57 protein-coding genes and 1 pseudogene (1 of these 58 running past the window's edge) are annotated in these 57,671 nt (G+C 27.3%); 52 read left to right on the top strand and 6 right to left on the bottom strand.

Annotated features, from left to right (window positions below):
- From ACTG46_RS21450 to ACTG46_RS21350, 21 genes and pseudogenes are all read left to right on the top strand, one after another.
- Positions 1 to 431 carry the 3' portion of a hypothetical protein gene (locus tag ACTG46_RS21450; protein ID WP_479924353.1) on the top strand. It extends 28 nt beyond the left edge of the window, so 431 of the gene's 459 nt are visible here — the last part of the coding sequence; the start codon falls outside the window, past its left edge; its stop codon occupies positions 429 to 431.
- A gap of 71 nt (positions 432 to 502) precedes the next feature.
- On the top strand, positions 503 to 1,474 hold the full coding sequence (locus tag ACTG46_RS21445) for a hypothetical protein (protein ID WP_284182583.1): 972 nt from the start codon (positions 503 to 505) through the stop codon (positions 1,472 to 1,474).
- Between the two features lie 24 nt (positions 1,475 to 1,498).
- Positions 1,499 to 2,092: a hypothetical protein gene (locus ACTG46_RS21440; RefSeq protein ID WP_284182582.1), complete on the top strand. Its 594-nt coding sequence runs from the start codon at positions 1,499 to 1,501 to the stop codon at positions 2,090 to 2,092.
- Between the two features lie 44 nt (positions 2,093 to 2,136).
- The gene (locus ACTG46_RS21435) at positions 2,137 to 2,772 is read left to right on the top strand and encodes a hypothetical protein (RefSeq protein ID WP_284182581.1); all 636 of its coding nucleotides are present in this window, start codon (positions 2,137 to 2,139) and stop codon (positions 2,770 to 2,772) included.
- The gene (locus ACTG46_RS21430; RefSeq protein WP_479924352.1) at positions 2,765 to 3,757 is read left to right on the top strand and encodes a hypothetical protein; all 993 of its coding nucleotides are present in this window, start codon (positions 2,765 to 2,767) and stop codon (positions 3,755 to 3,757) included. Before ACTG46_RS21435 ends, ACTG46_RS21430 begins: the two co-directional genes overlap by 8 nt.
- 60 nt (positions 3,758 to 3,817) lie before the next feature.
- The gene (locus ACTG46_RS21425) at positions 3,818 to 4,267 is read left to right on the top strand and encodes a hypothetical protein (protein ID WP_479924351.1); all 450 of its coding nucleotides are present in this window, start codon (positions 3,818 to 3,820) and stop codon (positions 4,265 to 4,267) included.
- Positions 4,267 to 5,070 (top strand): hypothetical protein, encoded by an 804-nt coding sequence (locus ACTG46_RS21420; RefSeq protein WP_479924350.1) that lies wholly within the window; start codon positions 4,267 to 4,269, stop codon positions 5,068 to 5,070. Before ACTG46_RS21425 ends, ACTG46_RS21420 begins: the two co-directional genes overlap by 1 nt.
- Before the next feature lie 40 nt (positions 5,071 to 5,110).
- Positions 5,111 to 5,926, top strand: a complete 816-nt coding sequence (locus tag ACTG46_RS21415) for a hypothetical protein (RefSeq protein ID WP_479924349.1) — start codon at positions 5,111 to 5,113, stop codon at positions 5,924 to 5,926.
- Positions 5,927 to 6,059: 133 nt separating this feature from the next.
- Positions 6,060 to 7,469 (top strand): hypothetical protein, encoded by a 1,410-nt coding sequence (locus tag ACTG46_RS21410; RefSeq protein ID WP_479924348.1) that lies wholly within the window; start codon positions 6,060 to 6,062, stop codon positions 7,467 to 7,469.
- Positions 7,453 to 8,241: a phage tail domain-containing protein gene (locus tag ACTG46_RS21405; protein WP_479924347.1), complete on the top strand. Its 789-nt coding sequence runs from the start codon at positions 7,453 to 7,455 to the stop codon at positions 8,239 to 8,241. Before ACTG46_RS21410 ends, ACTG46_RS21405 begins: the two co-directional genes overlap by 17 nt.
- Positions 8,242 to 8,256: 15 nt before the next feature.
- Positions 8,257 to 8,706, top strand: coding sequence for a hypothetical protein (locus ACTG46_RS21400; RefSeq protein WP_479924346.1), 450 nt, complete (start codon positions 8,257 to 8,259; stop codon positions 8,704 to 8,706).
- Entirely contained in the window at positions 8,707 to 9,141 is a 435-nt protein-coding gene (locus tag ACTG46_RS21395) for a hypothetical protein (RefSeq protein ID WP_479924345.1), read from the top strand.
- 174 nt (positions 9,142 to 9,315) lie between these two features.
- Positions 9,316 to 9,756 carry a phage antirepressor KilAC domain-containing protein gene (locus ACTG46_RS21390; protein ID WP_479924344.1) on the top strand — a complete coding sequence of 147 codons (441 nt, stop codon included), beginning with the start codon at positions 9,316 to 9,318 and terminating at the stop codon, positions 9,754 to 9,756.
- A gap of 151 nt (positions 9,757 to 9,907) precedes the next feature.
- Positions 9,908 to 10,248 (top strand): annotated as a pseudogene (locus ACTG46_RS21385) (BRO-N domain-containing protein); the annotation flags it as partial.
- Between the two features lie 272 nt (positions 10,249 to 10,520).
- Entirely contained in the window at positions 10,521 to 11,306 is a 786-nt protein-coding gene (locus ACTG46_RS21380) for a BRO-N domain-containing protein (protein ID WP_479924343.1), read from the top strand.
- 168 nt (positions 11,307 to 11,474) lie between these two features.
- Complete coding sequence (locus tag ACTG46_RS21375; RefSeq protein WP_479924342.1) at positions 11,475 to 12,212, top strand: BRO-N domain-containing protein; 738 nt, start codon at positions 11,475 to 11,477, stop codon at positions 12,210 to 12,212.
- A gap of 255 nt (positions 12,213 to 12,467) precedes the next feature.
- Positions 12,468 to 13,181 carry a LytR/AlgR family response regulator transcription factor gene (locus ACTG46_RS21370; RefSeq protein WP_479924341.1) on the top strand — a complete coding sequence of 238 codons (714 nt, stop codon included), beginning with the start codon at positions 12,468 to 12,470 and terminating at the stop codon, positions 13,179 to 13,181.
- Positions 13,182 to 13,418: 237 nt separating this feature from the next.
- Positions 13,419 to 13,781, top strand: a complete 363-nt coding sequence (locus tag ACTG46_RS21365) for a hypothetical protein (RefSeq protein WP_284182571.1) — start codon at positions 13,419 to 13,421, stop codon at positions 13,779 to 13,781.
- A 240-nt stretch (positions 13,782 to 14,021) separates the two neighbouring features.
- Complete coding sequence (locus ACTG46_RS21360) at positions 14,022 to 15,059, top strand: YHYH domain-containing protein (protein WP_479924340.1); 1,038 nt, start codon at positions 14,022 to 14,024, stop codon at positions 15,057 to 15,059.
- Positions 15,060 to 15,144: 85 nt separating this feature from the next.
- A complete protein-coding gene (locus ACTG46_RS21355; protein WP_003426228.1) occupies positions 15,145 to 15,348 on the top strand; it encodes a DUF4236 domain-containing protein in 204 nt (67 codons plus the stop codon).
- Positions 15,349 to 15,520: 172 nt separating this feature from the next.
- Positions 15,521 to 16,537: a TFIIB-type zinc ribbon-containing protein gene (locus ACTG46_RS21350; RefSeq protein ID WP_479924339.1), complete on the top strand. Its 1,017-nt coding sequence runs from the start codon at positions 15,521 to 15,523 to the stop codon at positions 16,535 to 16,537.
- 150 nt (positions 16,538 to 16,687) lie between these two features.
- Here ACTG46_RS21350 and ACTG46_RS21345 read toward each other — a convergent pair whose 3' ends face one another.
- Positions 16,688 to 17,500, bottom strand: coding sequence for a helix-turn-helix domain-containing protein (locus ACTG46_RS21345; protein WP_479924338.1), 813 nt, complete (start codon positions 17,498 to 17,500; stop codon positions 16,688 to 16,690).
- Positions 17,501 to 17,720: 220 nt separating this feature from the next.
- Here ACTG46_RS21345 and ACTG46_RS21340 point away from each other — a divergent pair, with 220 nt between their 5' ends.
- The 4 genes from ACTG46_RS21340 to ACTG46_RS21325 all read left to right on the top strand — a co-directional run bounded on the left by ACTG46_RS21340 (position 17,721) and on the right by ACTG46_RS21325 (position 19,335).
- Positions 17,721 to 17,849: a hypothetical protein gene (locus tag ACTG46_RS21340; protein WP_479924337.1), complete on the top strand. Its 129-nt coding sequence runs from the start codon at positions 17,721 to 17,723 to the stop codon at positions 17,847 to 17,849.
- 97 nt (positions 17,850 to 17,946) lie between these two features.
- A complete protein-coding gene (locus tag ACTG46_RS21335) occupies positions 17,947 to 18,117 on the top strand; it encodes a CopG family transcriptional regulator (protein ID WP_479924336.1) in 171 nt (56 codons plus the stop codon).
- A gap of 118 nt (positions 18,118 to 18,235) precedes the next feature.
- On the top strand, positions 18,236 to 18,982 hold the full coding sequence (locus ACTG46_RS21330) for a BRO-N domain-containing protein (RefSeq protein WP_479924335.1): 747 nt from the start codon (positions 18,236 to 18,238) through the stop codon (positions 18,980 to 18,982).
- A gap of 56 nt (positions 18,983 to 19,038) precedes the next feature.
- The gene (locus ACTG46_RS21325; RefSeq protein WP_479924334.1) at positions 19,039 to 19,335 is read left to right on the top strand and encodes a hypothetical protein; all 297 of its coding nucleotides are present in this window, start codon (positions 19,039 to 19,041) and stop codon (positions 19,333 to 19,335) included.
- 131 nt (positions 19,336 to 19,466) lie between these two features.
- Here the strand turns inward: ACTG46_RS21325 and ACTG46_RS21320 are convergent, their stop codons facing one another.
- The gene (locus ACTG46_RS21320) at positions 19,467 to 20,312 is read right to left on the bottom strand and encodes a helix-turn-helix domain-containing protein (protein ID WP_479924333.1); all 846 of its coding nucleotides are present in this window, start codon (positions 20,310 to 20,312) and stop codon (positions 19,467 to 19,469) included.
- A 270-nt stretch (positions 20,313 to 20,582) separates the two neighbouring features.
- Between ACTG46_RS21320 and ACTG46_RS21315 the strand changes: the two genes are divergently transcribed.
- From ACTG46_RS21315 to ACTG46_RS21295, 5 genes are all read left to right on the top strand, one after another.
- Entirely contained in the window at positions 20,583 to 20,921 is a 339-nt protein-coding gene (locus ACTG46_RS21315) for a hypothetical protein (RefSeq protein WP_479924332.1), read from the top strand.
- Positions 20,922 to 20,965: 44 nt separating this feature from the next.
- Positions 20,966 to 22,420, top strand: a complete 1,455-nt coding sequence (locus ACTG46_RS21310) for a zinc-ribbon domain-containing protein (protein WP_479924331.1) — start codon at positions 20,966 to 20,968, stop codon at positions 22,418 to 22,420.
- A gap of 230 nt (positions 22,421 to 22,650) precedes the next feature.
- Positions 22,651 to 23,181, top strand: a complete 531-nt coding sequence (locus ACTG46_RS21305; RefSeq protein ID WP_243193478.1) for a hypothetical protein — start codon at positions 22,651 to 22,653, stop codon at positions 23,179 to 23,181.
- Positions 23,182 to 23,277: 96 nt separating this feature from the next.
- Positions 23,278 to 23,892, top strand: a complete 615-nt coding sequence (locus ACTG46_RS21300) for a hypothetical protein (RefSeq protein ID WP_479924330.1) — start codon at positions 23,278 to 23,280, stop codon at positions 23,890 to 23,892.
- 664 nt (positions 23,893 to 24,556) lie between these two features.
- On the top strand, positions 24,557 to 25,294 hold the full coding sequence (locus ACTG46_RS21295; protein WP_479924329.1) for a zinc ribbon domain-containing protein: 738 nt from the start codon (positions 24,557 to 24,559) through the stop codon (positions 25,292 to 25,294).
- A gap of 620 nt (positions 25,295 to 25,914) precedes the next feature.
- Here ACTG46_RS21295 and ACTG46_RS21290 read toward each other — a convergent pair.
- Positions 25,915 to 26,370, bottom strand: a complete 456-nt coding sequence (locus ACTG46_RS21290) for a helix-turn-helix domain-containing protein (protein ID WP_479924328.1) — start codon at positions 26,368 to 26,370, stop codon at positions 25,915 to 25,917.
- A 255-nt stretch (positions 26,371 to 26,625) separates the two neighbouring features.
- Between ACTG46_RS21290 and ACTG46_RS21285 the strand changes: the two genes are divergently transcribed.
- The 21 genes from ACTG46_RS21285 to ACTG46_RS21185 all read left to right on the top strand — a co-directional run bounded on the left by ACTG46_RS21285 (position 26,626) and on the right by ACTG46_RS21185 (position 53,232).
- Complete coding sequence (locus ACTG46_RS21285; RefSeq protein ID WP_479924327.1) at positions 26,626 to 27,669, top strand: phage antirepressor; 1,044 nt, start codon at positions 26,626 to 26,628, stop codon at positions 27,667 to 27,669.
- A 104-nt stretch (positions 27,670 to 27,773) separates the two neighbouring features.
- The gene (locus ACTG46_RS21280) at positions 27,774 to 28,487 is read left to right on the top strand and encodes an SHOCT domain-containing protein (protein WP_479924326.1); all 714 of its coding nucleotides are present in this window, start codon (positions 27,774 to 27,776) and stop codon (positions 28,485 to 28,487) included.
- A gap of 59 nt (positions 28,488 to 28,546) precedes the next feature.
- A complete protein-coding gene (locus ACTG46_RS21275) occupies positions 28,547 to 30,247 on the top strand; it encodes a phage tail tape measure protein (protein ID WP_479924325.1) in 1,701 nt (566 codons plus the stop codon).
- Between the two features lie 573 nt (positions 30,248 to 30,820).
- Positions 30,821 to 31,216 carry a phage tail tape measure protein gene (locus ACTG46_RS21270; RefSeq protein WP_479924324.1) on the top strand — a complete coding sequence of 132 codons (396 nt, stop codon included), beginning with the start codon at positions 30,821 to 30,823 and terminating at the stop codon, positions 31,214 to 31,216.
- Between the two features lie 583 nt (positions 31,217 to 31,799).
- Positions 31,800 to 37,016, top strand: a complete 5,217-nt coding sequence (locus ACTG46_RS21265; RefSeq protein ID WP_479924323.1) for a hypothetical protein — start codon at positions 31,800 to 31,802, stop codon at positions 37,014 to 37,016.
- 212 nt (positions 37,017 to 37,228) lie between these two features.
- Complete coding sequence (locus ACTG46_RS21260; RefSeq protein WP_479924322.1) at positions 37,229 to 37,624, top strand: hypothetical protein; 396 nt, start codon at positions 37,229 to 37,231, stop codon at positions 37,622 to 37,624.
- A 103-nt stretch (positions 37,625 to 37,727) separates the two neighbouring features.
- Positions 37,728 to 38,741, top strand: a complete 1,014-nt coding sequence (locus ACTG46_RS21255) for a type II toxin-antitoxin system antitoxin SocA domain-containing protein (protein WP_479924321.1) — start codon at positions 37,728 to 37,730, stop codon at positions 38,739 to 38,741.
- A 719-nt stretch (positions 38,742 to 39,460) separates the two neighbouring features.
- Complete coding sequence (locus tag ACTG46_RS21250; protein ID WP_235701988.1) at positions 39,461 to 39,616, top strand: hypothetical protein; 156 nt, start codon at positions 39,461 to 39,463, stop codon at positions 39,614 to 39,616.
- A 369-nt stretch (positions 39,617 to 39,985) separates the two neighbouring features.
- Positions 39,986 to 41,695, top strand: a complete 1,710-nt coding sequence (locus tag ACTG46_RS21245; RefSeq protein WP_479924320.1) for a hypothetical protein — start codon at positions 39,986 to 39,988, stop codon at positions 41,693 to 41,695.
- Positions 41,692 to 43,620 carry a tail fiber domain-containing protein gene (locus ACTG46_RS21240; RefSeq protein ID WP_479924319.1) on the top strand — a complete coding sequence of 643 codons (1,929 nt, stop codon included), beginning with the start codon at positions 41,692 to 41,694 and terminating at the stop codon, positions 43,618 to 43,620. The genes ACTG46_RS21245 and ACTG46_RS21240 overlap by 4 nt, the downstream gene beginning before the upstream one ends.
- A gap of 1 nt (position 43,621) precedes the next feature.
- The gene (locus tag ACTG46_RS21235; RefSeq protein WP_219674257.1) at positions 43,622 to 43,789 is read left to right on the top strand and encodes a hypothetical protein; all 168 of its coding nucleotides are present in this window, start codon (positions 43,622 to 43,624) and stop codon (positions 43,787 to 43,789) included.
- An 11-nt stretch (positions 43,790 to 43,800) separates the two neighbouring features.
- On the top strand, positions 43,801 to 47,040 hold the full coding sequence (locus tag ACTG46_RS21230; protein WP_479924318.1) for a hypothetical protein: 3,240 nt from the start codon (positions 43,801 to 43,803) through the stop codon (positions 47,038 to 47,040).
- A 16-nt stretch (positions 47,041 to 47,056) separates the two neighbouring features.
- Positions 47,057 to 47,386 (top strand): hypothetical protein, encoded by a 330-nt coding sequence (locus tag ACTG46_RS21225; protein WP_479924317.1) that lies wholly within the window; start codon positions 47,057 to 47,059, stop codon positions 47,384 to 47,386.
- Between the two features lie 26 nt (positions 47,387 to 47,412).
- Positions 47,413 to 47,583, top strand: coding sequence for a hypothetical protein (locus tag ACTG46_RS21220; protein ID WP_479924316.1), 171 nt, complete (start codon positions 47,413 to 47,415; stop codon positions 47,581 to 47,583).
- Positions 47,584 to 47,657: 74 nt separating this feature from the next.
- Positions 47,658 to 48,470 carry an N-acetylmuramoyl-L-alanine amidase gene (locus ACTG46_RS21215; protein ID WP_479924315.1) on the top strand — a complete coding sequence of 271 codons (813 nt, stop codon included), beginning with the start codon at positions 47,658 to 47,660 and terminating at the stop codon, positions 48,468 to 48,470.
- A gap of 12 nt (positions 48,471 to 48,482) precedes the next feature.
- A complete protein-coding gene (locus ACTG46_RS21210; protein ID WP_479924314.1) occupies positions 48,483 to 49,100 on the top strand; it encodes a glucosaminidase domain-containing protein in 618 nt (205 codons plus the stop codon).
- An 11-nt stretch (positions 49,101 to 49,111) separates the two neighbouring features.
- Positions 49,112 to 49,363 (top strand): phage holin family protein, encoded by a 252-nt coding sequence (locus ACTG46_RS21205; protein ID WP_227832033.1) that lies wholly within the window; start codon positions 49,112 to 49,114, stop codon positions 49,361 to 49,363.
- Positions 49,364 to 49,675, top strand: a complete 312-nt coding sequence (locus tag ACTG46_RS21200) for a hypothetical protein (RefSeq protein WP_479924313.1) — start codon at positions 49,364 to 49,366, stop codon at positions 49,673 to 49,675.
- A gap of 33 nt (positions 49,676 to 49,708) precedes the next feature.
- A complete protein-coding gene (locus ACTG46_RS21195) occupies positions 49,709 to 50,647 on the top strand; it encodes a tyrosine-type recombinase/integrase (protein ID WP_479924312.1) in 939 nt (312 codons plus the stop codon).
- Between the two features lie 250 nt (positions 50,648 to 50,897).
- Positions 50,898 to 52,718 carry a UvrD-helicase domain-containing protein gene (locus ACTG46_RS21190; protein WP_167640835.1) on the top strand — a complete coding sequence of 607 codons (1,821 nt, stop codon included), beginning with the start codon at positions 50,898 to 50,900 and terminating at the stop codon, positions 52,716 to 52,718.
- Positions 52,719 to 52,758: 40 nt separating this feature from the next.
- The gene (locus ACTG46_RS21185) at positions 52,759 to 53,232 is read left to right on the top strand and encodes a hypothetical protein (protein WP_479924311.1); all 474 of its coding nucleotides are present in this window, start codon (positions 52,759 to 52,761) and stop codon (positions 53,230 to 53,232) included.
- 424 nt (positions 53,233 to 53,656) lie between these two features.
- Here ACTG46_RS21185 and ACTG46_RS21180 read toward each other — a convergent pair whose 3' ends face one another.
- Both ACTG46_RS21180 and ACTG46_RS21175 read right to left on the bottom strand, forming a co-directional pair.
- On the bottom strand, positions 53,657 to 54,031 hold the full coding sequence (locus tag ACTG46_RS21180) for a BlaI/MecI/CopY family transcriptional regulator (RefSeq protein ID WP_479924310.1): 375 nt from the start codon (positions 54,029 to 54,031) through the stop codon (positions 53,657 to 53,659).
- A gap of 203 nt (positions 54,032 to 54,234) precedes the next feature.
- Positions 54,235 to 54,375: a hypothetical protein gene (locus ACTG46_RS21175; protein ID WP_479924309.1), complete on the bottom strand. Its 141-nt coding sequence runs from the start codon at positions 54,373 to 54,375 to the stop codon at positions 54,235 to 54,237.
- 263 nt (positions 54,376 to 54,638) lie between these two features.
- Here ACTG46_RS21175 and ACTG46_RS21170 point away from each other — a divergent pair, with 263 nt between their 5' ends.
- Complete coding sequence (locus ACTG46_RS21170) at positions 54,639 to 56,411, top strand: P-loop NTPase fold protein (protein ID WP_479924308.1); 1,773 nt, start codon at positions 54,639 to 54,641, stop codon at positions 56,409 to 56,411.
- Positions 56,412 to 56,558: 147 nt separating this feature from the next.
- On the opposite strand, the gene ACTG46_RS21165 is transcribed toward ACTG46_RS21170, so the two are convergent.
- Positions 56,559 to 57,671: tyrosine-type recombinase/integrase (locus ACTG46_RS21165; RefSeq protein ID WP_479924307.1), on the bottom strand; the 1,113-nt coding region annotated here is incomplete at its 5' end.

Below are 57,671 nucleotides of genomic sequence, written 5' to 3'. Positions count from 1 at the left end.
ATATAGATAAATATCCAGATGTTGTAACAGCAAAAAATGGCAGTGATGTTTTAGAAAATGGTGCAATAGTTGCGTTAGGTGGCTTAGTAGATTCAGAATTAGGAAATGACTGTTATAAAATAGAAAAATTATCAGAAGGATGCAGATTTGGAATTTTAGATAGTGTTGCACTTCAATATGATGAAAGATTAGATGAAAGAGATTATGAATTAAAAGCAAATGAAATAGATAGAGTTAGGTTACCTCATAGAGGATTATGTATGACATTAGCTAAAAAACATTTTGATGGTGTAGTAGCTGTTGGTGACGAATTAGAACTTAAGACGGATACATATAAGTTGACAAAAAAAACTACTGGGGTAGTAGTTGCAAGAGTTGAAGAATTATATAACTTTAATGGACAAGATTCAGTATACATATCTTTTATGTAATAACAAATAGGAGAATTGGAGACAGTTCTTTTTTTTTATGCAAAAAATGACTAATGGAAGGTGGAAAAAAGATGGCTATAGATATAATAGCATTAAAAGATTTATCAAATGATATATTAAATAAAAAAGTAAAAAATTATGCTCAGTGTGAGGATGCATTGAGAAAAGAAATAATAGATATATGTGGAGGTAAGTGGGGGCAATATACATTCTTTGAAAATAAGTATAAGATATTTCAAATATTATCTGAAACAATAACTGATAAAGTAAATAGATTAACTGAAGAAGCATTTTCAGATTTTTGTGATGTAGAAAACTTTGATTTAGGCAATAAGAAAGAATTTACAGTTAAAAATACTGATTTATTAAGAATAGCAAATATAGCTGAAGGTAAGAACAGCACAAGAAGACAAAGACTATTAGAGAAAAAAGTTCCTACATCTGCATTTAAATTAGCAATAGCAATATATGAAGAATTCGATAGATTTATAACTGGAAGAATAGACTGGTCTGAGATGGTAGATAGAGTATCAGCTACATTCCAGCATCATATAGCAGAAGCAATAGCATCTACTATGGAAGGAGCTTATACATCTGTACATACTAATTTAAAAACTAGTGCTGCGTATTCAGATAAAGACTTGAAGAAAATAGTTAATAAAGTAAAAGGAGCTACTGGACAATCCGTGGCTATATATGGGACTCCAGAAGCAGTTGGTAATATAGAAGGTGTTGGGGCTGACTTAGATAAAGATGACAAGAGAAATTTTGGTTATGTTAAAAATTTCAGTGGGACACCAGTAATAGAATTGCCTAACTATTATGATGTTGAAAGAGATAAGTGGGCATTAAGTAATAATATTTTATATGTTATACCAAATGATGAAAAGATAATCAAACTAGGATTTGAAGGCGATACATTAATAATAGAAAGTACTGATGGAACAGGTAGAGATGACCAACAAATAGAGATGTTCATGTCAAGAAAAATGCATTTAGCTGTTGTTGTAGCTTCTAAGTTTGGTATGTATAAAATACAATAGTATTGTTTAGAAGGGAGATTATAAATGGCTGGAAAAGTAAAAAAAGATGTTTTAAATGGAGTTGAACAAATTAACGAAACTGAAATATTAAAAAAGAAAAGTTCAAGAAAGAGCTACAAACAATTAAGAAGTGAGTTAAGAAAACTAAAAGATGAAATAGAAGTTGAAATAATGAATTTAGATACTGGCACTGTTCTTTATAGAGATAAAGATGAAAGAATAATATTTGAAATGAATAAAGTTGGAGAAAAAACATTTATATTGTTATCTGATTTATATGAAATATCAAATAAACATAGAGGATATTTTGAAAACTATCTTATAACTATAGTTGATGTTGATAGTGATGACTATACAATTGAAGATATATTAGAATATTTAAATTTGAAAGACATATATGAGTATTTAGATGAGTATGACTTAGATTACATAAATTATATATTATTAAAACTAGATAATGATAGATTTGTGAATATAGTTGAAAAAGCCAATTATGGTTTAATAGAGTGTTTAGGTTCAAGAGTAATCGAATTGTATAAAAAGGGTAAGTTTGATTCTCGTTATAAAGAGCATTTAATAGCTACTAGGTTAGGTTTACAAAATTTATTTGAGGATTAAGGTGATGTATAACATCACCTATCTTATAAAAGGAAGGTGATGTTATGGCTACTCCCATAAAAGAAATATACAAACAATTTCTTTCTCTAATAAATGATGAAGAGATGTTATTACTTGAAGAAGAAATAATTGAGGAAATGATGTATTCATATCTTCAAAAGGCTACATTTGATTTTTTTGAATGTAAAAAAGATTTATCTATAATAGGACAAGAAGAATCATGTATTACAATTCCAATTTGCCAATCAGAATTTATTATTGAACATAATAATAAATATGCAGAAATAAAACTAATAGGAAATAATACAAATAAAGAATATGAAATAAATAAAGATTATACTATAGAATTTAAAGAAGAAAATTGTGTAATAACCTTTGAAACAGAAACAGAGGAAGAAATTTTATTTAAGAATAAATATCTAGGAGAAATAATTTCAGACCTTGATTTAGATGAAATAATTATATTAGCTTATGGAATGATGATTTGGTGGCTTCAACCTAAGATTCTTAGAGAAGAAAACTTAAAACAGATGTTAACTGATTCAGATTATAATACCAAATCTGGTGCTAATATGTTAGCAAAACTTTGTTTATTAGAAGTTCAAATTAGAGAACAACTTGCCAAATATAAGACAAGATATGTATATAAAGGGTTTAAAGGTTGGGATAAAATTGAATAGTTATATTAGTAATTATAAAAAAAGAATTGGTCTTGGATGTTCAACTCCTAAAGAAAAAAGAATATTACAACTGAGATTAAGTTTTAAGAAATACTTAAAAGAAACACCAACTTGTATTGAAGTACCAATAACTGATATAGATGAAGTTTATATAACAGAAGATACTAAAAGAGCTGTAGTTGCAATTAATGATATAACTAATAATGATAAAAGGTCTCTAGATGAAAAAAATCTATTAGTTGAATCAGATTTGAATGTAGATGTAGGTTGTTATCTTTTTTATGATAATTGTTATTGGTTGACAGTATTTAAAGAACATAAAGAAATGGATACATATAAGCATTTTATAATAAAAAGATGTAATCAATTCTTTAATTATAAGTATAAAGGTCAATCATATAAGATTCCAATTTCAGTAGAGAACTTAACTTTGTATTCAGATGGTATGGCAGATAATAAATACACATCTGTATCTGACACTAAAAGGCAACTTTATTATGGTAGTAATCCTATAACAAAGACTATAGACATTGATACTAGAATAATGCTAACTAATAAGACTGTTTTTAGAGTTACATCAATTAATGATTTCGAGTACAATGGCAGAGAAACAGGAGCAGATGGACTTATAAAAGCTATATGTCTACAGGATGCTTTAATTTCAAAAGACGATACAATAAATAATATTGCTTGGAATGACTTATCTGAAAATGACAATGTAATTATACCTTTTGACAAAATAATAGGTGATGAATTTATAAACTTAGGAGAAGAAAATGAATACACTATAGACTATATGAGAGACGTTGAGTGGCTCTTAGACAAGCAGTATAGATTTTGTAATATAATTAATCAAAATGAGAAAACATGCACGTTACAGAGTGGTGTATTGGCTAAATACTCTGGACTAGAAATTTTATTATTAGCAAAAGACAAAGAAACAAATGAAACTATAGATACTAAAAAGATAACACTAAGGGGGTAGATATTATTAGCTTATATGGCTTTCCCTAACAAAATGATAAGCAATATAGGAACAACTCTGATGTCAAATCAAGATTTCGCTAAATTTATGATTTATAATGATGAATCCCAAAAAGATATTTTATCCATGCCTGATATAAAAAATCCAGTTAAAAAGCTTAGAAACAAGAAAGTATTTTTTAATAGAAGAGTAGAAAAAGTTTTAAAAGAAGCAGATGTTTCAGTTTATATTATGTTAAAAGAATATAGACGTTGTTCTGAAGCAAGTAGAACAGTTAAAAAAACAAAGATAGAAATTGGTATTGTCTGCCACGATGAATGTCAAGATACAATAAATGGTTTAAGAGATGTCGCACTGGTAGATTGCATTGTTAATACAATAACTGAAAATAAAGAAATAGCTGGTATAGGTAAAATTAAATTAGAAGATACATACCAAATGTACAATTTAAGTACAGATTACAATGGTTTTATAATAACTGTGTCTGCTGAAAGCTTTGGTGATATGTAATGTTAGAAAATTATTATGTGACAGGACTTCCGATAAAATTAAGTGAAACACTAGGAACTGTATATCAACCAACTATTAGAGAACTTATTGAATTAAATATGGCTAATTTAGAAATAGTAAATCCTTTTTTAATACTCGAAAAGAGCTATTCTCAACTATGTAATGAGGAATCATTTGAATTAAGGTGCAAATATGACACCATACCCATCTTGGATTTAATGATATTGACATCAAAAAAAGACTCTTCTGAGAAAGTTGAATTACTTAGTGACAAGATAAAAAAATCTTTATCTATATTATATAAAACTAATATTAAAAATATTGAGTATATGAATAATATTAAAACTGGTATTTTAATTAAATTTGATGATAAGAAGAAAAATGCTTTTATAAGCAGAGAAGACTTTGAATTAGTATTAGATTTGATTTTAGAGATGTTTTGTATTGATAAAAAGAATTTATTTAAAGATGATGAAGACAAGTGGGTTGAAAATACTGGCTCTGAAAGAGAAAAGCAGTTAATCGAACGCTTCAAAGAGAAAGAAAGAAAAAGAAAAGAAAAGGAAGCTTATCATCTGTGTGATTATATAAATGTAGTTCAAAATATTGATGGGTATATTTCTATAAATGAAATATTAAATATGACATATTGGCAACTTATAAATACTTATAAAACAAAGATACAATTTAAAAACTATGATGAAAATTTAGGTTATGCATGGTCTTTTAAGTATCAAATTGATACAGATAAAATGAAACATTGGTCTAAAGAAATAAAAATACAAACTAGCACTGTTAAATAGCAGTGTTATTTTTATGTAAAAATGAGAGGATGATTAAATAATGAGATTTGCGATAAAAGATGCAAGTAATATAATAGTAAAAAATAAAACAACTGGAGAACCACTTTTCTATACAGCTGATTTAAATGCGTTTAACTTTAAATTGGATTCAGAAAGTGTATATGCAAAAGCTAAAGGTGCAAATGCCATTGCCTTTGATGGCAGCGTGACTTGTAGTTTATCGCTCGAACAAGAGGTAATACAAATGCCACAACTGGCAATGTTATTAGCTTCTGATATGGTTGAAGAATCTGCTAAGGTTGGTAAAAGAAAATTATTAACTTCTGATGGTACTAAGAAAGTTACTTTAGAAAATGTAAAACCAGTCACTAATAGTATATCTGTATATAGTGTTGAAAAAGATGGTATATCTTTAGTTAAGAAATTACAATTTACTTCAACTGTAACAGGTTCTAATACGGAGATAACAATATCTACTGCTGATTTTAATGCAGGTGATAAAGTAGCGGTATTTTACTTAGAAGAGTTACCAAAAGCAAAAGTTATAAAAATAAAAGAAGAATCTACTGCTCCAAACTATGTAGTAGAGGCAGATGTTATGGCTAAAACTGCTGACGGTGAATATATGGTATTATACATGACTATTCCAAATGCTAAAGCACAAAGAAGTATAGAGTTAAATCTTACTGCTGAAAATCCATCTGGATTTAATATGACACTAGATGTTTTACCAGATGAAAATAAAGAATATGTGACATTTGCATTTGTTGGAAATGAAGATGTTAGCCCTATTAGAATGGCTTCTATGCTTGGTGCTGAGCTAATAGACGAAAAAGATACTAAATCTAAGAAATAGTGAATTACCCTACTCTTAATTGAGTAGGGGTTATTTTTTTAATTTTGTATTTGATTTTAATCGCATTTGAAATTAAAAAAATGAAAGAAGGTGATTTTTTATAGAGCTGAAAGATATAAAAATAAGAAAAGGAATGAGTAAGCAAGAAGTAAACCATTTAATAAATAAGTATTTAGAATTAATTGATAATGTTTATTTTGGGAAAGAATACAATCATAATTGGAGATGTAAATGTGGAAATCTTATAGAAAATAGAAAATGGCATAATATAAGATATGATAAGATGTTTAAGTGTAAAAAATGTAAATATGAAGAAATAGAATACCGATATAGATATGAGGTAGAAAAAGATGGGGAATATGAATACATAAAAAGTTTTAGAGCTGGAGAAAAATTACCAAATGGAAAAATAGTATATAATCCTTTTATACAAATAAAACACAAGTATTGTGGTAACATATATGAAGTAAATGCAAATAATTTTATAAATACAGGTCAAAGATGCCCAAAGTGTTGTCAAAAATATGAAAATTCAATTCTATATAAAAATAAATATATAGCAAATTTAATATATATGGATGAGCATAAAAATAATGTTAATCCTAAATTAATTTATGCCAATTCAAATAAAAGATTTTATCTCAAATGTCCCAGATGCAATAAAATTAGTAGTAATCCAAAAACTCTATCTAAGTTCTCAAATAAAGATAATTATAATTGCGAATATTGTTCAGATGGTATTTCAGTACCAGAAAAATTTATGTCTAGTATATTAAATCAGTTAAATTTAAAATTCATTACACAGCCATCGAATTTAAATTTTTTATGGATAACAAACAATATAAGATATGATTTTTATATAAAGAAATTAAATATAATAATTGAAACACATGGTAAACAACATTATGAACAAATGCTTAGAAAAGGTGTAAAAAATAAAGTCAGAAGTCTAAAAGAAGAACAAATCAATGATAAATTTAAAAAAGAATTAGCTATAGAAAATGGAATAGAAGAAAAAAAATATATAGTCATAGATTGTAGAAATTCTGAGTTGGCTTGGCTAAAAGAAAATATTACTAAGTCACTAGGGAATATATTAGATTTAAGTAATATAGATTGGAATAAAGCATGGGAAGAAAGTCAGAATAGTCTATGTGTTAAAGCATGGGAACTATGGAATAATGGAACTAGAAGTACTAAAAAAATAGGACATATATTAAATTTAAACATTAGCACTATATGCAGATATTTGAAAATAGGAGCAGAATTAAGGCTCTGTAATTATAATCCTAGCACTCAAGCATCTGAAATCAAATCCAGCAAAAAAATATTGGTATTTCCAAATGGTAAAAAAATAAACTTTCCTTCGATAAATCATTTATGTGAGTTTTTATGCATCTCAAGAAGTTCTTATTATAAAAATATAGAACAAAACAACAATAAAATTGATTCAAATATATCTGATAGGCTGAAAACTAAGATGTTATTATTTGATGGGTGTATTGTTATAAATAACAATGAGGAGGATGAGTATTATTTTTAATTCAGAAAATTTTTACTTTAATGGAAGATATAATAGAGATAATGGTGTGATTTTAGTAACTATGGATTCTGATATTTTGAATAACTATGGATTGTCTTATAGTGAGCCTTTGAAATCTGAAAATACTTTTAATAATAATCCATATTATTTTTTAGATGAAAATGATATAGAGACTGTTACAGTGATGATATGTTTAGTAGATGAACACAATAATCCAGAGGTATGGAATGATTATATATTAGAAGATATATGTAGATGGCTTACAACCTCAGATTTTAAAGAATTTATTAGTGAAGATAATATAGAAAATATTTATTATTTTAAAATGAAAAAAATAACTAAAAAATTCAATCACTTAGGTTATGGAATCCTAGAAATAGAGTTCCAGCCATACACAAATTATGCATATAAAAATTTTCAAAAATCAATAACTGTCAAAGATACAAGGGAAATTAAACTAAATAATATATCTAATGTAGATGAAGAATATGCCCCAGTAATTGATGTTGAATGTTTGGAAAATGGAGATATAACTATTAGAAATGCTAGTATTAGTGATAATGAAGAAGATAGTTTAATCATAACTGGATTAGAGTTAAATGAAAAAATAACAATAGATAATTTATACTATACTGTTTTAAATAGCGATGGGAAAAATAGATTTAGTACAGTTAATAGGAAATGGATAAAGTTGAAAAAGGGTGTAAATATATTGAAATTTACTGGGAACTGTAAAGTTTCTATTAAGTGTAAATATCCAATAATAAAATAAAAGGGAGAGATAAATATGAGTAAAATACAAGTTGATAGATTAATGCAAGATGAGGTAAGAGCTATAATACCAATCATAGATGAGAATGGTAAAGAGGAGTATATAGAGGTTAGGAATCCAGATAAAAAAACTAAGGAAGAGATATTAAATAAAATATGGGCTGGTATGGAAAGTCCAGATTTAGCATTGTCTCAAGAAGATATTCTTAAAATGTTGGTTGACAGGTTGACTAATATAGAACTAAATATTGAAATAGAAGATTTGATAAATGGTAATATATCTAGTGAATTAGAAACTGTGATGTATCACATAGGTCAAATAGAAAATGAGTTAACTGCATCCTTACTAATGAATACTGAGATTAAATTAGGTCAGTTAAAAAATGAAATGTTACAAGATAGAGTACTTAAAGAGACTGAGGAAATTGAAAAAATGAATAATATCAAAGATAAGGTAGTGAATTAAATGGTATTTAAGTCTTTAGATGAGTTAGTTGCTTATACTAAAGTTAAGATTGCTGCATCTATGCCAGAAGTTGGAGAAGAAATGAAGGAAATTATGAAAGAAGAGGTAGTTAAACAGGCTTATGGAAGTTTTATCCCAACTATTTATGAAAGAACAGGAGATTTATTAGATGCTTCTGAAATAGCTGAGATTACTGCAAATTCTGTTACATCTGAGATAAAAGATAATGGAGGATGGAGTTCTCTTAGAGGTGGTCATTTCTTCCCTATGTATGGATTTGAAGGTGGTAGTGTTTGGACTCATGGTAGCACGAGAGAAGAACCTAAATTTAGACCTCAAACAAATATAATGTCTGAGAGTAAAGCTAAAGCACAAGAGAGAGTACCTAAGTGTTTTAAAACTACAATGAATGGATTGGGTGTACCAGTAGAATAAGATATTTCATATACACATTTTCTTAAAATAAATAAAATTAAAAAATATATTGTAAAATATAAAAAAGTATGATACTATTTAAAAATAGAGAGTTAATATATTAATGATATTTTTTAATTAATATCAACAACTAAATAAAATGCAAAATGAATTTAAAAAAGGAGAAATGTTTATATGAATAAAGAAAGAAAAGATGAAATACTATCTAATCTAGACATAATTATAAGACTTGCTACAGATTTAAAAGAAGAAAGAGCAAAAAGAATAGCCTTAGAAGAAACTAATAATAAACAACAACAAATAATAGGAGAGCTTAAGTCAAAAACTGATTATACAGATTTGATACTTAAAGATAAAGGATTAATAACTACATCTCAAATAGCAAAAGACTATGGTATGAGTAGTAATGATATGAATGAAAAGCTTCAAGAATTAAGAATACAATTCAGACAGGATGGACAGTGGCTATTATATGGAGATTATCAAGCTGAAGGATATACAGACTTTGACATTAGGACTGATATTAAGTGGACTCAAAAAGGAAGATTAATGATATATAAGAAATTAAAGTCTATTGGGATATTACCTATCATTGAGATTAGTGAAGCTTGTTGATACTAACAAATATTCGAACAAAAAGATTTCAAGATAATATTAATAACTACATAATAAGATGATTTCTAGAGAAATTAGTATGTAGAATCAATATTATTCTAATCTCTCTAGTCAAATAATAAAATAGGGAGATGTTTCAATGAAAAATGAAATGAAAGTAGAAATATTTAAAAACGAGCAGTTTGGTGAAATTAGGGTATTAGAAAAAAGTGGAGAACCTTGGTTTGTGGGAAAAGATGTAGCTGAAATGTTAGGGTATTCCAATTCAAGAGATGCTTTAAAAAAGCATATAGACGAAGAAGATAAGGGGGTAGCGAAATGCGACACCCTTAGAGGAAAACAAATTTTAACAATTATTAACGAAAGTGGATTATATAGTTTAATCTTAAGTTCTAAATTGGTAGAAGCTAAAAAAATCAAAAGATGGGTACAACTGAAGTATTACCTACAATAAAAAAACATGGAGCTTATATGACAGATGATAAGATAGAAGAAAAAGTTCGCTAAACTAAATAAAATTAAAATATATATTTAATAACTGTGAAGGGGGCGATGTTTCATAGCTGCCTTGTGAAAGATGAAAGAGCAAAATGATATAATTTCAAGACATTGTAAGGGGGTCGTGAAACACGAGGTTGTTTATGTGGGGACATAAGAAGATATCAATAATTACATAATGAGGTATTACTAAAGAGGTTAGTATGTGGTTATTGATATCGTTCTAATCTCTTTGGTGAAAATAAAATTTAAAGGGAGATTAGAGAATGAATAATTTGATGGTGTTTGAAGGGAAAGAAGTTGAAGTATTTGAATTTGAGGGGAAGATTTTATTCAATCCAAAACATGTAGCAGAGTGCTTGGATATAAAAAATGTAAATGAAAATTTGAGAAATATGAATGAAAAACAAGTAATTAAGTTAACTAATTCTAAAATCAATAGTACTGACTTTAGAAAATTGCACAATACAGGAGAAAATTTTCTTACTGAAAGTGGAGTTTATAAACTAATATTCAAATCAAGAAAAGAAGAAGCGGAGAGATTTCAAGATTGGGTATTTGATGAAGTTCTTCCAAATATCCGTAAACATGGCGGATACTTAACTAATTCAAAAATAGAGGAAATATTATCTAATCCAGACACAATCATAAGACTTGCCACAGACCTAAAAGAGGAGAGAGCGAAAAGAAAACAACTGGAAGAAGAAGTTGTCCATAAGGAAGATGTGATAATCGGACTTGTAGAAGATATAAGTCTAGCAGAGAAAAGACAGAGGATAAACCAGATAGTTAAATATAAAGCAGAGCCTAAGAGTTTTAGTAAAAGATGGAATTTATTATATAGTGAGTTTGAGAAAAAATATCACCTCGATTTAAAGAGAAGAATCAATAATTGTGACATTAAACCTAAAATTAAAAATAAGATAGATTATATTGAAAGAGAAATGAACATGATACCTCAATTATATGAGATAGCATGTAAGTTATTTGAGAATGACGTTGAAGAGTTAAAGAATGAGTGGATTTCAGTTATAGAAGAAAAAGTTTGTTAAGTTAAAATAATATAATCATTTCTAAAAAGCAAATCATGGATGCAATTCTAAGTTAACAAATCTAAAAGATAACATTGATAATTAAATAAAAAAAAGACTAAAGAGATTAGTCTAATGTTATCTATATTCTAATCTCTTTAGTTAATCAAATAAAAGGGAGATTAAAATATGAATAATTTAATGGTATTTGAAGGTAAGGAAGTAGAAATATTTGAGTTTGAGGGAAAGATTTTATTTAATCCAAAACATGTAGCAAAATGTTTAGAGATTTCAGATGTTAACAGCAGTATTAGAAAATTTAATGATAATCAGGTAGTTAAACTGACTAATTCAGATATGCACAATATGCATATCCGAAAATTAAATAATGCAGGAGAGAACTTTCTAACTGAAAGTGGAGTATATAAATTAATTTTTAAATCCAAAAAGAAAGAAGCTGAAAGGTTTCAAGATTGGGTTGCAGACGAAGTACTACCATCTATTCGTAAAACTGGTTCATATAATATGAATCATGACAATATAAAAGATGTATTAATACCAATCATGTTAAATGGTATGTTAGCTGGATTTGAGCAATTTTCAATAGAAAATGATAAGAAAATAGATTATAGATTCAACCAGATAAAAAATAGAATGGATGAAAAGATTAATGAGGTAAAAAATCTAATTGGTTTTAGGTCTAAAAATACAGCTATGCTATCTAAACTATTGAAGTTAAAACTATCTTATATTAAGGGATATAATGTTAATGCAAATGATTATGATTATAGAACTACAGCTACTAAAATTTTTGCAAGATATAATGTATCTAAATGGGAAGACATACCTGTGTCTAAATTTAATGAAGTTCATGCTTTGATTGACACTTTAGAAGAAATAGATGATATATATACATGGAAAAATTAGAAAATCCCCAGAGTTGGGGATTTAATTAAAAATAATAAATAATCGCCACAATTGGCGATTTTGGAAATATGGTATAAATATAATATTTTATTTAAATTTATAAAAAACAAAAAAAATGATAAAAAACAAAACTAAATAACAATATATTACATATTTTTTCATTTATAGAACACTAAAAAAGTGTTAGAATTGTTATAACAAATGATAATTCCGGAATATTTGTTTGTATAAAAAGAAATATTAGGGGGCGTTATTGTGTTTAAAATAGCTATATGTGAAGATGAAGAGATTCAGAGAACTATAATGTTTGAATATATAGAAATGTTTTTGCAAGAAAATAAATACAAAATTATTAGTTTCAAAAATGGAGAAGAATTGTTGAAGAATTATACTAAAGTAGACATAATTTTTATGGATATAGAATTCAAACATTTTGAAAGAATAAATGGACTTGATACTGCAAAAGAAATAAGGAAAATAGATAAAGATGTTTCTATAGTGTTTACAACGGCATTCACAGAATATGCTTTGCAAGGTTATGATGTTGGAGCTTATCATTATTTAGTAAAACCAATTTCATATAATAAATTTGAGAGCATGATGACAAAATATTTTTTTGAAAAAGCTAAAGAAAAAAAATTAATTGAATTTAAAGTGAAAGATGGAACAAAAGTTATAAAATTAGAGTCAATAGTATGCATAGAAAGTGTGGGCAAGTATATAAAAGTTCATACTAAGACTGAAAGTTTTTTTACATGTACAAAAATTAAAAAAATAGAAGAGAGCCTTCCCAATGAAATTTTCTTTAGATGCCACAAAAGTTTTTTAATAAATTTATTAGAAGTTAGAGACTATAATCATAGAGAAGTAATATTAGGAGAAAGAGAAGATATAAAAGCAACCATTTCTTTCAGAAGATATAATAGTTTTAAAGAAATTTTCACCTCACTTGTGTGTGGCGAATTTTAAAATAAAAATGAATAAAAAAAATCATTTCTAATTGAAAAATGAATAAATATATTCTTGAAATTACGTTAAATCCGTTTTTCACTACGTTCATGCCTGTTCCCTTGATTTTTTATTGAAAAGAATTTATTATATACTTAAAAGATACGTATCCTATTTTTAGAAATTTCTAACAACAATCTTGAAGCGTTTTTATTAAAGATTTTAAAGTATATAATAAAATTATAGGGGATGACACTTATGGAAGAATCAAGAAATTTCACAAATAATATGGGTATAATTAAAGCGTCTGAAATATTTAGAGGTAATATATTAGAGAAAAATGAACAACGTATTAATATGATTAAAAAGATAACAGATGATGATTTGCTAATCAAGATTGAAAAGTTTTTTAAATACATAAGAGAATATAATTTGCAGGGTGTTCAATATATAATAGAAAATGAATTATTTTATGAAAAAGTTCCTGATTATATAATAAATAAATACATAATTAAATTAAATAAAAATTGTAATATAGAAGATTTTAAATATGCATATAGGTTAAAGGCAAAGAATGGGTTTAGGAGGACTATGGATTATTTAGTTAGAATAAAGCATTAAGATAATTAAATTTACATATATTAAAGACAATCAAAATTGATTGTCTCTTTTTTATTGGATAACTTGTATTGAAGTTATACCAATGATGACAGAAGTATGACAGTAAAATAAGAAATTATTGTAGTGGATTGTATATATTATTAAGATATAGAGTTTTATCTTTGTCGAATTTTAACCGTTTAAACATAATATATTGACTGATATAATAAAAATATAGAATATTTTAGGGGGAAATATATTATGTTTAAGAAAAAGTTAATAGCTATAGTAATGAGTGTGGCTATGATTAGTATAGGGAGCTTTTCATATGCACACTCAGGAAGAACTGATTCATCTGGAGGTCATCGTGACAACAAGAATAAATCTGGATTAGGAAGCTATCACTATCATTGTGGTGGTTATCCAGCTCATCTACATAATAATGGTGGTTGTCCTTATACTAGTGGAGGAAGTAGCTCTGGAACAACAACCACTTCAGTTAATAATGAAGAAAAGCAAAAGAAATCTGTTGGAGAAAAAGGATATAATCAAGGATACGAGGATGGGTATAAGGGAAGCTATAGTTCAGCAAGTTATAGTGGAGATTACAGTGATACATATGAATCAAAGTACTCAGAAGGATATGAAAAAGGCAAGGCTAAATTAGAAGAAGAAGAAAAGGCAGCTGAAGAGGCTGGATATAATTTAGGACTTACAGGTGTTAAATCTAATAATACATATGAAAAAGAAGCTTTAAAAAGTGCTTATGATACTGGATATTCAAATGGATATAATGAATATAAGACTAAAAAGATAGAAGAATATAAAGCTAAGGGAATAGAGGATAGCAACAAAGATAAAGAGAAAATGACATTTGAAGAAAATATAGATTCTGAGTTTAAAGATGCTTATAATAGTGCTTATGATGAAATACAAGAGCAATTGAAGAATGATTATAACACTCAAGGATTTGAGAGTGCTATCAAAGGAGAAAAATTTGATACATCAACTATAGGTAATGTTAAATATTCTAATTGGTTTAAAGAAGGATATGATAATGGTAAAGTTAAGTTACCTAAAGTAAAGGAAGATATCTATAATCAAGGATATAATGAAGAAGATTTTAGTGTACCAAGTGAAATGAAGTCTATTGAGACTAAGTTAAAAGGTATATATGATGATGGATTAGAAAAAAGAGAAGAAGAGAAAAGTAGAAATATTACATATGGTGTTGGAGCTGGAACTGTAGCAGTAATTGCTGGAGTAGTATATAGAAAGAAAAAGCATAAAAAGATATAGATACTAGATATGCCAATGATGACAAGTGTATGACAAGGATAATTTTAAGTATATTTATTTGAAATATATAAGGGAGGTTTTATCTGTGGGATTTAATTTTAGAAAAAGCATAAATCTAGGCGGTGGATTAAAATTAAATTTAGGGAAGAAAAGTGTAGGGATAAGTGCTGGTGTTAAAGGTGCTAGAGTATCAGTTAATTCAAAAGGAAGAAAATCAGCTACATTAAGTATCCCTGGGACTGGAATATCATATACAAAAACTAGTACAAAGAAACGTAAACCTAAATAGATAGAAATAGGTATTAAAAGACAATCAATTGAGGTTGTCTTTTTTATTTTAAGATATTATTTATTCTATCTTTACTACATGATTGTAATAATGACAAGTATATAATATCCATAATATGGCAATATATGCTATAATTCTATTAACTATAGAATATTGAATGTGAGGGGATATTATGAGTCAAAAGGAAGTGAAGTGTCCTAAATGCAAAGAAAGCATTATGGTGGATGATTCTAAAGAAGCTTGTTTCTGTATAAATTGTGGGGAAAAAATTATAGTAAAAAACGATGCTTCAACTGTCGAAATGAGTGAAACAAAACGTATAGAAAATATTTTAAAACTAGCACAAACATCATATGAAGCAGGTAGTATGGATGATGCATACAATTATTATTGTAGAATATTAGAGTATAATCCAGATGATTATAAAGCTTTATTCTTCAAGGGGCTTTGTGCAGTAAGAGGTTCTAATTTATCAGATATGCGTATACCTGAAACTTTAGCTTATGTAGATAAATCATGGGAATTATTAAATAAAATATCAACAGATGAATCAGAAATTAAAACGCATAAATATAGAATAGTTAAAGAATTAGAGAATATTTCTGAGGAGATATTTTATTCAGCAAGTAATTTTTATTCTAAAAATTGGGAATGTGATGATGCTGCCGAATTTTATTGGGGTAATTTAACTGGATGTATGGATATTTTATTTTATAATACAAATTTTTTAGAGTATTATTTTGATTTAAAAGACAATAAGGGTCTAACAGTTTATTTAAATTCATTAAATTTAATTGTATCTTGTTGTGTTGAAATTTCTAAAGACCGTAAAAATGCATGGGCAGATAATGATTCTAAAGATAAAATGGAAGCTATATACAATCAAACTGTAGAAAAAATAAAGCTATATGATGAATCATATAAAGCTCCTGAGCTTAACATGACAAGAGAAGTTGGAGGGTGTTATATAGCAACAGCAGTATATGGTTCTTATCATGCTCCAGAAGTATTAGTACTAAGAAAATTTAGAGATGATATTTTATCTAAGCATTTGTTAGGAAGAATTTTTATAAAAGTATATTATACTTTAAGTCCACCTATTGCTGAATGGTTAAAGGATGCTAAGAAAGTAAATCTATTAGTTAAGAACATTCTTGATAAATTTGTACATAGATTAAGTAATAAATAGTGATTCAATAGAGACAGTCAATTAGGATTGTCTTTTTTTATTGAAGAAATATGACGCTACATAGTAATTGCAACGATGAAAGAAGTGTGACATAAATAATCATGTCTATCTGTTATAAATAAAAATAAGCATCTCTGATTGTTGAGATACTTACTTTAGATTGTTTTTATCTTGTATTAGTTTATCTACTAGATTGGAGATTAAGTCTAGACAATCATCATTTAGTAGGTTTATTTTATTGTGTAACGTATTTTTTACTGGATGTATTTTCAGAGAATGATTCGATTGACTATTTTTATTTTCTGTAAAATTAGTACTTCTTTGTACATATGAAAATTTTCCAGATTCAGTGACTATTTTTTCAATATCATTAAATTCAAGTCCTTTAGTAGGTAATTCATATTTAGAATCTAATAAATCATTAATATTAAAAAAATACTTAATAAATTTATTATAGTCTTCAAATGCTTTTTCTTTTAATCCCATTAATGAGTAAATATTTCCTCTGCGGAGATAAAAAATAATATTAATTATTCTAGCGTTCAATTCTATTGCTTTGCTATAATCATTTATTGCTTCATCGTACATATCTAACAATGTATAAAAAAATCCTCTTGTGGCATAAGCTTGTGCAACATCAATATTATCTTTTATTTTAAGAGTATTTGATTTAATAATATCTTCTATTGACCTTATGTAGTGTTTTGATAAAGGTATAGATATTCTATTAATAACTTTTAAATCATGTAAAGCATCAACAGTAAGTTCTTTGAAATTTATTACAATATCAGAAGAAACACCTAATGCTAGTGATATTTTATTAATAATTTCTAAATTGGGAGTTCTTTCTTCTCTTTCATAATTTCCTAATGCTACCCTTGATATTCCTGCTTTTTCAGCTAATTGTCCTTGTGTCATTTTGTTAGCTACTCTAAATGCTTTTATATTCTCTCCGATTCCCATAATATCAGCTCCTTTTTCATAAGTTTAACATAAATGACAACAAATGTATATATTTTGTTGACATTTTGACATGATGCTATTATACTAAAGTTAAGATAACAAAAAGTATACGAATGTTATCATTCGTTATCTTGATTTTAGTATAATATTATTTTAGGTTAATGGAGGTTTTATTTCGAGAAACATTGAGTAAGATATAAATAAAGGGGAGGAGTTAATTATGAAAATAATTAATAGAGAGAATTTAAGAAAAACAATAGATTTAAAAGAAGATATATCTGAAGTAGTAGTTCACGACATCAGCCAAGACAAAATTATTAAGCAAATCGACCTTTCTCAAATTGATTGATTGAAAAAAATTATTAGAAAAATTTGGAAAATACATTGACTTTTTGGAACACGAATAATACAATTATATTGTGGAACACAAAAAGTGAGGTGTAATAATGAGTTCTAAGATGGGAAGACCAAAAATAAATAATCCTAAAAATGTTGATGTTAAAGTAAGATTTGATGAAAACACTCATAAGAAATTGTTAGATTATTGTGAGAAAGAAAATATTACTAGAACAGAAGCAATAAGAAAAGGAGTAGATTTACTTTTGGAAAACAAATAAAAAGTAGCCCACGCTCCGACCAAAGTAACGATGGACTACTTTATACAAGAAGTTATTCTCTATGAAATATTCTATCATAGAGTGATACTTCTTACAATGAATTTGAGGAGGATTTTATATGATGAATAATTTGCAAATATTTAAAAATGAAGATTTTGGAGAAATAAGAACAATAGAGATAGATAATGAAATTTGGTTTGTAGGCAAAGATATAGCAGAAAAATTAGGATATTCTAATCCTCAAAAAGCTATAAGAACTCATGTGGATGAGGATGATAAAGGGGTGAACGAAATGGACACCCCTCGTGGAAAGCAAAATTTAATTATGATTAATGAAAGTGGACTATATGGTTTAATACTATCAAGCAAATTACCAAATGCTAAAAAATTTAAAAATTGGGTTACAAAAGAAGTTTTGCCAAGTATAAGACAAACTGGTTCATATGATATAAACAACTTAGAAGAAAGAGTAACTCCGATGATATTAAATGGTATACTTGCTGGGATTAAACAAGTTGCAATAGAAAATGACAAGAAAATAGATACTAGATTTAATCAAATAGAAAGTAAATTAGATAAGAAATATAAGAAACAAGATAAGCAATTCCAAGAAATGAAGAATATGATAGGATTCAAAGCTAAGAACACAAGAATGTTATCAAAATTGCTAAAGATAAAGCTATCAGAATTAAAAGGATATAGTGTTAATGCTTATAACTATGATTATAGAACTGTAGTGACAAGATTATTTTCAATATATAATGTAACTAAATGGGAGGATATACCAGTTACTAAATTCAATGAGGTTCATGCAATGATAGATGGTATAGAAAGCATGGATGATGTATATACTTGGAATAATTAGAGTGGTGACTGCTTATGTGTATAATTAAAACAGTTCACAAATTCGATGGGGATACATTGCAAAGAAACTCAAAAAGGGTTCAGATGATAAGGAATGTCAAAGACGATAGTAATTTGATGATTATAATTAAAAGATTTTTAGATAGTGTGAAAGATTACAATTTGAAAAATGTAAGATACATAATAGAAAACGAGTTATTCTTTGAAAGGATTTCTGTTCCGACGATATGTAGATATATAGATACATTGAACAGGTATACTGATATAGAATGTAGATTTGAAGAAGCTTATATATTAAAAGCAGAAAATGGATTCAGAAGGACTATAGATTATTTGGTTAGACAAACATATTGATGAAAAAGTTAAAAATATTAAGGCAGCTTATATAGCTGTCTTTTTTTATAGTAAAATAAAAGTGTTTTCATAGTGTATACTTGTTGGAATTTCAACATTAGGCTAACAGGGTACAAAAAAAGAGGCGTATATTAATCATCCTCTTCTTTTTGTTTATTAAAAACATTTACAATATTAAGAATTGCTTCTAATTCATCATTATTCAGTTCCTGACACTTTGAATACAATTCATCTAATAAACTAGTTTTTTTGAATAATTTATTATTTTTTTCTATATTATTTGATGCTTCTGATTTAATAATTTTAGAATATGATGTAGCAGATGTTGATTCTGAATAGTTATCTTTTTTACTCATATAAATTGAATAATCACTCATCGCCGAATCATAAAGCCCCATATTTTCGTATGCTCTTCCTCTTTTCATATATGCATCTATATAATCTTCATTTATATTAAGAATTTTTGAAAATTTTTCAATAGCATCTTCATATCTTTTTAATATAATATATACATCTCCTAATCCCTCATGTGCTTTTATACATTCAGAATTAATGTCAATTGCTTTTTGATAAACTTTAATAGCCTCTTTATATTTATCAACTAGAAGGTATGAGGATGCCAAAAGACAGTATGCCTCTTCGTCATTTGGATTTTCAGATATAATTTTTAGAGCATATGAAATAGAACTTTCAGTTAAAGCAAGCATTTTTTCTTTGATTGCTTTACTTTCAATTTGTCTTTTCAATTGACTGGTAGATTCCTTGGAATTTTCTTGATTATCAATGATATTTTCATAGTCGACATCTAAAGCTTCAGCAATTTGATATAAAAATTTTATATTTGGATTTCTTTTGTCATTTTCATAATTATAAATAGCATTTTTTGAAAGACCAGATTCTTTCGCTAATTGTTCTTGTGTCCATCCTTTTAAAAGTCTATATTTTTTTATATTTTTCCCTATATTATTTTCATCCATCTATATCACTCCTTTTATCAATTATACAACAAAATCCTACGTTTGTAAAAAATATTCCTACAAAAGGTTGAAAATAGTAAAAAATGGTATTATAATATAATCATACAAAATACAACAAATGTATGACTATGTATGATTTGAATTAAAAGGCTCTACAGACTTTGGCGAGTGGTAGAACCTTTACATGGTTGATATAATCATCAACAAAGCTAACTTGATTATATCAACTTCTTATAAAAAATACAAATATTAATATAAGGAGGATTGGGTATGAGTATAATTAAGGTAGCAGGAAGATTTCAAGGGGATATTTTAGAAAAAAATGAGCAAAGAATTAAAATGATAAGGCTTGTAAAACAAGATGACTCTTTATTGGTTATAATTAAGAAGTTCTTAGATAGGGCAAGAGAGCATGATATAAATGGGTTAGTATACATAATAGAAAATGAATTATTCTTTGAGGTAATCCCAGTTTACGTGATAGAGAAATATTTAGATAGACTGAATATGTTTAGTAATGTAGAAGATAGTTTTGAGGAAGCTTATAGGTTAAAGGCTGAGACTGGATTCAGAAGGTCTATGGATTGGTTGTTTAGACAAGTACATTGATGGATATGTTTTAAATGTAATTTACTTTTGGAGAAGGTGAGATTGTGGTTAAAGATGTTAAGTTGAAGAAGGGTATGTGTAGAGATGAAGTTAATAGATTATTGAAGGAACATGATGTTGATTTAGAGTTGGTTGATGAGATATATGGTGGGAATAGATATGGCCATAAATGGAGATGTGAATGTGGGAATATAATAGAAAAGAGAACTTGGGGTACTATAAAAGGCAAAGGAGCTTTAAGATGTAATGAATGTAAAAAAAGAAAAATACAAGAAAGATATAAATATGAGGTTGAAAAGGATGGAGAATATGAATACATAAGATGTTTTTTATCGGGAGATATATTGCCAAATGCTGAAGTTGTTATGTATAGACAAGTAAGAATAGAAATTAAGCATAAATTCTGTGGGAGGATTTACAATGTAAATGCCAATAATTTTATAAATCAAAATCGAAGATGTGATAAGTGTTGTGGTTCATACGAAAATTCATTTGCATATTACATTGAAAAAGAATTATGTGAACCACTCGAAAAATATTGGGATTTTGAAAAAAATACAGAAAATCCATATCATATTAGTAAAAATAGAAGTTCTAAAAATTCTAATGAAGAGAATTTGAAAATTTGGATTAAATGTGTAGAAAAGAATTATCATGGAAGTTATCGTATATCATGTAGTAATTTTGTGGCTGGCAAAAGATGTCCATATTGCTCTTCAAAGAAAATACATTTTAAAGATTCATTTGCGAATTATCATATAGATAACACTGATAAAGATTTTCTAATAAAGTACTGGGATTATAAAAAAAATATAGTTAATCCATTTTCAATAAGTAAAAGTACACGTAAAAAAGTGTGGATAAAATGTCAAATTAAAGAATACCATAACAGTTATTTAATTAGTTGTAGTCATTTTACTAATGGAAAAAGATGTAGTTTTTGTAGTCCATCATCAGGATACAAAATTCATGTATATGATTCATTCGGATACAGTAATTTTGATTTATCACAATCATGGAGTCCTAATAATAAAATATCATCTTTTAAAGTTTCTAAATCAAGTGGTAAGAAATATAAATTTATATGCCCTAAATGCGGAGTAGAATTTGAAAGAATAGTAGCAGATATTAACAAAAGAAAAAATGTCTCATGCAACGAATGTTCTATGTCTGAAGGAGAAAGAGAAATAGTTAAATGGATAAGTAAGAATAATACTAAATATACTTATGAAAAACAATTTAAGGATTTAATAGGATTAAAAGGTGGAAATTTATCATATGATTTTTATTTGCCAAAATACAAATTGTTAATAGAATATCAAGGTGAGTTTCATGATGGAACTGCGAATATGCAGACTGAGGAGCAATACAAAAAGCAACAAGAACATGATAGAAGAAAAAGGGAATATGCTAATAATAAAGGATATAAATTATTAGAAATATGGCATCAGGACTTTGATAATATAGAAGATATATTAGATAAAGAGATAGGAAAATAAATGTAAAATTAAACCTCCATAAAAATTGACTTAATTGCTATAATGTGGTATCATATAAGTACAATTATTAAATACGTTTCACAATGTACGGCTGAAACATTGTCATGTTACAAAGATGCTTCACAATGTGCAATAAAAAACATTGTTTGATACAAATACATTTAGCAATGTATGGCAAAAAACATTGCAGATAAAGTCCTTTAATTAGGGCTTTTTCTTATGGAGGAGAAATGGAAGAGAAGGGGATTTATTTTGCTAAGAATGAGTTTTATAGATTAATTAAAACTATTGGAGGAGTTTGGAATGACTCAAAAGAAAGACCAATAGTTTGTCTAATCAAATCCAAAGAACATGATAGTCTATATTGGGCTATACCTATGGGAAATTGGTCACATAGAGATGAAAAGGCAAAGAAAAGGATAGAAAAATATCTTAATAAAGAAGATTCAAATATAGAATCTTGTTATTATCATCTAGGTAAAACAACAACAAAATCAATATTCTTTATTAGTGATGTGATTCCAATTATTGATGATTTTATTGAAAGAGAATATAAAGGCTATAACTCTGAATTGTATGTAATAAAAAATAAAAAACTAATTGCAGAGTTAGAAAGAAAGTTAAAAAGAATACTCGCTTATGAAAAAGTAAATAAAAATTATTTTAGGCAACATATAACTGACATTAAAAATTTCTTAATCAATGCAATGGATAATGAAGAAGAAAAAATCGCTTTTACAAGCTTAGCTGATAATGAATAGAAAATTAAGAAGTCTACTTTAAGTAGACTTTCTTTTGTAGTATAAATTTTCCTTTAGACTTGATATAATTAAAGTATCAGAATAGGGGGAGATATTATGTTTAAAAAAATATTGTTGATTTTAATGATTGGGGTATTAGGATTTGGGGTTGTTGGATGTAGTGATAGTAAAGAAGAAAAATTAAATATTACACCAAAGGAAAATGCAGAAGAAGTAGTTTGTACAGAATATATAACCAGACTAGGAAACGTTGTTCAAGATACTATTTATAATTATGAGGAAAATAATAAATATGATAAGTACGAAAATAGTTATGAAAAAGAACATTCCTCAAAAGATGACTATAATTCAAATGAATATATTTATGGGGACAACAAAGAAAGATATAAAGATTTGATAGAAGAAATTACTAAGTTTAAACCAGATGATGAAAATATAGATAAATTACATGACAAGATAATTGAAGTATCAAGAGATATTTATAATAAGTATATTGAAATTATTAATATTGGATTAGAAGAAAATAAAATAAATAAGAAAGAAACTTTATCAAAAGAAGATGAAGAAAAACTTGATAAGTTAGAAGAACAACAAGATGTTTTAGAAGATGAAATTGAAAATCAAGAAAAACATCTGGAAAACATTTCTACTGAAATTACTTATAAATTAGTAGAAAAATATGGGGAGGATACTATTAGTAACTTGGAATAATTTATATATTTAAACAATACTTTAAAATTATTAGTAATGAAATTTTAAAAGATATTTTCTGTGAGAAGGTATCTTTTTTTATTAGAAAAATTTGACCTCGTAGATGCCTTTTTAAGACTTCGTAAAAATGATTACATGTGTTTATACCTTGATTGTTTAAAATCGAATATAAGAGGTCGGTTTTTTTATACTGAAAGTATTGGAATTTCAACAAGTGTTCCTGAGAGGAACATTTTATTTAGTGTTTAGCCACCATAAGAGCTTATTTTAATGTTTGAGTAGTGTGATGAAGGATTGAGGAGCTATTACTTGCGAGTTAATGATTTACTGGAATGGTTTATCATGTGAATTAAATTCAGTAGCTCCTAACTAGCCTTAAGTTTAAAATTTATAAATATTTAAAAACTAGATAAGTTATATTTTTGATATAAAATAGAAAGTCTACTTTAAGTAGGCTTTTTTTGTTATAATTCAATGATGACAGAGGTATGACAAGTATACATTTGAAAGATTTTTACCTATAATTCTTTATTTTACAAATATATACAATTAGTGGAGGTAATTCTACATGTTTCCTGCTATAATTATAGTGTTAGTAGAATAAGCTTTGAGGGACAGTAGAGCTACTGTAAGCTTATAACAGATATTATAGGGGGTATTTTATATGAGTGAAGATGAAAACAAAGTATCACAGGAAAATGATAGTACTAAATTTTGTACATCATGTGGAGAAAAGTTATTAGAAGAACAACTCTTTTGTTCTAAGTGTGGTAAAGGTGTGGATGAAAAAGAAGTAAAAGGTAAAAAAGCACCCATAAATAAAAAATATATTTATATTTTTGTTGGTATAATATTGGTAGTCGTAGTCGGAATTTTTGCTAATAATAGTATTAAAGAGAAAAAACAACAAGAGGCAAGAGGAAAATATATGATGGCTATTATAGATTTTCAAGAGAAAAGTTATGTAGCGGGAGCTAATTTAGAAGATATTTCTGATACTATTCAGACATATTGGAAAGAAAATATTTATGATGATAAACATGGTTCTGACATTGATGCTGCTATTTTTTCAGCAATGGCAGATAAAAGTGGTGAAATAGCACAAGCTAAAACATATGATGATGAGCTTTTAAAAATATATAGTACATTAAAGAATATTCCTGAAGGTAGCGATGATTTAAAAACTATGTTAGAAACAATAGATAAGTTTTATAATTCATATACAAATTTTTATAGTTTTGCAACTGAACCAAGTGGAAGTTACGTAGATTATTCTGATAGTAATAATACTAAGACAGATGACTTTCTATCAAATTATAGAGCTTTAGAAAATATAATAAAATCAAATAGTGAATTTGCAAAGATTAAGGCATTATCAGAGAAACAAAAAGAAAAAAGTTAATATTTATGCATGGTTTAGATTGATAGGTGCCTTAAATTTATTAATAATGAAATTTTAAAAGATACTTTCTGTGAGAAGGTATCTTTTTTTATTGGAGAAATTGACCTCGTGTAGGATTTTCTAAGGCCTTCTGAAAATGATTACTTGTGGTTTTTATACCTTAATTGCTTAGAATCGAACACAGAAGGTTGTTTTTTTATACTGAAAGTGTTGTAATTTCAACAAATGTTCCTCTCAGGAACATTTTACTTGGTGTTTAGTCACCATAAGAGTGAGTGGTCACTACTTTAGGTGTGATGTGATTGAGGGAGTACCAAATTGACAACACATCTTAGCACAATAATTTTCCATTGTGGAAAATAAAAATGTGTTTATTATGTACATGTATTGAAATTATAATGTTATTTCACTATATATTATTCTATTTTGAAAACTATAGGGAAACATTAGAAATGATAACACATTCCTAAAATGGGAATATGGTAAGATTATAAAGGGGTAGGTGAAATACCGACTCTTAAAGTAAAAAAATAAATTCCATAAAATAAAAGTGTGTCCATGATGGACACATGTTGAAATTTCAATATTGGACTAGTGTGGTACAAAAAAAGAGGTATATATTAATCCTCCTCTTTTAGTTGGTTATAGGCGTTTTCCATCATTCTTTTTATAGCTTTCTTGTCTTCTTTATCTAATTTTACATAAAGTTTAGCCATATATTTTACTTCCTCATCAATATCAAGTGAATCAAGAAATATATCTAAGTTGTCTGTAAACTCTTCTTTATTATTTTTAGGTTTCTCAATTATATCATAATTAGAATTATCTTCACATATGATTGATGGAACTTCAGGTATATTTGCATTAACTGAATAACTAGTTTTAGTATGACCTAGAAGATAATCTGTAGTGACATTAAAGTATTCAGCTAGTTTAAGTATTAGTTCTGGAGAAGGATTTCTTTTATTATTTTCATACATACCTATAGCTCCTTGTGTTACATCTAATATCTTTGCTAAATCAGATTGTTTTAAGTTATTCTTAATTCTAAGTTGTTTTAATTTTTCTCCAATCATGTTTTAACACCTCCTATATCTATTATAACACAATAAGTTATAAAATATATACTTGACATAACATAATGTTGGTAATATAATACAAATATAACTTAGAGTATTTTAACAATACTAAATGTTATAAAAATAAGGATAGGAAAAGGGGCTATTCTCCCCTGCAAAGTTTGAATAGCCCCTTTATGGTATATGATTCTATACTAATGATATTATATACCATTCCTTATAGAAAAAACAATATATGAGGAGGTATTAATTATGGAAATAATTAATAGAGAAGATGAAAAAAGAGTAATAAGCTTCAACAATGAATTGTTTGGAGAAATAAGAACAGTTGAAATTGATGGTAAACTGTATTTTGTTGCAACAGATATAGCAAAAGCTCTTGGATATGCAAAGCCAAATAATGCAATTGAAAGACATTGTAGGTATACCCTAAAACAGGGAATACCTCACCCACAAAGTAAAACTAAAACTTTGGAAGTGAATATAATACCAGAAGGTGATGTGTATAGATTAATTACAAATAGCGAATTACCAAGTGCTGAAAAATTTGAACGCTGGGTATTTGATGAAGTTCTTCCATCAATAAGAAAACATGGAGCTTATATGACCAATGAAGCACTAGAGAAGGCAATCAATGACCCAGACTGGACTATACAATTACTTACAGAACTTAAAAGAGAAAGAGCTACTAAAGAGAAATTAAGAATAGAGCAAGAGAAGAATAAACCAAAAATTGAATTAGCTAATGCAATAGAGTGTTCATCAAGCTCAATCCTAATTGCTCAATTGTCTAAGATATTGAATCAAAATGGAGTAGACATAGGACAGAATAGATTATTTGAGTGGATGAGAAATAACGAATATTTAATTAAAAAGAAAAGAGCTGACCATAATTCTCCAACTCAGAAGTCAATGGATTTGAAGGTATTAGAGATTTCTGAAAGTACTGGTATAGATAAAGATGGGAATGTTGTAATTAGACAGACACCTATTGTAACTGGTAAAGGTCAGATATATTTTGTAAATAAGATATTGAGAGAGAATAATAAAGTGCTTAAAAGATTCATGATAAATAATGATTATATAAAAGGAGTTATGGTCGAGATAGGTAAAACATATGCTATATACGACCATGAGTATTATGGATTTATTGGAATATTAAAAGGTGTAAGAAATGAGAAGATAAGAGTAGAAGAAATTGGAGATGTTTCTAGGAGTAGGGATATTCCAATATGTATGATAGATTACATAGAAGAGGCTAGTAAAGAAGATATAGATAAATATTTGAGTAAATGATTTTATGGAAATAGGAGTTTTACTTCTATTTCCTTTTGTAGTATAAATTTTCCTTTAGACTTGATATAATTGAAGTATCAGAGTATAAAAGGGGGAGATATATTATGGAAGGAGATACAGGTCGTTTAATTTTTATAGGGCTAGGTGTAACTATATTTATTATTTGTGGACTTATAAAAAATGCAATGGATAATGCTAGAGAGAAAAGAGAAAGGCTAGAAAGAATAGCAGAAAGAAATAGAGAAAAGACAAAAGTAGAACAGGCGATACAAAAAAATATTTCAATGTCTAAATGTCAAGCTTTTGGTAACTCAAATAGTGACAGTGTGATATTGAGTAATAATGGTAAAATATCTATTATTCATGCTGGATTTAAGACAGCTGTTAAAAAAAATATAGAAGATTTAGTAAGCATTAAATTCAACATGCAAGTTAGTGAAAAAAATCAGATGAGAATAATATCTATAGTTCCTACATATGATAAATATACTTTTGTAGAAAAAATATATTTAACTTTGATATTTGAACTTAATACTTATGAAGTATTTTATATTCCAGAATATAAAAATATAAATAATGCAGACATTCAAGAAAAAATAAAAGAAATGGAAAGATTTAAATTAGTTGTAGAGAATGAAGCAACTAAATTTAAAAATGCTAAAATAGAAAGCAATAATAATATAAAAAAAGATGATGATGAGGATATATCTAAAATTTCAAAGGCATTAAAAGAATTACAGAGTTTGAAAGAGCAAGAAATATTAACAGAAGAAGAATTTAATGAAAAGAAAAAAGTATTATTGGAGAAAATTAAATAAAAATATTAAGACAGTATATTAACTGTCTTTTTTTATGTGTTAAAAAAGGAGTTGGTTAAATGGCAGAAGAGTTTAAAATTAAGACCAGTATTGAGCTTGATGATAAAAAGGCTAAGCAACAATTAGCATCATTGAAGACATCTGCAAAAGAAAATAATATAAAATTAAATGTAGAAATGAACACATCTTCTCTAAATAATTTGAAACAATTAGAAAGTGTTTTAACTAAAATCAATGCTTTAAGTGCAAAGACTCAAAACAACTTATTTGGAGGTAAATCCAGTAAAGGTTCTAGCTTAGGAGTAAATAGTTTACTATCCGATTATCAGAAATTAATTAATAAGAAAAATACAATTGAAAAACAAATGTCTAAGACTACGAATGTCCAGTCATATACAGAATTAAATGGGCAATTAACCAGAACTATTAATCAAATCTCTAATCTAGGTTCTGCATTAGATAATCTAAAAGGGAAAACTCAAGTTAACGATAGTGCATTTGATAATATGCAGAGGTCTTTAGCAACAACTTTTCAAAAAGCTCAAGCTGATATAGAAAAAATGCAAAATCAGATTAGTAAACTTAGACAGAATAAGTTTTTAAATAATGCTCAATTAGATGAATTAGACAAGTTGTCCTCAAAATTAACTAGATTATCTAATACAGAATTAAAGGGATTGAAATTCGAGAGTATGTCAAAATTACTATCTGATGTACAAGCTGTTCAAAATGGAATTTCTAAATTTAAACTTCCGAATATAAATAATAGTATGTCGGCTCAATTTAAAACACTTCAAAAAGACGCAGCTCAATTAGAATCAAGAATAGCCAAGCTATCAAATTCTAAGTATGCTAATTCTTCTCAGCTAAATGCCATGTTAAATGATTTAAAAAAAATACAAAGTTTAGATTTTAGAAATATGAATAGTAGTGGAATGACCGCTGCAATTACTGGTTTAGAATCAATGAAAAACAAGGTTAAAGAAGTAGAAGGTGCTATTAAAAATACTAAGCTAGATGTTAAATTTAATATGAATCTTTCTAAAGTAATTTCAGATTTGAATAGGCTTAGACAAAAATGTTTAGAATTGGGGCAATCAACTGCTGGAATTGATAAACTTGAAAAAGAATTAATGCAATTAAATGGGATGTCTCTAGGTCAAAAAGTAAAGGAATTAGATGCAATAAAAAATAGAGTAAATAATATGAAATCTAATTTCACAGGATTAGGAACTAGTGTAAAAACAACAAGTGGTTTCTTTAGTGATTTATATGGCTCGATGAGAACTTACACTCTAGGTAATATGATAGGTATGTCTATTACAAATGGTGTAAGAAACATTAAAACAACGATTATTGAATTAGATAGTGCTTTAAGAGATATGATGAAAGTCGCCCCTGATAATTTTGAAGGGACAAGTGAGCAATTAAAGAATGTAAAAAATGAAGCAATTTCAATAGGGAAAGATACTGCTAGAGCATCAGAAGATATAATTCAAGGAGCATCTAAAGCTCTACAGACTGGTGTAAAATCTGTATCAGACAGTTTGAAAATAGCTAAACAATCAGCAGTTTTTGCAAATGTTGGTGATTTAGACCAAGAAACTGCCGATAAGTATTTAACTAGTGTCATGTCCGCTTATGGTGGAATGACAAAAGCATTAAAACCAATTAAAGATACTAGAGTTCAAATCAAAGGAATGAGTAAAGATTATGATAATCTCACAAAGTTTCTTGATTTATCGAACTATGCAGGTTAATAAAATAGCCCCTTTATATAGAAATATATAATTGAACTCAGAATATGCTGGAAACTCCTTAGAACCTTAATTAGTAAGTGTATTTGGAAACTTATACATTATCTGAAAATATTAAGGATTGGACAATCAGCAGAGATAGACCTAAGTTCAAAAAAGAATATGGTAAGCTCTCAACGACTACCAATGAGCATCCTAAATGGGTGATGGTATAGTCTATTCCCTTTTAAATATCGAGAAATCGAGGGTATAAAAGAATAATTTTGCAATAACAACTGGCGATTAATTTTAGTCGCACTATATAGTAATATATAGTTAAAAACTCCTTTAACTGCTGGGAACTCCTTAGAGCTAACTAAACTACAACATAATTGGAAACGATAAATGTGAATGTTTAAAAATTAGTTGGATTGGACAATCAGCATCCAAGCTCCGTATGGGAGAAGGTTCAACGACTATTATGTAGATTCAAGTGAATCGAAATGGGGAGCATCCTTAAAGGATGAAGATATAGTCTCGTCTTTATAGAGATATAAAGAAGTTCATAAGAGAACTGATTAGGATTAACGAACCTAATTGAAGGTATCGGTAGGAGCTGCATTACAAAGAAGTGCAAGTATGTTATCATCAGCAGGTGTTTCAATGGAAGACTCTGTTGCCTTGATAATTGGAGGAAATGAATCTGTACAAAATGCTGAGAAAGTAGGTACAGCACTCAAAACAATTGGTATAAACATGAGTGGTATCAAAGCTTCAGCAGATTCAGGAAAAATCAGTCTTAACAAAACTGCTAAAACATTACAAGAAACAGCTAAAATAAATGTATTAGATAAACAAACTGGTCAAGTAAGAGATATGATGTCAATTTTAGATGAATTGGCAGAAAAGTGGCATAGTGTTGGAGAAGATGCCTTAACTAAAAATCAAAAAAGTGGTATTGCCGAAGCGATTAATTTTAGTCGCACTATATAGTAATATATAGTTAAAAACTCCTTTAACTGCTGGAAACTCCTGTTAGACTTTTAGTACCAAGTGTAACAATCTAAAAGATAGGGACAATCAGCAACCAAGACTCAGACAGAGTAAGGTTCAACGACTAGGTTATAAACCGTACATATCAAGCTATTGGATATGGAAATGGGGAGCATCCTTAAAGGATGAAGATATAGTCTCATCTATATGGAAACATATAGTAGTTCATAAGAGAACGGGTTAAGCATAGCGAACTTAACTGAAGATTTTGTTCAGGCAAAAACCACATCAATACTTTCATGGCTATCATGGACAATTGGAATCAGGTAAAATAAATTGCCGTCTTAATTCAACTACCATAGAAGAATTAAGAGTATTAACAGAGAGAAAATCTGGAAAGCTAAGTTTATTTTAATAAATACGCTAATCAGAGGTGAAGGTAAGTTTTAAAAGGCTTTCCATCCGCAACGCATAGAGATTGAAACTAGAAATAGAATATAATATCTCCAAGAGGCTCTGTGACTTTATGGTCTTTGTTATGAGTACAAAAGATATGCTAGACTGGACTTGAAATGACAAGTCGATGAAAATGAGGGAAACCTCCAGAGCAGTAGATAAAAAACTACTGGTTAATAACAATCGAAAAAAATTTCAAAGTTCATGGCTCGATGGTGATGTTTTAGGTTCTGCTTCTGCCGAAAATGAAAGATTCATAAATTCAGCAGAAGGAAAGATTATAAAGTTAAAAGAAAGTCTAAAACAATTAGTTACAGATACTATATCAACTGATATGTTTAAGAGTAGTTTAGATGGATTATCTGGAATTACTGGTGTTTTAAATGGTATAACTAAAGCAGCAGATAAAATGCACTTATCTCTTCCATTAGCTATAGGTACTTTGTCATCTTTATTTATGACGATTAAAGCATTAGGCAATGGTAAACCAATTACAAATCTAGGAGGAAATATATTTAGTGCGTTTCAAAACAATAGAAAATCTGTTAAATTTAAGGATTTTGAAAAGGCAACAAAATTTACTAATCAATATACAAGTGCAATAAATAAAAATACTAACGCTTCAAATAATAATGCTAAATCAAATGCTATTGTCAATAGAACCATAAATAGCCAAAATGGTATTGTAGGAAAGTATACATCAACAACCAACAGTTTAAAAAAGGCTACAGCTAAAGAAATAAAAATAAATGAAGACAGAACAAAGTCCTATGAGAAATATAATCAAAAACTAAAAGTCGTTTCTAAAAGTAGAAAAGAGACAATAGGTGATGGATTTAAAAATTTAGGTAAAGCATTTTCCACTAGTGGAATTGTGAATTTTGGTAAAAGTATGGCGTCCACTATAGGAAACTCTATGGTTTTAACTCTTGCATTTGCTGGAATCGGAGCATTGACTTCAGCAGTTGTAAAACAAGCAAAGGCAGAAGAAAATGCATATAAAGCAAGGAAAAAAAGTATACAAACAACTGAACAACAAATAAATGCATATGAAAGTCAAAAAGCACAATTAAAATCTTTAGCAGAAGAATATGATAATCTATATAAAAAAGAAAATAAATCTAAAGAAGATAATAATAGACTAAATGAACTTAAACAACAAATTGCTCAAATAAAACCAGATGCAGTCATTGGTAAAGATGAAAATGGAATACCTATATTAAAAGGTCAAGTTAGTGATTTAATATCAGAGATAAATCGAGCAATTGATGCTAAAGAGAGATTATTAGCTTATGATAAAGAAGAGACTGCTAAGTATGCAGCTAAGAAATTAAATCAAGGTAATTCTTTTAGTGAAGCTAAGACACCAGAGCAGAGAAAAAAAGATGAAGAAGATGCAAAGACAGAAGTTAGTAGATTAGATGAAATACAAAAAGAATATACTAAAGCTGTAGAAGACAATCATAAAAGACAAGAAAAGGCTTTGCAAAAATTTAGAACCTCCACAGGAAAAGAAAGAGAAGAAGCTAGAAAAGAATGGGTCGCATCTAAAAATGAAGAAGAAAAAATATTATATCAATATAGTGATATGTATGAGCAACAAGTAGCAAAAATACAAAGTTATTCAGCGGAAGTTGGAGAAGGTATTTTTGCGAAACTGAAAACTAAAGGTATTTATAAAGGTCTATCAGACAAAGATAAAGCAGGATTTTCTAGTCTAGAAGGATTATTTGATTTCAGTGAAATTTCTCCTGATAATTTAGTGGATGCTGAAATGGCAGTAAACAATTTATTATTATCAATAAAAACTGGAAAAGTAGATGTTGAAGATTTAGCAAAGAGATTAAACGATGCTAATGCAGAATTTACAAAGACAAAAGATGCAGATAAATATAATGAAACAATAAGAAATTTATCTAATGAGATAAGTGAAATAACAGGTGCCGATTCTGATATGCTATTTAATTTATTTAGGCAGTTAGACCCTCAAGGATTAAAAGACCTTACTAGTGCTAATGCCCTTCTAGCAAAATTTGGCAAGACAAAAGCAGATATTTTAAATGGTGATAAATTTGCAATGCAACTTCAAAATCAATTTGATAGTATACAGTCTCTTTTAGATAATACAACTATTACAGGAGATATAGAGGTTGATGCTAATGTATTAACTGACATAAAAAATACTAAAGAAGTCCCACAACAAGTTAAAGATATGATTCAAACATTGCTAAATAGTGGTGCCAACCCTACAGATGTTTTAGAAATGACAATGGATGTTTTAATGGAGTTACAAACTGGTAACCCTGATATTAAAAAATTACAAAATGAGATAGATAATAAATTTGGAAAAGGTACATTTACTATAACACCAGAGATAGAGTTAAGTGATGATGCTGGAAAAGCCAACTTAGAACAAATAATGTCTGAACTTAAAGATAAATATGGGAAAGTTCCAGAAATTATAAAAACGACTATTGAAACTGATACAACAACTTCATTTGATGATGCTGAAAGATTATATACTTTATATAATCAATTTCCAAAAGAAATAACTACTTTCTTAGAACAACATGGAGGAATCGAAGGATATCAACAAGCATTGGAGCTTTCAGCTAAATATAATGCAATCCCTAAAGAAGTAATTACTTTTTTAAGAGCTAATGGTGTAGAAGGAGTACAAGAGGCAACTAATCTGTTTGATATATATAGCCAATTACCACCTGAAATACAAACATACATAATGGCTGACAATGCAGAAGCTTTAACTGGAGCAAAAAGTGTAGAAGATGTATTAAGAAAAATACCTGAATCAGTTCTTTCTCAACTTTTAGTGGAAACAAGTGGAGAAGAAAAAGCAGAACAACTTGATAATTTTATAAAAAATACTCCTCCTTCTAAATTGATAGAGATAATGGCATCAGTGAGCGATGAAGGATTGGCTGGATTAATAGATAGATTAGGAGAATTGCCAATTAGCAAAGATGTTATGATATCTATTATTAAATCTATGAAAGAAGGAGATATTGATTCTCTAGTATCTCAAATAGAAAAATTACCTTCAGAAAAACAAGTAGAAGTTATCGCTGCTATCGAAAATGCCATGTGTGGCATAGATAGTGTTGATAAAAAAAAATTAAATCCTAAATTAACTAAATTAAAAGCAGATGCGACTGCTGCATTAGCTACAATTCGTCAGACTGAGAATAAAAAATTAACTGATAAGAGTTTTACAATAACAGCACATCTTCGTACTGTAGGAACTCTTGGAGGAATTGCTTCTCAATTTGCTAATAATATATTAGATGGATTAAATAGTAATAGAAAAAGTGTACAATCCATAAATTCTACAGAAACTCCACAACCAATTCCAGCCAATCTATCATCTCAACCTAGAACACTTTCAGAACCAGCTCCAATAAGTGATGAACCAAAGCCATCTCTATTTTCAAGAGCAGTATCAAGAGCTGCATCAACATTTAAAGTACCCAAACCTAAGTTAACCATAAATAATGACACAATAGATTCATCTGTAAAGTATAGCATAGAACTATTTAAAGAGTTAGAAAATGCAATAGCATTAGTAAATCATGAAATAACTATGTTAGATAAAAAGATGGAACATGCTACTGGTGAAGAAAAAATTAAATACCTACAAGAGCAAAATAAGTTATTTGCTCAACAAAAGGATTTAATAAAACAACAACAGGATGGATATAAAGCTGAAGAGCAAAGACTAAAAAATAGATTAAAAGAAAAGAAAATGGGCTTCAAATTTGATGACAGTGGAAATCTAACTAACTATGAAGAAAAATTAATCTCAATAGAAAAAGAATTAGATAAATTAAATTCAAAATCTGGCGACAAAGAAAATAAAAAAGATGAATCCAGAAAAAAAGAGTTAGAAGAAACTAAAAAAGTTCTTGAAGAATATATTAAGGTTGTATTTACAGAAATCCCTAAGTGTGAGGAAGAATGGGAAGAATACAATAATAAAGTCAAAGAACACAATGAGGAATTAAGAAAAGCTCAAGAAGAAATGTGGAAACTTAATAAAAATTCTACATGGACTTCTATGTATAAAGATGTAGAGCAGGTAACTAATGAAATAGAAATGATAGATGTTCTACTTAAAAATGCTGAAGGCGATGAGTTAATAGAGTTATTAGAAAAGAAAAAAGAACTTATGGCCAAGAAAGCTAAAGAATTATCTGAAACAACAGAGTATCTTAAACAGACACAAAAAGAGTTACAACAAAAATTACAAGGTTATGGATTTACATTTAGAGATAATGGAGATATAACTAACTTCATTCAGCATAAAAATCAACTTAAAAAGAATATGACTGATGAAGAATTCAAAAGAATGGAAGAGGCAGCAGAGGGATATTTGGATTTATTAACAAATAAAATACCTGATGCTAATAAGGAAATTGCTGAATCTAAGAAAGAAATTGAAGCATTAAATAAAGCTATTCAAGATGCATATAAAGACCAGCTTAAAGAAGCTCAAAGCTTACAAGAAAAAATTAGAGACATGTATAAAAAAGAGCTTGAAGAAAGACTTAAAGAGATAGACAAAGAAACTAAAGCTAAAATTGATTCTCTTAAAAAACAACAAGATGCTTACAATGACTCTCGAAAAGAAGCTAAGTATCAAGATGAGCTAAAAGAACAACAAGATATTATTGATAAATTAAGAAAGAAAGAAGAATCACTTAAAAGAGATACAACTTTATCTGGTCAAAAACAACTTCAAGAGATACAAAAGCAAATAGAAGAAGAACTAAAAAAACTTAAAGAATTAAGTGAAAACCATCTTGACGACCAAATAAACGATATGTATGACAAAGAGTCTGATAGACTACAAGAAGAAGCAGATAAATTAAAAGAAGAGTTAGAGAAAAAATACTCAGATGAGAATTTAGTTGATTTAATTAATCAGGCAATCAGCTCTGGTAAATTTACAAGTATTACTGGTGAAGTTAAAGACTTACAAGATGCCATTATCGAATATATGGATAAATATGAAGATGGTATGTTAGCAATGGGTGCTGTTACTAAGCAGGAATGGCTTGATAGGTTAAAAGAGGGTAAATTGACATTAGAAAATATAAGAGACATACTAGGTGAACTGGATTTAAGTAGACTTGCTATGCGTAATTATACACCTCCTTCAAATTCTCATTCAAGAAGTGCATCTCCAACATCCTCAGTTAATTTTAATTCACCATTTTTTGTTGTTCAAGGGAATGTAACTAAAGATACTATGAAAGATTTAGAAAAGTTTGGTAGAGATTTAGAAAATAGAGTATATAGAAAAATAGTAGAAAATATTAAATCATAATAAAAAAAGTAAAATTGATGGAAGTAAATTTTGATTAATTGAATCCTCAAAAAAGTATAATTTTTGAAAAAAGATTAAGATGAAAATATTTTTAGTATCAATTAATACTTTTTTTGATATTTTATATTGAAGTATTCAAAAAAAAGTGTTAATATAAGATATAGAAGATACAAAATTGTATTTTCATATTTCTTTGAAGGGAGTGTGTCTGATTGACCGTATCAACGATACTAGAAGACATAGAAATAATTCTAAAAAAGTTTAAGGCGTGTATAGAAAGTGAAAATTTTATTATATCTCAAAGTGAAAATAGACAGGATAATAATGATTTTTTAAAGAAATATAATCTAGATAAAAACAAACAAATAAAAATGTTAGATTGCTTAACAAAAGAAGATTTTTCAAAATTAGAAGAACATAAAAATCACGAAGGTAGAATATTATACTTCTTCGGAAAAAAATATGAATTGACAAATATAGATGGATTAAGAGAAGAAGTGGAGTTATACATAAAATTTTACATTGCAGAGAAGAAAAGGACAAAAGAAGATTTCACAATAATAATATCTTTTCATCCTGCAAAGTATTCAATTAAATATTATATGTAGCCTATTCAATAAAAAAAATTCACAGTATTTTAGCATATAAGATACACAAAAATATATCTTTTTTATGCAAATTAAATAAGAAGGAAAACTTGGAGGGGAAACCATGAAAAATATGATAACTGGTAACAATAAAGTATTTTGTGAATTTTGTCTAGATGATGTAAACTATACAATTAAAATTAAAGAAGAAATTGATACTATTAGAGGCAAAGAAATAAAATACATGAAGAAAGAAGCATTTTGTGAAGAATGTGGAAACTATGTATATATTCATGAACTTAATGATGAAAACTTAAAATCACTATATACTAAAATTAGAGAAATGGATAACATTATAACTGTAGAAGAAATTGAACTTTTATTAGAAAAATATAACATAGGTAAAAAACCTCTTTCCTCATTATTAGGATGGGGAGAGGGAACTATAACAAGATATTTAAAAGGAGATGTTCCAACAAAACCATATTCTGATAAATTGAGATTAATACTTGATAATACAAATGAAATGAAAAAGATACTAGAGGAAAATAAAAATAATATAAAAGATATTGCTTATAAAAAATGTAGAGGTGCTATTTTAGAAATAGAAGAAAAAAATACATTTTTGGAAACAGATAGGATAAGTATTATTGCTGAATATATAATATCAAAATGTGAAGAGATAACACCTCTAGCTTTACAAAAACTATTATACTATTCACAAGCATTTACTAGATTATTTACTAAGAATAATTTATTTGATGATGATTGTGAAGCATGGGTTCATGGGCCGGTATACAGAACTGTATATGAGAAATATAGAGATTTTGGAAGAAATCAAATAGAGTATGAAAACAATATAATTTCCTTAGATAATGATATGGAAGAAAAGATTGTTGATGCTGTGATTAAATACTTTGGATGTTATAGTGGAAAAACATTAGAGAGAATGACACATGAGGAAAAACCTTGGGTTATTAGTAGGCAAGGATTAGGTAGATATGAATCTTCTAATAATATTATAGAAAAAGATGTTATTGATGAATATTTTAATAATATAAAATCTAAATATAATATAATAAATATTTCTGATATAAACGATTATAGTTCTGTTTTATTTAAAAAGATTCAAAGTTAACATTAAGTATAATTGGGGATATATGGTATAATATAAGTACCACAGTATCTCATTGATGTTCTATGTATTAACTGGAATCACTAGTTTTCATCTAGTGGTTCTTTAATTTGGTTGAAATTATTTAATAAAGATAATGACAAGATTGACGATTATGACCATATTGGGGTATAATAGTTATATAAGATACGAATTTGTATCATAAGGACATAAAAAAAAGAGACTACAACTATTTGCGTTAGGATGTCTCTTCATTAGATAAGCACTGCAAATTAATTGGAAGAAGAATCACCTGAACTGCCATTCGGGTGATTCTTAATTTTTTGCAACGTTTTTTTAAACTCATCTATTTCTTTAAAGAGTCTATTCAAATTCTGAACCAATTTAGTAAAACTAATAATTATGGCTGTAAGAAATGTTATTATCGTTAGCAAACAAATTAGATATTTCATAATATCACCTCCCCTCTTGATGTGACATGGGAAGGCTTATGTAAAATAAAGATTCACCCTAATAGTTTTTTATGTAGTCTCTAAAAATATTATACCATAATTTACCATTATGTTAAATTTAATATTATATTGACTACAATTGTAAAATAATGTTATTATAAACATACAGAAGATTAAAAATACTTTACACAAAAATTAACTACTTATCTGTGCCTCCTTAAATAAGTGGCTATTTTTTTACTCTGGCATATATTTAAGGAGGCGTTACAAATGATAAATACTATAGAAGATTATAAACTTATTATTGAGGCAGAAGTAAGAATGAAAACTATAGATGAAAGAGAATTAATATCTCAAAGCGAGATTCTGAAAGACCTAAACATTAATGAAAAAGACCTTGAAGATATTGAAGTGGACTTTGAATAATTAAATAAAATACAAAATGTATTATATAATACAAGTGGAATATATTAACTAAAATTAAAAAATGGTAAGTTCCTACCATAAGTGGAAAAATTAAAAAGCGGTGACGTTTTACCAAATAGTGGACAATTAAAAAAGCGGTGATGCTCTACCATATAGTGAGCAATTTAAAAAGTAAAAGAGAGTAGCTTTAATTGCTACTTTTTTCATATGAAAGGGAATATTATGTAAAAGTTTGTTGTGATTTTAAATTGCTAGAAAATAAATGTGAAGAGTATCAAATGCTACAAGAAATCGCAATTACAACTGAATAAAAATATTTTAGCCCACCTTAATTGAGGGGCTTTTTTAATGCAAAGAAGGTGATAAAATATGCATTTTAATGTGAATCTCAAACAGATAAAATCTGATTACACATTAACCATCCACAAAATGAATAAATCATTTTTAGGTCAAATCCCGATTAACTTTCTAAATTCTATAAAGCGAGAGCTTGGTGGGGTAGATGAAATACAACTCACAATTCCTAAATATATCACAGAACGTTTCCAATTTTCTAAAGTAATAAATCCTTTGTTTGAAGAAATAAAAGAAGAGCGATTAATTTGTGTTAATAACAAAGAATATTTTGTTATTAAAAATGTAGTTACAACAGACGATAAATTAAAAGTGGTTATAGCCAAATCGAAAGAAGTTAAGCTAGGTAAAATTGATGTAAATATTGAAGATTATGGATTGCAGATATTTACAGAAGATAAAGATGCAGGAATAATAAGTTTAAATGATTATTTAAAAGAACAGACAGGTTGGAAACTTGGGCATGTAGATGATTCGATAGCTTATGAAACAGATGAAGAAGGAAATAAAAGAGAAAAAGTAAGATGGCAGGAGAGTATTAATTCTAATTGGCTTGATTATTTTAATAATGAGTTAAAAGAACAATTTGAATTTATTGCTGATTTTGATACATACAATAATTTGGTTAATTTATATCATATAGATAATTTTGGAGATAATATCCAATTATATTTATCTCATGACAACTATATAAAATCACTTGAAAGAACTACGAATAGTGACGAGATAGTAACTAGGCTTAAACTTGAAGGTAATGAGGAGATGGATATCATTGGAGCTACTGTAACAGGATATGATTATATTGAGAATTATTCTTATTTCTTAGAAAATGGAGAAATGAGTGAAGAACTTAATAGGGCTATTAAAAAATATCAAGAGATGAATGAAATAAGAGAGCCAATTTGGAGAGAGTTAATAGATACGAAACTTAAGAAACAGAGAGAACGTGATAGTAAAAGTAATGAATGGTTACATGTAATAGAGACTATAAATGCTAAAAAAGATATAAAGAAAACTTATGATAATCCAGAGCATAAAGATGAAAAGGAATCAGCTAGGTTGGCAGAAGAAATAAGTAAATTAGAAGATAAAAAAGTCATATTAGATGTTCAAATAAAACATTTAGAAGAAGAAATAGCAAAGTTAGATGAAAGTATAAAAGATATAAATATTCTTTGCAAGAGAGAAACTTCAACAGATGAAGATGGATATTTAATATTCAATGAGACTCTATTAGATGAATTAAATGAATTTTTATATTATGACACTTATAGCAATGATTCATTTCTGAAAGTAGAGGATTTAATTAAAGCAGGAAAAAGGCAACTAAGTTTAAAATGTATTCCAACACGAGAATGGACTATAGATGTTGTAAATTTCTTAAATAGAATAATAGATATTAACTTTAGACAACATTGGAAAGGTGTTTTAGCTCTAGGAGATATCATAGTGTTACATAGCAAGGAATCTGATACAGAAGAATTAGTCTACTTTACTTCTTTTACACAGAATTTAAAAAATGGAATATTAGATACTTTAGAATTAACTTTAAGTAATAAAAAAATGAAAGAAGATGACAAGAGGGTTATAGCTGATTATTTAACTAAAGCCGAACATGCTATGAGGACAATATCTTCTAAAAGATATTTATTTATGCAACAAAAAATGAAAAGAATCAATTTACCTGACCAATACATTAAAAAGAAGGAGTTGATGAAGTCTTGATATTAGATAACTCACCTGCTGATTCATGGATAAGAATAACTGGAGTAATTGTTACTTATAACAACACTCTTTATCAAGTAGTAGATAAAGAAACAAATAAAAAATATATATACTGGGATGCTGATAATCCAGGGACACTCAAAGAGTCCAATATTAGACTACCAGAAGGAAATAGCCAATTTTTAGTAGTAGTAAATGATAATGGTAAACATACTGAAGTTCCAGTCAATTCATCCATTTTCAATATATCGTTCGATGGCAATTCAAGAAAAAATACTGAGGAGCAGATTTGGGGATTATATGAGACTGATGAAAAACATAATGAAAGATTTGTAGTTGTTGAAAAAGATATTGATGGTATACATCAAACAGTTTTAGAAGTACAAGAAGATGCATCTCATATAAAAGAAAATATGTCTCTTATAGACCAAAGAGCTGAAAATGTAAATATATTAGTAAAAGAAGTTACTAAAAATTTTGGTGGTTCACAAGAAAATATTAAATTAAGAGAAAGTATAAATAATGCAATAATAAAGCTAAATACTGATTTAGGTACGTTTAGTTCGAATATGTCAAACTATTTTAATGATAATGAAGTAACAACAGAAGAAAAAGAAAAGATAGATATTGAACTTAAGTTACTAGATACAGATAAAGCTAATTTATATATAGAATTACAAAAGCTTATTGATAAAAGCTCAGGGGTAGATACAGTTTTGATAAACACTTCAAAATCAGCTTTAGATTCAGCAAGTACTAATTTAAATTCTATAATCAATTCAGTTATTTCAGATAATATAATCACACCTAATGACAGGATTTTAGCTATAAATGCAACCGCCCAATATAATTTGAAAATAAATGAACTTAAAAACACAGTAGACAAAATTTATATAACAGGTATGGGTGGAAGTATCTCAGAAGAATTTGCACAAATAAACACTACTGCAAAGGAAATCAAGCTAGAGGTAGCTAGAGTAGATGGTGTAACTAAAACAAATGCTGCTGAAATTAAATTAACTAAAGATGATATAACAATGATGGTCACTAGAGATTCAAGTAATGCGATTGTAGGAATTAAACCCGACAAAATCCAATTTGGATTTAATGACATATCTGATTATGTTGTAATAAGTAGGTCTGGCTTAACAGTAAATCAAGGAGCTATAGCATGTGATATATTAACTACTCCATCTGGTCACGAGCCAATAATACGATTATTTGGAAGTAGCAAGTCTGGATTTGCGATAGACGCAAGAAAGTCCGATGGTTCTAGCCAAGAATCAGCAATTAGACTTAAATATGATAGTAATAATTATCTTTGGGTGGGATATAATGCTGCCGAAATTTACATAGAAGGAAAGGAACATCTTATAGTTGAAAAAGATGAGACACATATTAAATGTGGGAGTGCGGCCTTCTGTTTTTCAAATGGGGATAGATTAAATTCTGCGTTTTGTTTTTATCCAGAACGTTCTGGAACAGATTTAGGGAATGAAATTTATGGATGGGGCAATATATATTCTAAAACAAGAATGAGTTTATCTGATAAAAAATTTAAAGAGAATATTATATATATAAATGATACAAATAAAAAATATCGTTCAAATATAATACAAACACCTTTTTTAGATTTTATTAAAAATGATTTTAAACCAGCTACATTCACATATAAGACTTTTGATATAGAAAAGAAAAGCATAGCAAATGAACAACTAGGTTTTATCGCAAATGATTTTAAAGATACAGAGGTTGGAAAACTTTTTCTATATGATTATGGTGAAGAAAATGGATTAATGTATAGTACATCAGGTTATACAACTGTTGTCGCTATAGCATTACAAGAAGAAATACAAAAAAGAGAAGAATTAGAAATGATAGTTGGTGAATTATATGAGAAAGTTAATAAATTAGGAGGAGAGTAAAATGGAAGTAAATATACAAAATGCATATACAATAGCTATAGAGGAAATAAAGAATTTACATAGTGAGCTTATATTACATAAAGCACTTAATATGCAACAACAAGAAGAAATAAATAAATTAAAAATAGAATTAGAAGAATTAAAGCAAGATAAAAATAAAGAACAATAGGATGTGATACTTTGAAAAATTATGAGATAAAGAATCATACTATAGAAGTCGATTTTAGTAATTACAGAATAAACAAAAGATTATTAGATTATTTTATTTATAATGAAAATGATGTTAAGACGGCTTATATTGAAGCGATATTGAAAAATAAAGATGAAATTATAGATTTATCAGAGTATGATAAAGTTTTAGTTAGTATTACAAAATCGGATGGTCAGAAAGTTAATAATGAGTGTGAAGTTGTAGATGCTACTAATGGTGTTGTAGAGATAGAGCTTAGTCGACAAGCTTTAGCTAGCGTCGGTATAAACACATTCCAACTCTCTCTAGTAAAAAACAATACTCTTATCAATACAACTAATTTATTTTATCGAGTTGAAGAGGGAATGATAAATGATGATGATTTGACTAGTACTGATGAATATGGAGTCTTATTAGTCTTAATCTCTCAAGTTGAAGAAATCATAAAGAATAATAAAGAGTTGACTAAAAGAGTTGAACAACTTGAAATAACTATTCTTGGAAATGAAGAAGTTAGAGATAAAGCAGAACAGATTAGAATTTACAATGAAGACATAAGAAATATACAAGAAGACGATAGAGAATTTAATGAATTAACACGTCAAAATCAAGAAGAAAATCGTGAAAAATCCATTCAAAATATGCAAATCCAAGTTGATGAAATGATAGATGTCAAGTCTAAAGAAATAGATGATATTGTAGAGGATAAAATGCTTGATGTTCAAGCTCAGACAGATAAAAAATTTCAAGACTTAGATAAAATATTTGAAAATAAACTTACAGATAATCAAGAACAGATTGATTATAAGCTTGATGAAGTAAATCAATCTATATCTGATATAGAAACTTGTATTGATGAAAGTACTATAAAGTTAGATAGTAAAATAAAAGAAGTAGATAACAAAATAGTTGAAGTAGATACTGCTAAAACAAATATGACAACTACTGTAAAAGATAAAATTAATGAATTAGATGATAAATTCGCTGGATTAGCTGAATTGGATGTTAGAGGAGAAGTAATAAATGCTAGAGAAACTACAGATGGAAGTATAAAACCTTCTCTAAAAGAAAGGCTTAATTATGATTTTGATAATGTAAAAAAAACTATAAAGACTGCAATAGACAGTAATATTGAACCATTGAATGGTAAAATAACTAATATTAATCTAGAGCTCAGCAAGAAAGCAAGTAAAGAGCATAAACATAACACAAGTGATATAGAAGGCTTGACAATTGTTGTGAATGCGGAAGATATAAATTACACAAATATAAAAAACGAAGAAATTTCAAACTCAAAACAAGCTTTAGATGTATTATTTACAGACACAGAAACTAGTAAAAAAAGTATTTTAGATATAGAAAATTTAGTTGAAGCTGAAAATATAAAGCGTTTTACTAGTACAGGAGAATATACTATAGAAAATAGTCGAAAAGGTTATATGACTAATCTCGATATACAAGGCAAGACGTTGATTAACTTGTGGGGTAATACTAGTTCAGATTTTTCTTTGTGGAAATCAACTTTTTTAGATAATAAAATAAATGTAGCAACAGAAAATGGAATAATGTATCACAACTTTTTTACAACTAATTGCACTATGTATAAACCTAATACTTTATATACAATAATAGTTTATATATATAAAAATACATTACCAAGTACAGGCAACATTCATATTCACACCGCTGGAGAGGAAAAAAGTGTATTTGGAACGAGCGTTGAAAATTGCAAAATTCAAGGAGGAGAGGTTGGAACATTTAAATTCAAACTTACAACAATAAATAATATATCAGACTGTAATATAGTTTTAAGAAGTATTGTTGTTAATGATACATCTATAGCAGGACATGAAGTAAGCTTAAATATGACTATACTAGAAGGTGATTACACTAACACTAATATAAAATATTTTAAAGGATTACAAAGTGTTGGTCAAAATAAGAATATAGAACTTTTAACATTCGAAAATGACGAAGTTAATTTATTTAATAAAAATGGAAATTTTAAAGATAATTATATTTTACAATATTCAAATGGCGAGGAACTTGTCTCTGAAACTAACAATCATAAATACACACTTGACTATATAGATGTAGAATCAAACATAGAATATACTTTTTATAGTTGTAGTAGAAATATATGCTGGTATGATGAAAATAAAACTTTTATACCTACATCATTAAATGAAAGAATAATAGGAGACAAAGATATTTTTTATGTTGCTAGAAGTCCTAAAAATGCAAAATATCTAAGAGTTACTATAATAAAAGATTTTCATGATTATGGTAATAAAACAATTATAACTAAAGAAAATAAACATGATAAAAAGACAATTCCATATACATTAAGAAGCTTACCAAATGGAATTAGAGATGAAATAGTTTACAAAAATGGTTCATATAAACTAATACAAAGATGTGAAGAAGTAGTTTTTAATGGTAATGAAAATTGGATAGAAGTGCATGGAATGTATGAGTTTAGATTAAATTTAGATATATCTGTATTAAGATTAGATATGTCTAAGTTTGTAACTAACTTGTACAAGCAATCTTATGTGGACTATATATATAATGTTCAAACTGAATCAGCATTATCTATATCAACAGAAAATGAAATAGGTGTAATAGATATAGTAGATACTTCGATATCTCCTTTTAGTATTGCTAATTTTAAAGAAAAACTAAAGAAAAACCCTTTAAAAATAATTTATGAATTAGAAGTACCAAGAGAAATTGAATTGACATCATTAAATTTAGAACAGTACGATAATCAAACTAGATTCATTTGTAATGCTGGGACTATAACTCCAAATATTAGTTTTGAGATTACACAAAATTTAGGTAGTCATATAGAAACTATCAGAAATAATATAAAAAGTATTAATAGTATACAGTCTAAGAATGTAATTATAGATTTATCTAATAAACTTCTAAATGGATGGAAAAGAACAGATTCAGATAATAGTGGGTTTACAATAAGTAAGAATGGTAATCAAGTTAGTTTTCATATGCGAATAACTGGTGGAGCAACAACAGATAGTACCACATTATTAAAACTTCCTGATGGATTTACACCTAGAACTTTCTATGTTTTTCCAATATTTACAACCCAAAACAATCAATTAGTTCAAGGCTTTATGTATTTTAATTTTGCAAATGGATACCTTCAAATTACTGAACTATCAAGTAATGTAGATATATATAGTTATGGAACTTATTTTATTGAATAGGAAAGGAAATTTATATATGAATATAGAAGAAAAGAAAAATATTTTGATAGAATATGGTCTTGAAGATGATTTAAATAATATAGATAATTATTTCATTACAGAAGATAGACAATTATGGACTCCTTTAATAAACAAAGAAGGAGAGCTAATTAAGACAGGTGAACAGTCTTATAACGAATGGCTAGAATTACAAAAGAATCCACCTAATTCAGAACTATCAATTGAAGAAATAAATGCAAATAAAATCATAGTTTTAATAGAAAATCAAAAGGAGCAAGACAATCTTTTAATAGATAATGCTTATAGAATAGCTATGTTAGAACTTAACACAAACAATGTGTTATAAAATTATAAAAACTTGGAGGAAAGAATATGTATAATATTTTAAAAAGAATGATTGAGCAAAAGAACTTTGATACTAAAGAGGAATTACAAACTAAGTTGGATGTATTTTATGCTATGAATAGGATAAAAGAAAGTGAGTACACAGAGTTAACGACTTTATTAAATGAAGAAGGAACAGTAGTAGAGCCAACAATATAGGTTCTTTTTTTATGTTTAAATTTAGAGGGCTGACTAATCTCAGCCTTTTTTATATTTTGAAAGGAGTGGTAATTTTGAATACAAAAACATTAACAATTCATGCAGGACATAATCCAGATGGTAAGGTTGGTTCTGGAGCAGTAGGTAATATAAAAGAATCTACAGAGGCAAGAAATGTACTAAAATATCTAATCACTTTAGCTCAAAAAGAATGTAAAGTATATGATTGCACTTGTAACAATGGAACTTCTCAGAGTGATATATTGAATAAAATTATAGCTAAATGTAATTCATATAACTCAGATTTAAATGTAAGTATCCATTTCAACAGTGGTGGAGGTAGAGGTGTAGAAGTTTTAGTGTATAACTTAAATGACAAAGAAACCGTTGAAATAGCTTCAAGAATTTGTGAGAAAATAACAAAAACTTACCATGCTAAGGGGGATAAAGCTTTTAAAAACAGAGGTGTCAAAGAAAAGAAAACTCTAGCATTTTTAAGAAGAACAAAAGCAAAATCACTTTTAATTGAATGTTGCTTTGTAGATACAGATGATACTAAAAATTATAATGCTAAAGATATGGCCATAAATATTGCCGAAGGAATATTTAATAAATCTATAAATCAAACACATGAAGAAAAAATGAAATATACAATAGTTTATGAAGGTGAAGTTGATAAAGCTATAGCTAATGTAATGACCATAAATTATAAGTCTGATGAAGTCTATGTATGTGAGTTAAAAAATTATGTAGCTGGACATTGTCAAAATCTTTATGTAATAGGTTCAGCCAGTGACAAAATTAAGACTAGTGAAAGATTCACTAAGTTACAAGGTGACAACAGATGGGCTACACTTCATAAAGTATTAGATTTTATAGGGAAGTAGGAGGTATTAAAATTGAATATATTAGATAAACCAACCGCAACATTAGAACAAGTCTTTGCATATTTAGATACATTAAATAATAACTCTAATCCACCACACTATTTATGTAAAGCTATAGTACCAATAATATATAAAGAAGCAGAGAAAAAAGGTGTAAATCCAGTTATTGCAATTGCTCAAGCATTTGTAGAAACTGGATATTTTAATTTTGGTAGAGTTTTAAATCCTTCATATTGCAATGTATGTGGGCTTAAAGGTAATAAAGGTGGTGGAGATTTAGACTCATCAGCTCATACAAGATTTAGTTGTTGGGAAGATGGAGTGTCAGCATTTATAGACCATCTAGCCCTATATGCTGGAGCTAAAGGTTATCCAAAATATAGCGAATTAGTTGGGAAGTATGAATACAAAGTCAATGGAGTCACATTAGACCCTAGACATTTTCCATATTTACATGGAGAAGCTAAGATAGTTGAGAGTTTATCTGGTAAATGGTGTCCGGATATGGGCTATGGTAAAAACATAATAAATATATGCAATAAGATAAGTTCAATGAAGGTAGAAAATAATAATATAAAATTAGAGCAAGTAAAAATTAAAGTAAAAGAATTAAATGAAATTCTTGGATAGGAGGAAGTTATATGGATATAATGCAGTTTATACCTCAAAATCTGATAATGCTGATAGGAGGACTTTACATATTAGGGACTTTTATAAAAGAGTCAGATATTAAAAATAAATATATACCTTTTATATTACTGATTATAGCAATGATAAGTAGTTGTTTATTTATGAAGGAGTTGTCAATAGAAGCTATCTTTGAAGGCATTTTGTGTTGGGGAGCGTCTATAGGGATAAATCAAATACAAGTTCAAAACAGAAAGGAAAAATAGATGTTATCTAAAGAAATGATTGAATTACTGAGCCAGTATGGATATACAGCTGTACTACTAACAGTAGTAATGTTGTGGTTTGGTAGATACTTAGAAAGAAATAGACAACTAGAACAAGAAGATAGAATAAAAGAAAGAGCCTATTTTTCTAGAGAAATTAGAGAACAAAGAAAGCTTTTCGGAGATACAATAGATAAATTCGATGATAAATTAGATAAGTTTGCAGAAGCATTGAACACTAATAATAGTAGACTTGAAAGAGTAGAAACGGATATAACAGAAATAAAAGACAAATTAGAGACTAGAGATTAATTTCTCTAGTCTTTTTATAAGGAAGTGATATATTTGGCAACATTTGAAAAGAGAAGTAAAAGAATTAAAGTAGAAGGAAATATAAATAAAAATAATGAAAAGTTAATTAAAGGATTTCTTCAAGCTAAGAAAATAGCTGGTTTAAGTGAGAAAACTATATATGTATATAAATGTGACTTATATACTTGGGCTAAATATCTGCATGATGAAATGGATGATTTATTAATCAAAGATTGTACTGAAGACGATATAATGGAATACATTTCATTTAGAATGGAAGATAACCATGTCAATAGAATCAAAGTAATATTCTCAGGTATTTCATCTCTATACGACCATCTTAGAAGGAAGAGAATTGTTACAGAGAATCCAGTGTCTCTAATCGAAAGACCTAAAAAGGGATTGCCTGTTGTAGAAAAACATTTCTTGAATATAGAACAGGCTAAAGAGCTACAAGATAAATTATCAAAACAAGATGATTTCCAATTAGAAGTTTATATAAACTTTGCTCTATCAACCGCCGGTAGAGTTACGGCTACAAGCAATCTAAGATGGGATAACATAGACTTTGATAATAGAGTGTGTGAGGATATTAAAGAAAAGGGTGGGAAGATAGTAGATTTTTATTTTAGTGAGAAAGTAAAAGATTTATTATTAAGACTTAAAGAAGTTAGAAAAAAAGAAGATATAGTAAATGATTATGTTTTCTTAGTTAAATATGATAAAGAATATCATAAGGCTACATCTAATGCATTAAGAAGTTGGGCTAAAAAAGCTGGTAAATTGATAGATATAGATAATTTAGCTCCCCATTCATTAAGACGTTCATTTGCAACTATAGCTAAAGCTAATAATTTACCGCTTGAAGATATATCAACTATCCTTAATCATCAATCTACTGAAGTAACTAAGCTTTATATAAAAGAAGATAAAGGTAAGATTTCTAAATCTAAAGATACAGTAGGACTATAATTATAAATAAGGAAGCGATATTATGGCATGTAAAAAAGGTAAGAAAAAGAGATAGATAATAAGCCCTCTAGGGATTACTCTTAATTGAGTTTTCCTAGAGGGCTTTATTTTTTTGTCTATAACAATATTTTATATTAGTATTCTACTTTTATCTAATAATATAGATGACTTTTAATTAATAATGTACTATTATTAATTATATAAATAATTTTATCAATTTTTAGCATATTCACTATTATTGGAGGGTATTATGGGGTTAAATATAATAAAAAACGATGCAGTAGAACTAACATCTGGGGAAAAGAAAACGTTAAACTTATTAAAAAAGATTTATGAAAATGTAACAAGAGAAGTATTTTTATATTCACAACCAGTATTAAATAATCTCAGACCAGATTTTCTAGTTTTAGATTCTCAAAAGGGTATATCTATAATAGAAGTAAAAGATTGGAGTAAATCTTATATACAAGATGCAAATAAGATAAATGTAATCTTACAAGATAGGGAAGAAAAAAATCCCTTATATAAAATGAAAGAATACATAGGTATAATAAAAGGTCTTTTGACTGCCAACACTGATATATTTATAAAGAATGAAGAGAATATTAGTGGTAATATAATATTCACAAATATGTCATGGGAAGATGCTATAGAATATGAATATATAGATTATTTAGAAAACAAAAGTAGTCATACTTTGTTCTCAGATGATTTAAATAAATTAATTGTAGAAAATTTATTTGAAGATATTGAAGATGTAAACATGACAAATGAAGAACTTGCCGCCTTAAGAACTCTATTATTTCCAGAAATAAAGATTACAAAGATATTAGATAATGCTGGAAATGGACTTGATATAAAAGCATTAGATAAAGAGCAGGAGGATTTTGCAAGAAGAATCCCTTATGGTCATTACATGGTATCTGGTATCCCAGGAAGTGGAAAAACAGTTATTCTTGTGACAAGAGCTTTACATCTAATAAAAGAAAATCCAAATTGGAAAGTTCTTATACTAACATATAATAAAGCATTACAAAAAAAACTACAAACAAGATTAGATATATTGGCCAATGAGATAAAAAACAATCGCCTTTTGGAAAGTTTACCAATAGATAATATTCAGATACTAAGATTTCATCAATTGACAAATATGCTTGCTGGACATTCAAAGAAACCAGAAGATATGAAGGATGCAGAGTGGTGGGATAATGGAATAGTAAAAATAGCTTTAGGGCATGCTCGACCAATGTATGATGCAATATTGATTGATGAATACCAAGACTTTCATGACGATTGGATAAGATTATGTATAAAATGTTGTGAAAAATATGAGATTATAGGTAATAATAAAAATGTAAGAGAAGTTGTAAATCTATTCTTAGCAGGAGATAGATTGCAAAGTATATATAATTATAATGATGTTTCATGGAAAAGTATTGGAATAGATATGAGGGGTCGTTCTAAATTATTAAAAACTTCTTATAGAAGTGCAAATGAACACCTTATGTTAGCATTAGAATTTTTAAGAGAAGAAGATAAATTAAAAAAAGAAGTTTTAGATTTTTATAAAGAAGAAGATGAGAGTGATATAAATATAAATAATCTTTCTAATGATGGAATGATTGAATTTATAGATGGAGATTATAGTTCTATCTCGCATAATATAAAGTACTTAATTGAAGACTTAGGATACAAATATAACGACATATTGATTTTATGTAAATCAAAAGATGATTGTGATAAAGTAAAATCTGTGCTAGATAATAAATATTCATCTAATTCAGTATTTGTAAAAGATGCTAAAGGGGATGAGATAGATACTAAAATGTTGCTTTCTACATATCATTCATCTAAAGGTTTAGAATCTAAAGTTGCTATATTGGTTAATGTAGATAAATTCAAGCAAAATGAAAAAAATAAACAAAATGATATAGAATCCAGAAAACTCTTATATGTTGGAATGACTAGAGCATGTGAACGACTTTATATACATGCAAATAGTTACGAAAAAGATAGCTTTGCAAAAACAATCAAAGAATTATATAAAAATAGTATCATACAAAGTTATTAGTATTAGAAAAATATAAAATATTTTTTGGAGAATTGTAAATATGAAAATTAGAAATCTGCTACTGGTATCTATTTTAGGAGTTATAGTTGGCTTATATATTAGGGATGATAGAAATATAAAAGATACATTCCAAGGTACAGAGACTACTAATGAAAATATCTATGTTGTAGGAGGAGATTATAATCCTCCAGACATATCAAGAGTTGTTGAAACAAATAATAATATCTATGGACAACAAAAAGACATTGTTTATATTATACCTTCTGGTACTTATAATATGAAATTTTTACAAGATGAATCAGTTGGAAAGGCTGGATTAGTTGAAATTGAAAGTACAACTAAAAATACTTTAACAGAATCAGATGGTACTTCATTTGAAATATTTCCTGTAAGAGAATCTTTTGAATTTAATAAACTCAATGACAATGTATCGGACAGAATTATAACTATTAATGATGGGGAACAAATAGATATAAATGTAAATATTGTAATAGAATTAACTAAAATAAATTAGAATGAAAACTCCTAGCTATTAATCTAGGAGTTTTTTATATATTGTATTAAAATTCAAATTTTCTGTAGAAAATTTTTACTTAATATGAATCACAATAATTAAGAATTTTAAGCAGATATATAGAAAATAAATTATATGAAAATAACAAAGATTAAAATAATGTAAAATTAAAACACATGTGCTATAATTGAAGTATATTATAAACCCTGTAATAGAATGAAACAGATTTAATAAAACTATGTAAAAAAATATTAAAATGATGATTATATACAATCATCCCCTAGCTTCCTGAAAGGAAGCATTTTTTTGTGAATAGTATGAAATTATAAATTTTTAAGTTTTTCTATCTTATATTTTTTATGGCAACTATTTTATTATTTTATACTATTCTCTAAATTGGCGTTTAGAGAATAGTATAAAATCTTTAATCTTCTTCCCAATTTTTTACCCACTCTTCTAATGAGGTTAACTTTTCATCTGTTAATTCTTCTTGAAACAATGACACTAAAAGACTTTTTATAGAATTACATCCTAAAAGCTTATGTATGTTTTGTGATATAAATTCAAAATACTTATCTTCTTTAATTGAAATTGTATAGTATGTACATTGACTTGTTTCTTGAACATATAGGAATCTTTTATTTGACAGTTTAGACAAAACTTTTAACGTTGTTTTTTCTGACCAGCTATGTTTTTCTTTCATATAATTAACAACATCATATGATTTTACCTTTGTATCTAAACCCCAGATAAATTTCATTATAATTAATTCTGATTTTGACAACCTTCTTAAATACATAATTATCGCCCCAATTATTTGTTTATTTAACTAAATGTTACAACAATAATTTTACATAATCAAATCCAATTATTACCATATATTTAGAGCAATAATAAGCAGGTATTTACAAAATCTTGTTTTAATATCTTCAATTTGTGGTATAATAGACATAGCAAGGAAATATATTTTACTTAACTTTAAGTGGTGTTTCCTTCAACAAATTATTTTGAAGATTTATCTTTCTGGAACTTTATATTAAGTTCCCAACCACTCTTAGCTGCCGACTTTGAGTGGTTTTTTAATCTATCATAAATCCAACAAGCTATTAAACCTGCTATAACATTCATCATTAGATTCACCATAAGTTTTCACCTCCTCTCTAAAAGAAAGTTAAGGTGACTTTATGGAAATACCACTCTTAGATTTTCAAATATATATTCCTTGCTATGTCTATTATATCATAAATATTGGAAATATAAAATTTCAAATATACTCTGGTTAAATAACAATTTTAATAGGCATATAGATTATGCATTGAATTTTATTATGTTGTACTTATCATTCTGTAAGTTAGTTTCATTTATGTTATAATAAAAGTATTAAAATGTGAAATATAGGAGGAATAATGTCTAATAGAGGAAATCATTTAGCAGAGAATGATATTATTAAATCAATAAAAGAATATATAGATGACTCAATTTATAATCATGCAATATTAATTGATGGAGATTGGGGAAGCGGAAAAACATATTTTGTAAAAAACAATTTAATAAAAGAAATAGAATCATATAGCAATAAAAAAGTAATATATATATCTTTATATGGGATAAAAGCTACACAAGATATTTCTAATGAAATATCTATTAGCATATTTGATAAAACAAAAGGCAAAAATGCGGAATCCGTTAAAAAAACAAAAACTATCTTATCATCAGGAGTTAAAATAGGTGCTGATATTTTAAAAAATAAAGGAATTGACATATTAAAATTAACAGATATATTTGAAGAACTTTTAAATTTAAGCAAATACATATTAGTTTTTGATGACTTGGAAAGATGTAATTGTAATATCAATGAAGTGCTTGGATATATAAATAATTTTGTAGAACATGATGGTATCAAGGTTATAATTGTTGCAAATGAAAAAGAAATCAAAAGTAACGAAGCTTATAAAGAATATGTAAAAATAAAGGAAAAGTTAATCGGAATAACTATAAATTATTCTCCCAATCTTGAGTCTACAACAAAACAATTTATAGAAACACATATTAAAGACAGTAAATTAAAAGAAATCTTATTAAGTAAAGTACAAGATTTTAATAAATTAGCAATAGAAAAAGAACATATTAATTTAAGAACATATCAATTTTTTATCTCCAAAGTAATCACTTTAAATAAAATACTTAGTATAGAAGAAGAAATATACGATTCAGTTATGGAAGCAATTCTGGATTATACTTTTAAAGTTTGTATTTATTATAAAAAAGGAGTATATAACACTGAATGGAAAAAAGATTTATCATATGGATTTATTTGTATGGGTGATAAAAGGAATATGAATGATTATATCATGGGATTTAAATTTATTGATGGATATATTATTTCTAATATATTAAATAAATCAGATGTGAAATCCACTATCAAATATTATTATAATGATATAGTTGAAAATGCAAAAGATACAAATGACCCTCTTAATAAATATGCTGCTTGGTGGGAATTAGATGATTCAACTGTAAAATATGGCCTAAGGAAAATTTTCAATAATTTAAAGAAAAATAAGTATTCAATTAGCTTATATCCTAAAATTGTTGGATATATATTAAATTTAACTGACTGTGGATTTGATAGTTCTTATGAAGAAAGTTTCTTCAGTGTTATGAAAAATAATGCACTAAAAGCAACAAGAGAAATATATCTAGATAAATCATTTGTTTACATATATTCTGAGAATTTACTTGATAAATATAATACTATTCTTAATGAGATACAAGATAACCTATCGCAAAATAAACATGCAAATTTAAATGAAAAACTTAGATTTTGTCTGTCAGATGAATTTAATTGGGGAGAAAATTTTCTAAATTATATTTCTAGTAGAGAAAGATACAATTATACAGAATTAGCTCATATAATGGAGCAACTAGATGTTGAAAGGATAATATCTTTAATTGAAAACTGTAACAATCATAATCTTACTTGTTTTAGAAAAGCTATTATAGAAATATACCAGTTTGATAATTATGTAAACCTTTTTTTAAGAAATACTACTGAAGCATTAAATAAATTAATAAATAATATAGAAAATATAAATACAGATAATTTTGATAATATAAAAAAATATAATATAAAATCGATATTGGAGTTTTTAAATAAAAAGTATGAGCTTTTAAAATAAGCACTTTTACTATAACCTAATTAATATATATTATATTTATTAGGTTATAGTATTTATAAAAACCAAATTCAAAAAAATGACGCTCTATATGCCATTTTAAGACTTTATAAAAAATTACCTTTATGTTTATACCTTTAACTTTTATTATTAATTAGCTTTGAATAAGTTTTCAGATATTCTATCAGAGGCTTCTTTATCCATTTCTTTAAGTACATGAGAATATACATTAAGAGTAGTATTAATATTTGAATGTCCTACCCTTTCAGATATAACTTTTATAGGTACTTTAGAATTTATAAGTAAAGTAACATGTGAATGTCTTAAGTCATGGAATCTGATATGTGGTAAATTATTATTCTCTAAAAACTTTCTAAATCTCTTACTCATAACATCTTCAGCAATTGGATTCCCTTTTCTATCAAAGAATAGTAAATTATGTTCATTTCTAATAATACTTCTTAATAATTTCTTATTCTGTTCTAACTTATAATCTTTTAGTAAATTCATAAGCTCTATTGGTGCAAATATTTTTCTAATTGAGCTTTCAGTTTTAGGCTCTTTAAGTATAACAGAACCATCTAATCTACTAGTTATCTTACTTACTGTTATTGTGTTCTCATCAAAATCAATATTATCCCAAGTCAATCCTAAGACCTCTGAAAGTCTCAATCCTAGCCCTGTAGCCAGACTGATAGGTAACTCCATATCTGTATTCTTAGCTACTTCCAATAATTTTAGCATCTGTTCTTTATCATAAATTTCATTTTTAAATTTTTTAATTCTAGGACTTTCTATACCATCTATAATATTTTCTTTTATTAACTTAATTCTATAGGCTCTCTTTATCGCAAGTCTCAATACATTTATATGAACTTTTATTGTTTGAGGATTTAAATTACCAGCTAAATCATCTATATAATTTTGTATATGAATATTTCTTAGCTCTTGTAGACGATATCTCCCAATGGAAGGATTAATATGATTTTTACAAATGGCAATGTAGCTTTTATATGTAGATGCTGAAATATTATCCTTATATTTTTCAAGGAAGTCTAATAGGAATCCAGATAAAGTGATTTCATTTGGGACAAGAAAACTATCTTTATATATACTGTCTTTAACTTCGGCTAATCTTTTGTTAGCATCCCTTTTTTTATCAAATGCTCCCATATTCTTTTGTTTTCTTTTCCCTGATTCATCATCTCTAAATTCTAAGTACACTACATAGTTTTTATTTCTTTTCCTTATAAAAGCGTTCAT

This window comes from Clostridioides sp. LIBA-7678, from assembly GCF_056716065.1.
Note: the sequence above shows the minus strand (reverse complement) of the source record. Positions and strands in the feature narration are given on the sequence as shown.

Excerpts from the sequence above, each read along its gene's own strand:
- ACTG46_RS21390 (WP_479924344.1), top strand. The coding sequence starts at position 9,316 with ATGAATAAAGAAAGAAAAGATGAAATACTATCTAATCTAGACATAATT.
- ACTG46_RS21445 (WP_284182583.1), top strand. The coding sequence starts at position 503 with ATGGCTATAGATATAATAGCATTAAAAGATTTATCAAATGATATATTA.
- ACTG46_RS21235 (WP_219674257.1), top strand. The coding sequence starts at position 43,622 with ATGGAAGTAAATATACAAAATGCATATACAATAGCTATAGAGGAAATA.
- ACTG46_RS21375 (WP_479924342.1), top strand. The coding sequence starts at position 11,475 with ATGAATAATTTAATGGTATTTGAAGGTAAGGAAGTAGAAATATTTGAG.
- ACTG46_RS21170 (WP_479924308.1), top strand. The coding sequence starts at position 54,639 with ATGTCTAATAGAGGAAATCATTTAGCAGAGAATGATATTATTAAATCA.
- ACTG46_RS21405 (WP_479924347.1), top strand. The coding sequence starts at position 7,453 with ATGAGTATTATTTTTAATTCAGAAAATTTTTACTTTAATGGAAGATAT.
- ACTG46_RS21205 (WP_227832033.1), top strand. The coding sequence starts at position 49,112 with ATGGATATAATGCAGTTTATACCTCAAAATCTGATAATGCTGATAGGA.
- ACTG46_RS21225 (WP_479924317.1), top strand. The coding sequence starts at position 47,057 with ATGAATATAGAAGAAAAGAAAAATATTTTGATAGAATATGGTCTTGAA.
- ACTG46_RS21255 (WP_479924321.1), top strand. The coding sequence starts at position 37,728 with ATGAAAAATATGATAACTGGTAACAATAAAGTATTTTGTGAATTTTGT.
- ACTG46_RS21290 (WP_479924328.1), bottom strand. The coding sequence starts at position 26,370 with ATGATTGGAGAAAAATTAAAACAACTTAGAATTAAGAATAACTTAAAA.
- ACTG46_RS21350 (WP_479924339.1), top strand. The coding sequence starts at position 15,521 with ATGAGTCAAAAGGAAGTGAAGTGTCCTAAATGCAAAGAAAGCATTATG.
- ACTG46_RS21200 (WP_479924313.1), top strand. The coding sequence starts at position 49,364 with ATGTTATCTAAAGAAATGATTGAATTACTGAGCCAGTATGGATATACA.
- ACTG46_RS21415 (WP_479924349.1), top strand. The coding sequence starts at position 5,111 with ATGAGATTTGCGATAAAAGATGCAAGTAATATAATAGTAAAAAATAAA.
- ACTG46_RS21245 (WP_479924320.1), top strand. The coding sequence starts at position 39,986 with ATGCATTTTAATGTGAATCTCAAACAGATAAAATCTGATTACACATTA.
- ACTG46_RS21295 (WP_479924329.1), top strand. The coding sequence starts at position 24,557 with ATGAGTGAAGATGAAAACAAAGTATCACAGGAAAATGATAGTACTAAA.
- ACTG46_RS21420 (WP_479924350.1), top strand. The coding sequence starts at position 4,267 with ATGTTAGAAAATTATTATGTGACAGGACTTCCGATAAAATTAAGTGAA.
- ACTG46_RS21275 (WP_479924325.1), top strand. The coding sequence starts at position 28,547 with ATGGCAGAAGAGTTTAAAATTAAGACCAGTATTGAGCTTGATGATAAA.
- ACTG46_RS21330 (WP_479924335.1), top strand. The coding sequence starts at position 18,236 with ATGATGAATAATTTGCAAATATTTAAAAATGAAGATTTTGGAGAAATA.
- ACTG46_RS21340 (WP_479924337.1), top strand. The coding sequence starts at position 17,721 with ATGAAAATAATTAATAGAGAGAATTTAAGAAAAACAATAGATTTAAAA.
- ACTG46_RS21185 (WP_479924311.1), top strand. The coding sequence starts at position 52,759 with ATGAAAATTAGAAATCTGCTACTGGTATCTATTTTAGGAGTTATAGTT.
- ACTG46_RS21300 (WP_479924330.1), top strand. The coding sequence starts at position 23,278 with ATGTTTAAAAAAATATTGTTGATTTTAATGATTGGGGTATTAGGATTT.
- ACTG46_RS21440 (WP_284182582.1), top strand. The coding sequence starts at position 1,499 with ATGGCTGGAAAAGTAAAAAAAGATGTTTTAAATGGAGTTGAACAAATT.
- ACTG46_RS21320 (WP_479924333.1), bottom strand. The coding sequence starts at position 20,312 with ATGGATGAAAATAATATAGGGAAAAATATAAAAAAATATAGACTTTTA.
- ACTG46_RS21395 (WP_479924345.1), top strand. The coding sequence starts at position 8,707 with ATGGTATTTAAGTCTTTAGATGAGTTAGTTGCTTATACTAAAGTTAAG.
- ACTG46_RS21180 (WP_479924310.1), bottom strand. The coding sequence starts at position 54,031 with ATGTATTTAAGAAGGTTGTCAAAATCAGAATTAATTATAATGAAATTT.
- ACTG46_RS21335 (WP_479924336.1), top strand. The coding sequence starts at position 17,947 with ATGAGTTCTAAGATGGGAAGACCAAAAATAAATAATCCTAAAAATGTT.
- ACTG46_RS21380 (WP_479924343.1), top strand. The coding sequence starts at position 10,521 with ATGAATAATTTGATGGTGTTTGAAGGGAAAGAAGTTGAAGTATTTGAA.
- ACTG46_RS21365 (WP_284182571.1), top strand. The coding sequence starts at position 13,419 with ATGGAAGAATCAAGAAATTTCACAAATAATATGGGTATAATTAAAGCG.
- ACTG46_RS21265 (WP_479924323.1), top strand. The coding sequence starts at position 31,800 with ATGAAAATGAGGGAAACCTCCAGAGCAGTAGATAAAAAACTACTGGTT.
- ACTG46_RS21425 (WP_479924351.1), top strand. The coding sequence starts at position 3,818 with ATGTCAAATCAAGATTTCGCTAAATTTATGATTTATAATGATGAATCC.
- ACTG46_RS21175 (WP_479924309.1), bottom strand. The coding sequence starts at position 54,375 with ATGGTGAATCTAATGATGAATGTTATAGCAGGTTTAATAGCTTGTTGG.
- ACTG46_RS21400 (WP_479924346.1), top strand. The coding sequence starts at position 8,257 with ATGAGTAAAATACAAGTTGATAGATTAATGCAAGATGAGGTAAGAGCT.
- ACTG46_RS21280 (WP_479924326.1), top strand. The coding sequence starts at position 27,774 with ATGGAAGGAGATACAGGTCGTTTAATTTTTATAGGGCTAGGTGTAACT.
- ACTG46_RS21190 (WP_167640835.1), top strand. The coding sequence starts at position 50,898 with ATGGGGTTAAATATAATAAAAAACGATGCAGTAGAACTAACATCTGGG.
- ACTG46_RS21220 (WP_479924316.1), top strand. The coding sequence starts at position 47,413 with ATGTATAATATTTTAAAAAGAATGATTGAGCAAAAGAACTTTGATACT.
- ACTG46_RS21360 (WP_479924340.1), top strand. The coding sequence starts at position 14,022 with ATGTTTAAGAAAAAGTTAATAGCTATAGTAATGAGTGTGGCTATGATT.
- ACTG46_RS21345 (WP_479924338.1), bottom strand. The coding sequence starts at position 17,500 with ATGGGAATCGGAGAGAATATAAAAGCATTTAGAGTAGCTAACAAAATG.
- ACTG46_RS21305 (WP_243193478.1), top strand. The coding sequence starts at position 22,651 with ATGGAAGAGAAGGGGATTTATTTTGCTAAGAATGAGTTTTATAGATTA.
- ACTG46_RS21435 (WP_284182581.1), top strand. The coding sequence starts at position 2,137 with ATGGCTACTCCCATAAAAGAAATATACAAACAATTTCTTTCTCTAATA.
- ACTG46_RS21285 (WP_479924327.1), top strand. The coding sequence starts at position 26,626 with ATGGAAATAATTAATAGAGAAGATGAAAAAAGAGTAATAAGCTTCAAC.
- ACTG46_RS21250 (WP_235701988.1), top strand. The coding sequence starts at position 39,461 with ATGATAAATACTATAGAAGATTATAAACTTATTATTGAGGCAGAAGTA.
- ACTG46_RS21410 (WP_479924348.1), top strand. The coding sequence starts at position 6,060 with ATGAGTAAGCAAGAAGTAAACCATTTAATAAATAAGTATTTAGAATTA.
- ACTG46_RS21315 (WP_479924332.1), top strand. The coding sequence starts at position 20,583 with ATGAGTATAATTAAGGTAGCAGGAAGATTTCAAGGGGATATTTTAGAA.